Raw genomic sequence first — 55143 nt, forward strand, 5'->3', positions numbered from 1 at the left:
AAATCGGTTCAGCCCCGCGGGCGCGGGGAACACGTCGAGGTCGTTGTGGACCTCGTGGTCGGTGTCCGGTTCAGCCCCGCGGGCGCGGGGAACACGGTCTCGGTCGTCGCCGCCTCTTCCTCTGTGGCGGTTCAGCCCCGCGGGCGCGGGGAACACCAGGGAGTAGTTAACGATGGCCAACTTTATCTCGGTTCAGCCCCGCGGGCGCGGGGAACATATGAACAGATCCGGCGGGAAGTGGAGCGGCGGCGGTTCAGCCCCGCGGGCGCGGGGAACACTAGCACGTCTGGATTGATGCCGGATAGCGTCACGGTTCAGCCCCGCGGGCGCGGGGAACACATCGACGGTAGTTGGTGGCGCGTCCCCGTTAACGGTTCAGCCCCGCGGGCGCGGGGAACACTGGCGCCCGCGCTTACCAGCGCGGCGGATGCGCGGTTCAGCCCCGCGGGCGCGGGGAACACCCCACGGCTACCTGTCGGGCTACGGTCGAAGCCGGTTCAGCCCCGCGGGCGCGGGGAACACGTACGCATTCGGATCAGAGCGGGAGGTCAGGTGGGTTCAGCCCCGCGGGCGCGGGGAACACGTCAGCTCCAGGGAGTCGATCAAGCGGAAGTGCGGTTCAGCCCCGCGGGCGCGGGGAACACACTTCCTCCAACATCCTGAATCAAAAGGCCTTACAGGAAAAGCAAAACCGCACCAGCAACACCGGTGCATTGGCCTCTTTCCAACTTTTTAAAGAGCGCTTCATTTTCAAGGAGTTAGTCCTCCCCTTCCGGTTCAGGTGCGAATCGCACCAACCGCAGACCTTCATAATCCACTGGCACGCGTCGATTTTTCCCGCAGGTCTGGAATTCGAAACCGGATTCGTGCCGGCTGGACCAGGCCATCACGACGTTTCCATCCTCGAGCAGGGCATTCACCTGCTCCCAGATGGTTTCACGCACGCGACGACTCACATCCCCGACGTAGACGCCGGCCCGGATCTCCAGCAGCCAGACGGCCAATCGTCCCCGCAGTCGGGGCGGCACGGCCTCGGTGACCACTACGACCATCGCCATGCTATTTGCTCCGGTGGCCGTCTTCGCCGATGGACTCGGCTTCCGGGATCGCGGGTGGCTGCGCTTCGGGGGCTGGTGCCGGTGGCTCTACCCCGCCAGCCGCCAGAACATCCTCAATGAGAGGAATGATGCGCTGGAGGAGCTTGCTCTCCCGAAAGGATTCCCGGCAGGCGATCCGGACCTCCCGATCCGGATGGGTCGGCCCCCTGGCAGCGATCCGGAAGGCGACCGGGACCACGGTCTCGAACTTCACGATATCGGCAATATCGTAGACAAAGCTCTGGGGCTTGCCGGTGTGCAGGAACCCGATGGCAGGCGCGTAGCCAGCGGCCAGGATGGCTGCTTCACAGACGCCATACAGGCAAGAGGTTGCCGAGGAGAGGCACTGGTTCACCGGATCGGACCGGTCCCAGTTGTTGGGGTCGTACTTGCGCCCCTTCCACTCTACCCCGTACTGCTTGGCCAGCTGCTGGTACATCTTGCGGACCCGGGTCCCCTCGATCCCGCGAAGCTGTTCCGGCGATCGGCGGGAGGGCGGCTCTTCCTGGAATCGCAGGGCGTACATCCGCCGGATCACCTTCAGGCGCAGCTTTTCGTCCAGGGCAAGCTGCGCCTGATAGAGCAGCTTGTCCGAGCGGGCACCACCAGGCTGCCCGGCCGAGTAGAGCCGGACGCCGCCCTCGCCCACCCAGATCAGCAGCGTGCCGACGGTCGCTGCCAGCTTCACGGCCGCATGGGAGATCCGGGCTCCCGGCTCCAATAGTAGACAGACCACCGACCCGACGGGGATGTGCATCCGTTCGCCATTGACCTCGTCCACCACGACGAAGGCGCCGTCGCGGACGTCCAGATGCCCCCGCCCCACAAAGACCATGGACATCCGGTCCTTGATGGGGATGGGTTTGAGGGGGACGAACTCGTCACTCATGTTTCGAGCCGTCGCACCATCCACATGCCGCAACCGAAGGCGCGGCTGCGGCCGATACCCTCTTCCAGGGTCTGGCGGAAGCGCTCCGGTTCCACCACTTCCAGTTGGCCCTCGAAGTCGATGGAGCTGAACCGGATCTCGCCGCCCTTCCGCCGGTAGGCATGCTGGCGATAGCCCGTGGTTTGCGGTGCAACCGGCAGTCGATAGCCGTGACGCTCGGAACGTTCCGGATCACCAAGCCATTCCCGAGCCGCTGTCTCCATCCGTTCGCGAATGGTGAGCGAGTCCTCGACCCCCTCTTCGCGAGCGGCCTTCTTGGCGTCCATGAGGACGTCATGCCGACGGGAACGACGCCGCCCCTCTTCCTTACGTGCTACCACCGGGTTGGCCCGTAGCTTGAAGGCGAGCTTCTGGCCGACCTCCAGCTGCGGGGTGAATTCCTTGCTCTCACAATTCAGCAGGCCCGGCACGGCCGTGGGCGCGAGCCGGGACAGGACATAGAAGAGCGGCATGCCGCGAGGTGTTCCGTCGACCGGTGTCTCCTTTTCCAGCTCCTGCCGGAAGAGGAAGGGCCGCTCTTCCGCCTCGGGGAAGAGCCGCCAGAGGAGCTGATGGTTCCCGTAGGCATTCCCTTCCATGAGCCGCTGAAGGGACTGGGAATCCAGCCCCTCCGTGGCCACTCGAACTCGGCTGAGATACATCAGGCGTCCTCCCGGGTCTGGTGCCAGTGTTCCGCTCGGGGGCCGAACTGCCAGCGACCGCGATGCAGGGGTTCGTCGTAGGGGTGGCGGGTCTCCTGCGGCTGGATGTCACCACCCTCCCCTTCCCAGGCGTAGGCGACTTCGGCACCGACTCGTAGAAGGCGACGCTCATAGTCTTCCCCGTGCTCGGTGAGAGCCGGAAAGACCGTATCCAGCGCCGACCGGAAACCCGCTGCCTCCACAATCCGGGGTGCCAGCGGCGCCGCCGGCGGGCAGGCCCTGCGGCCGAGGGCCAGCGGAAAGCGGGGCCGCTCCAGGGCCGCCTTCAGATCCGCCAGCCCCCAGTCCGTTCCGGCAGGGGCCGGGATGGCGACCTTCCAGTATCCGTCACACCGGTAGTCACGGGTCGAGAGGATGGTATTGAGCCGTTCCCGGGGGCCCGCCAGCTCCTCACGGCGGGTAAACCGGCGGACCTTGCGCTCCCGAGACGGCACCTGCGCGGTGTGATAATCCTGCAGGAGCGTACCCGGGCTGACCTGCTTGATGCCAAAGCGAAGCGCCGAACCCAGGGAGGCGAGCTGCTCTTCATCCGTGCGCGGGATGCCCTGGGCGGCGGCCAGCAGCCCCAGGAGCGCCGACCGGCCGGGATGGGTCGCCGTTCGACGGATCTCCCCGGTGGCCGGCACGCCCCAGCTGGCCAGGGGTCCGTAGAGCTGGAAGACGAGATAGTCCATGCCTCGTCTCCTCAGCCGCCGGCCACGAAACGCTTGAGCTCATCCAGGCTTCCCTGGCCCTTCAGGACGTTCAGGGTATAGGTCTCATCCGCGCAGGGGCCGTAGACGTTGTCGAAGTTCTCGGCCTGCTGCTCCAGGGCGTTCACCGAATCCTCGCCCTGATCATTGCCCTGGACCGGTTTCAGGAAAGAAACGGAGAGGGAGCGCGGTTGTTGCGCGCCCTTCTCGGCGCGGACGTAGGAGGCGTAGGCGCGGGAACCGAAACTGTTCTGCTTGCCACGGGGGGCGACCTTCACCGCTGCCTCGGCAAGGGCGCCGATGGCCTTGTCGGCCAGTTCTTCATCGCCGCCCAGATTCTGCACCAGCTGGTCGCGGTCGATGCAGAGGTAGCTGTAGAAGAGGCCGGCGGCGAAGCCGTTCTCGCCGATGTGGCCGGCGCCCATGTCTTCCTCGCCGCTGTTGAGGTCATCAACGGCCGTGAAGTAGTCGTCCTCCACCACCACACGGTGGGTCGTGATGGCGTGGGCAACCTGACAGGCGGCCTCCACGTTGTAGCCGGGATCCGCGGCGAGCATGCGACCGAAAAGGCCAATGTCCGCCGCCGCGGGATTGTGCCGCAGCAGCTTCAGCTCCTCCTCGGTGGGCTCACGCTGTTCCCGGATCAGCGTCTCGGTGAGTTCATCCACCGCCTGGCGCTCCTCGGGGCTGATATGGGCCAGCTGCTCGATGTGCAGGCCGTCCTTCTGAAGTTTGCCGAACACCCCCGCGATCTTCCCGGCCCATTCGGTGGCCTGCTTCTCCTTGATGCCCCCCTGGGTCAGGCGCTCCTGGATCTCCGGACCGAGTCGCTTGGTCCGGGTGCCCAGGTGATCGCCCAGGGCCTCCTGGAAGACGTCGGAGACGCGCCAGTTGCGCTTGAGGCTCTGCGAGGAAACGCGCAACCGCTCGGCACCGCCCATGGTGGCGGTCTTGGGCCGGCCCAGGTCGTCCCGGTTGAGGTTGGCCGGGGGATACGAGGTCAGCATGTGGAGCTGGATAAAGGTGCTCATTGGACTACTCCCTTGTCGGATATCGGTTTTCGGTACTTAGCCGGTTTGGCCGGCAGGCTGATAGCGGGCGAGGCCACTGAAATAGGCATCGGCCCAGCGGACGGCCAGACGGTGGTCGGGGCGTGCGGCGAACTGGCCGTTCTTTTCCCGATGCCAGAGGAGGCAATCGTCTGCCACGGAACGCACGTCCACCTTGCCGCCGATGAGATGGATGGCCCGGCGGACCCGCCGGATGAATTCATCCAGATCCCGGCTGCGCAGGAGCTGCTGGAAGCGCAGCTCGCTCACACGGGGGGTATGGCTGCCGTGGGGCTCACGCTCCTTCGCCATGGCGCCCGCAAAGGTCAGATCCGGCACGTGCTCCGAAACCTCGGCCAGGGCCAGGGCGACTCCGCCCCAGGCCCGCATGTCCCAGGTGGTTTGCCTTTTCTGAGGCAGCCCCAGCCACAGGTGGCGAAAGCCGTCGGTGAGCAGGGCATCATCCGGCCCGGTGGAGCGCCGCAGGACGGCACGCGCTCCGCTGGGCAGGGCCGGCGCCTGGGCACTCGCCTCCCCATTGAGCCGGGTCCACCAGTCCGCGATCCCTCGGGCTACACCCTCCTCCCCCTCGTAATCCCGCAGGACCCGGGGCTGATACCATTCTTCGCTCATACGACTGCCTCCTGTTGCATCTGTTGGCGCAGCGCCTTCATCTCCTTGCCGCTCCTCAACCAGAAGCGCAGGCCGTTGCGCGCCGCAATCACCCGTTTCAGATCCATGGCCTCTTCGTCCCCCGCCAGTGCCAGCGACTCGAAGACCCCGTTCGCGGCCCGGTCGATGGCGCTGACCCAGCGTTGCGCGACCTCGGCGGGCAGGACCGTGACGCCCGACTCGATGGCCTGCGCCAGCTCGGACAGACAGGTGTAGAAGTCCGCCGTGGTCGCCTCCCAGAAGCGGTGCCGGATGAAGTCGAAATCCCCCTTGGCATCCTTGGGCCGGGAGAACCAGGCCTGTTTGACGGCATCCTGTGTCCGCCGGGCCCCACGGTCCGCGGCCTGGTCCAGCTGGCGGACCCAGCTCAGGAAGAGGTCAGTGGATTCCGGCGGGATGGCGACAAGCGGCATCTCGGTGCTGTACCAGCCCCTCGGCTTGTTCTGCTTGAGGTCGTAACCGAAGAGCCAGAGCCGTGGCTGTTTTTCCCCGAGCAGCAGGGGCTGCTTGGTCTTCAGGTAGTCCTGGACCACCAGTGCCGGCAGATTTCCCTGCTCGGGGTCCGCCAGGGTCAGGGACTCCCAGTGCCGGTAGCCCAGACCACCCGGTTGGCCCTTCTGGGAGAATGGCGGCTGATCGGGCTTCTTGGGGTCGAAGCGGTAGGGCGTAAGCGGGTGTCGGAACGGGCCGTCGTAGTTGTACCCAAGGTTCGCCATCCGCATGGAACGGAAGACCTGTTCGGCCTCGCGCCCGCAGACCTGGCAGGTTCCCGGTCCCTCCGGTTCATCCAGGTGAATGCGGTTGGGCATGGCCCAGAAGAGATGCAGCGGATGAACATCCTCCGGCGTCGTGACGAGGGTGCTGGAGCCCTTTTCACTGGTGCGGGTCGCGGCCAGCCAGGGGAAGACCCGCCAGTCTCTCGGGTCCGGATCGGAGTACCGGAAGTCGCTATCCCGGGTCAGGAGGTTCAGGAGGAGCTTGTGCCAGATGGGAGCATCGGACTCCCGCGGAAGGACGAGTGTCGTCAACGGCCCGCCCCCACGGATACCCACCCGGTACCCCGTACCACCCGCCGGGCCCGTCGCCTGGAAGTTGTAGAGCGCCGCCGCGGTGCACTCGGGGCACATCTCTTCACCCATGCCACGGTGGACGAAGTGGTCGGTGTTCTGCTTGAGCCCCTGCTCGCCGGGGGCCTCGATCAACAGGGAAGCGATGGAGGCCTGTCGTGCCCCTTCCAGCGGATCCCGGTCCTGAAGGAATCGGGCGCCATCCCCCTCAAGCTCGAAGGCGTCCTGCCAGGTCTTTAGCCGGGACTCCAGTTCCTCCCGTTCCGGCGGCCGCTCCCAGAGCTGTAGCCACTCCTTGCGATTGGCCGGCGCCATGGCCGTCTGCAACAGGCCGATGAGGAATTGCCAGCCGGCCCCGTTGAAGTCGGCCCGGGGGAAATCGAGATCCACCAGCTCGGGGTCCACGACGGCCGCAGGCGGTGCGTAGATGCGTTCGCCATCCCTCCGGCGGAAGGGCAGCCAGGGGTCGTTAATCAGGTTCATCGGCACGTCCTCTCTGCTTCTTGCTTCCCATCACGATCATTCAACCTTTTCGGGGTATCACTGCGCCCAAGTGCGTGTCGTATCGGACAGCGCTCTCGGTGGTCTCCACGAGCCAGAAACGGGCCCTGCGCAGGCCTGGCTGTTCTTCCCGGAGGGCGCGGGCCGGGCCTTCCAGCTCGGGAGGGAGTTCGGGGAGGCGGTTCGCCAGGCTCTGGCGCAGGTTCAGGGTGCTCATCGCCCAGGCGTTCCGGGCATCGGAGTGCCAGGGCCGGATATGGCCGTCCGGGGTCTGCTGGATCAGCACCACGGAATAGGTGGGCTCGTCGGCGAGACGGGTTCCGATCTCCTGGTCATCACCCCAGCCTGCTCCATCCATGGCCAGTGCATACCCGCGCTCCAGCTCCAGGGCGTTGAAGCGGGCGCTGGAAGCCGCCACGCGCTGCTCGGCCCAGTGCTCGGCATCCGCTTCCAGAAGGCCTTCAGGCACCTCCGGCTCGTCGCCGTAGACGGCCTCCAGCAATACCCGGGCTCGCTCCGGGAGCCGGATGGCCGCCTCCTCCCGCAGCACCTTCATGGTTCGCCAGAGGGCAGCCGCGTCCCGGTAGACCGCTGAGGTCCCTGGCAACGGCTCTCGCACCCAGCGCGGCGGGGGCGGCTCCGTCCACTCCGGGGCGAGGATCCGGAATTCCGGGGCCGGACGGCCATCCGGCTGACCGGCCTCCCCGGGATTGCCCTCGGCATCCCGCACATGGCGATGGAGGCGGCCGGCGCGCTGGATAAGCAGATCCACCGGGGCCAGGTCGCTCACCAGTACGTCGAAATCCAGATCCAGGCTCTGCTCCACCACCTGGGTCGCGATGAGGATGCGACCGGCCCGTTCGGCGCTCCCGGATTCCTTGCCGAAGGTCTTCAGGGCCTCGTCCTCGATCCGCTGCCGGTCCGCCATGGTGAAGCGGGCGTGGAAGAGCATCGCCCGCTCCGGCTCGGTCAGCTCGGCACGCAGGGCCTCGTAGGACCGAATGGCGTCGTCCACCGTGTTGCGGATCCAGCAGGCGCACTGCCCCGCCCGCGCCGCCGCAAGGATCGCCGCGTGCGCCTCGGCCTCCTCATGGACAAAGGCCACGGGCAGGTCGCGCCGGCTTTCCGGGCGCGCAGCTACCTCGCTCTCCTCCAGACCGCGGTCATGGACGTGGGTCGCAAGGGGAAACCCGGCGGAAACCGGTTCCGTCTCGGCCGTCTGTCGGCCCTCCTGCCAGGCCTCGATGAGGTCTCGTCGCAGATTCCGGGGCAGGGTCGCCGTGAGCAGAATGGCGCTGCCGCCCTGGCGCGCGTGGTCGGTGAGGAGGGTCCGCAGGAGACGGTCGGTATAGATGTCGTAGGCGTGGACCTCGTCGACGACCAGTACCTTGTCCGCCAGCCCCAGCAGGCGCAGCGCCTGATGGCGACGCGGCAGCACGCCGAGCAGGGCCTGGTCGATGGTTCCAACACCCACCTCTGCCAGGAGCGCGGTCTTCCGGCTGTCCGCCAGCCAGGCCCGGCACTCGGCGCCGCCGGTGGGATCCTCACGGGCATAATCCGGATCGGCGTTGGGCTCCGGCACCACGGAGGCCGTGAACGACTCCTCCAGGTGGCGCGCGCCGTGGGCCAGGATCAGGGAGGGATGACTATCTGACGGGAACAGGGCACGGTAATGGCCGCCCAGCCTCTGGTACATGGCGTTGGAGGTCGCCATCGTCGGCAGGCCGAAATAGAGGCCCCGGCCCTGCCCTTCAGCAAGGAGGCGATGGGCCAGCGTTAACGCCGCCTCGGTCTTCCCGGAACCGGTTATGTCCTCCAGCAGAAAGAGCTGGGCGCCGTCGTCGAGGGCTACCGTCTCGGCCCAGGACTGAAGGGGCGTCTGCGAAAAGCCGAAGGCATCCTGGAATCCGGGGAAGGAAACCGCCTTCGGTACATCCAGAAGGCCGGTCTGCTTCAGAACCTCGTCGGCCCCCGGCAGCGCCCGTTGTTCCCAGTACTCCTCCAGCGACATCGGTTCGGCACAGTAGGGGAAATACTGCGCATTGGAGCCGAGCCAGTCCGCCAGGGTCGCCAGCCCCGCCAGCTGCCAGGTACGCGGCGCCAGAACCCGCGTTCGCCACTCTTCATCCGTCAGGAACTGCGTGGGCCAGGGGGAGCCCCACAATCCTTCAACGGCCTCCACAAAGGCCCTGGCCGCGGATTGATCGGCCTCGAGGAAATCCAGCTGAAGGGGGTCCGGCAGTCGTGCCGTGGGCTGACCGTGGTGGCCGAAGAAGCAGCCCAGCCAAAGGTTCAGCCCATCCGAGAGATCGAGATCTGCGACCGCATCGATGCCCTCCCGCACGGGATGCCCGGGGAACAGTGCCTCACGCCAGAGCTCAGCCCCGAGGGTGTCATGGCGACGCCGGCCACCGTCGTACAGTAATCCGGGCTGCGGCGGGACGAGATTACAGCCGGCCGGAGCCGCCTGGCCCTGGAAGGAACGCGCGAACTTTCCCAGGTCGTGGAGCGTGAGCGAGAAGACGAAAAACCGCCGGAACTCCTCCACCGTGAATCCCAGTCCGGAGGCCAGTCGCGATGCCCGTTCCGGATCACGGGCCAGCAGCGTCTCGCCCACCGCCGCTACGTCGAGGGAGTGGTAAGGCAGCAGATGGCAGGGCGCCTGAACGGCGTCCTCCGATTTTGCCTTCCCCCAGTAGCGCAGGTAGCTCGGTACCTCTTCCAAATCCCTTGCTCCTCTTTCCCGGGGCTCCACCCCGTTATCTCGTTCCACCCTGCCACCCCCCCGTCGCAGGGGATGCGACAGCATTGCAGTCGGGTATTCATTCCTCCGCCCCGTATCTCGCCGCCGCCTCCTGCAACCGTTCGGCGGCGGCCTGGCGCAGCTCCGGCGGGTGGGTGATGGTGCAGTCGGGCCCCCAGCGGCCGGCCTCCATGAGGAGTTCGGTGGGGTTGCTGTAGGGGAGGTGGCGACGCAGGCCGCCCCCCTCGGGGCGCTCGTCCACCTGTTCGGGGTGCCACTGTTCGTCGGCCACCCAGCGGGCGGCGGTGGGGCTGAATTCCAGGGTGGCGGTCCCCCGGGCGGGGCCGCCGAAGATGCCGAAGCCGGCCTCCAGGTGTTCGTCGAGCCGGCTGGCCTCCACGGGTTGGGCGGGTTCGTCGGTCTCTCGCGGCTGCTGGATCCGGTCGATGGCGAAGTTGCGCAGGGCCTCCGCCCGCTCGCAGAAGGCGATGAGGTACCAGTTGTCGCGGTAGTGGAGCAGGCGCTGGTGGTGGATCCGGCGGGTCTCGGCCACCTCTCGCGCCCGGCCGCGGTAGCCGATGGTCAGGACCCGGCCGGCCAGGGTGGCGCCGGCCACGGCGGCGAAGACGTCCCGGTCCACGACTCGGCGTGCCTGGGGCTGGAGGACCACGCGCTCGCGGACGGTCTCCGGGTCGTGGCCGGTCTGGCGCAGGAGGTCGCCGATGCGCCGCTGCAACGGGTCCAGGTGGGGAGCGAGGATGCCCGGCTCCACCGCCTCCAGCAGGCGCTCGGCGGCCAGGAGGGCGTAGAGCTCCGATTCATTGAACCAGAGGCCGGGGAGTTCATAGTCGTCGGCGTCGGGATCGTAGCGGACGTGGCCGTCCCCCGGCTGTTCCAGGGGCGCGCCCAGCCGATCGCGCAGGGTCTCCAGGTCGCGGTAGACCGTGGCGCGGCTGACCTCCAGCTCCGCCGCCAGGCCATCCACGTGGAGGATAGCGCCGGTGCGGCGCAGGCGCTGGTGGAGGTGGTAGAGGCGTTCGACCTGGGACCGCTTCACGGCACCCTCCCTGGTGGCTTTTCGACCACCCTACCCCGGGCCTCATTGAGGTGTCACGCGCCCGGTCCCGAGGGGCCGAGGCATTCTCGCACTTGCCGACCTCCCCGTTCGTGACTACGATAGAAAGTCAGTGACTACAACGGAAATCCCATGAACGTCTCCGTCCGCGAACTCAAGGCCCACCTCTCCGAGTACCTGCGCCGGGCGCAGGCGGGAGAGACCATCGTTATCACTTCCCGAAACCACGTCGTGGGCCGCCTGAGCGCGCCCACGGAGGAGGACCATGCGCCGGCGCGGGAGGAGACCGCAGCCCTGGAGCGGCTCCGGGCACAGCCCTGGCTTCAGGAGCCGGCTGCCGCGGGCGCCCTGGGCGGCGGCCGGCGGCGCATCCCGGCGCGGGAGGGCGAGACGCTCTCCACCGAACTCCTGGAACGCGATTGATCCTCTACGGCGATACATCGGCCCTGCTCAAGCTCTATATCGATGAACCCGACTCGGCGTTCGTCGAAGAGGCCATGGGAGAGGCCTCGGCCGTGGCCACCCACGTCATCGCCTATCCGGAACTCCGCGCAGCGCTGGCCAGGGCGGCGCGCATGGGCCGGGTCGGTCCCGAGCATCTTCGGGAGCTGGTCGCCACCGTGGACCAGGACTGGCAGCGACTGCACACCATCCAGCCGGACCCGACCCTGATCCATCGCGCCGGGCACCTGGCGGGAACCCTCTCCCTTCGAGGCTACGATAGCGTCCACCTCGCCGCCGCCGAGGCGGTGTCCGCGCAGATCGCCCCTGCTCCCTTCCGCTTCGCCGTCTTCGACCAGGGCCTGCGCGCGGCGGCGCGCGAACTCGAACTGGCAATCCTCGGGGAGCACTGACCCCTCCCGGCCCGGGTTCCGGGCCTCCACGGCCAGCTGGGCACTCTCGGTGAGAACGAGTCGGCCACCAGGGGCCCGCGGGGAGGCGCGCGGCCCGCGCGCCGTAATCCTGAATGTATTACACTCTGGAATACATCCTGTGAGGTAAAGGGGCATGGGCACTCTCAACGTCCGTCTACCGGAAGAACTGGAACGCCGGCTCGAGGAAGAGGCCCGGCAGGCCGGGCTGCCCCGCTCGGAGCTGGCCCGGGAGGCTATCGGCGATCTGCTGGAACGCCGGGAGCGTGCCCGTCGGGACCAGCGCCTGGCGGAGGCGGCACGAATCATCGCCGAGGACCCCGCGATGTACCGGGAATCGCGGGAGATGGCCCGGGACTTCCTGCCGCTGGAGAACGAGGCCGGTGATACCGACGGGACCACCGATGGCGACGGGGAGGTCTGGTGGCGATAGCCATGCGCCGCGGCGAGATCTGGCGGGAAATAGGCAAGACCCGGCCGGTCGTGGTGCTCCAGGCCGACGCCCTGACCCGGGCCGACCTGCCCACCGTGGTTGCGGCCCCGCTGAGCACGCAGTTCCGGCAGGGAGCCGAGCCGCTGCGGATCGCGATCCCCGCCCGCGGGCGGCTGCTTGCGGACTCCTGGGTCTGCGTCGAGCAGCTCCGCGCCCTGGACGCCACCCGGTTCGGCGAGGGGCCGCTGGCCGAACTCACGCCGCAGGAGCTTCAGGCCCTTGAGCAGACCCTGGTCGACATCCTCGGCATCGGGGCAATGGACTGAACCGACCCCCTCCCGGTTTGGGTTCCGGCCCCGCCCACGGCAAACTGTGCGCTTTCGGTGAGAACGAGGAGGCAGTCCATGTCCGCGGATATCGAGCTGGGTCGTCAGAAGCTGGCGTGGGCGCGGGAGCACATGCCGGTCCACGCCGCCCTGCGCCAGCGCTGGGCGAGTACATGGCCCCTGGCCGGGATCACGGTGGGGGTCTGCTCCCACATCGAGGCCAAGACCGGGGTCTTCGTGGAGACGCTGGCCGCCGCCGGGGCGGAGGTGGTCTTCACCGGCTCCGAGCCCGGCTCTAGCCAGGATGACGTGGTCGCCGCCCTCAACGAGCAGGACGGGATCGTCGGCTACGCCCGGCGCGGGATCAGCGATGCCGAGCTGGACGAACTCCACAACCGGGCGCTGACCCACCGCCCCCGCTTCATCCTCGACGACGCCGCCGAGCTCACCGCCCGCATGGTCCACCAGCACCCGGAGCTGCTGGAGGGCTTCATCGGCATGTGCGAGCAGACCACCACCGGGATCCAGCGCATCCAGGCCATGGCGCGGGAGGGGGCCATCCGCTTCCCCGCCTACGCGGTGAACAACACCCCCATGAAACACGAGTTCGACAACATCCACGGCACCGGGGAGTCGTCGCTCACCAACCTCCTGCAGACCACCAACCTGCTGCTGGCCGGCAAGCGGGTGGTCATCGCCGGCTACGGCGACTGCGGCCTGGGGCTGGCCACCAAGGCGCGCAGCCTGGGCGCCCGGGTGATGGTCACCGAGATCGAGCCGCGCCAGGCGCTGCGCGCCCACATGGCCGGCTTCGAGGTGGGGCCCATGGCGGAGGCGGCGGCCTGGGGCGAGATCTTCATCACCGCCACCGGCAACCGCGAGGTGATCCGGGGCGAGCACTTCGACGTCATGCGCGACGGGGCGCTCATGGCCAACGCCGGCCACTTCAACGTGGAGATCGACGCCGAGGCCCTGGCCGGGCGGGCCGAAGAGGTCACCGAGGCGCGCCCGGGCATCGCCGAGTACCGCACCGCCGACGGCCGGCGGCTGCACCTGGTGGCCGAGGGGCGGCTGGTGAACCTGGCCACCCCCACCGCCATGGGCCACCCGGCGGAGGTGATGGACACCACCTTCGCCATGCAGGCGGTGGCCGCCTGCCACCTGGTGGCCCACGCCGAGGGGCTGAGCCCCGGCGTCCACGCCGTCCCCGACGAGGTGGACCGGGACGTGGCCGAGACCCGGCTGACCACCCTGGGCATCGGCATCGACGAGCTCACCGAGAGCCAGCGCCGCTTCCTGGAGTCCTGGCGCATCGAGGACATCAAGGGCTGAATCGGAGGCTGATGCCCGCGCGCACTCCATCGCCCACGAGGGCCGCCAGCCGCTCGGCGGCGGCCTCCACCGTCACCGCCTCCATGGCCCGGGGATCCTCCACCCGGGTGCCCCAGCGCAGCTGCTCCGGCTCTTCACCCAGATACCGCCGCGCCGCCTCGGGGTAGCCATCCACGGTGTGCTCCAGGCTGAGGTAGGGGCCGGTGCGCCGGGGATTGCTCACCGCGTACAACCCGATGACCGGGAGGCGGGCACAGGCGGCCACGTGGGCGGGGCCGGAGTCGGGGCTCACCAGCGCCGTGGCCCGCTCCATGTGGGCCACCAGCCCCTTGAGGGTGAGCTTGCCCACCCGGTCCACCGGCTCGGCCACCCGGGTGCCGGCGCAGATGGCATCGGCCAGCTCACGCTCCAGGGTCGAGGGCCCGCCGGTGAGCAGGACCCGCAAGCCGTGGCGCTCGGTGGCGATGTCGGCGAGTTCGCAGTAGCACGCCACCGGCCAGTTGCGCAGCGGGTTGCTGGCGCCGGGGCTGATGATGAGCGTCGGCGCGTGGCCCGGAAGGGTCTCGGCGGCAGCGGTGCGCTCGGCCGCCGGCACCGGAACGCGCCAGTCCAGCACCCGCTCCCGGATCCCCAGGGCCTCCAGGAAGCCGAACTGGCCGTCCAGGACGTGCTGGCGGTCCACGAAGGGGATCCGGCGATTGATGAAGAGGCCGTGGAGGTCCCGGGCGCGGGTGCGGTCCCACCCCAGCCGGACCGGGGCGCGGACGCCCAGGCTGGCCAGGTGGGCGCGGAAGGAGGTCTGCAGCTGCAGCAGCAGGTCGAAGCGCCGCCCGCGCAGGACCCGGCCCAGCGCCCGGTAGCCGGCGAGGCCCGCGCCCTTGTCCAGGGTCACCAGCTCCACCCCCTCCAGGCCCTCCACCAGCTCCGCCTCGCGCCGACCGATGACCCACGTGATCGCCGCCTCCGGCCAGGTGCTGCGCAGGGTGTGGACCAGCGGGAGGATGTGGGTGACATCCCCCAGCGCCGAGAGCCGGACCAGGGCGATCCGCTGCGGCGCCTCAACCAGCCCCGACGGCGACACGGGCAGCACCCTCGTCCGGGGCCGGCGCGATGAGGTCGCCGGCGGCCAGCCGCCGGGCGACGGCGGCGAAGTGGTCCGGCCCCGGCTCGCGGTGGGATCCGGGGATGCAGTAGTCCCGGGCCAGCCAGCCCAGGAAGGGGCGGCGTAGATCATCGGCCGGCGGCCGGCCATCGGCCACGGCGCGCAGCCACGCCGTGATCCCGCCCGGCTCCCGGACCTGCTCCGCCACGCCGGGAATGGCGTAGAGGGCCTCGCCCAGGGCCAGGACCGGCTTCTCCAGCAGCAGCGCCTCCAGCCCCACGGAGGAGTTGATGGTGACCACCCCCTCGGCGCCGCGGATGAGCTCCTCGGTGGTATTGCCGTTGGCGAAGTGAACCCCCGGCAGGTCGTCGGCCTTGTCCAGCAGGTCCGGGTAGCGCTCCCGGCAGGTGGGGTGCAGCTTGAAGACCAATTCCACCCCGCGCGGGGCCAGGGCGGCCTGCCACGCCTTCACCATCACCCGGAAGAGGTGGCGCATGTTCCGGATCCAGGGGGAATAGAGGAGGATCTGGCTGTCCAGCCGCACCTGGAAGGGGACGAAGATGTAGGACTCCGGCAGCGGCACCCGGGGGTGCTCCACCCGGCCGGGTCGCTGCTCCAGATGGGCGGGGAGGTCCACGTCGGCGTCCAGGCCGCGATAGAAGGCCGGATCCCGCGGGACGGAGCTGTCGGCATTCACGCCCCGGGGATCGCAGGTGGTGGTCCGCGGCAGCAGCCCGGTCTCGAAGACGTGGCAGGGCAGGCCGGCATCCTCCGCCGCCGCCCGCGCCGCGCGGACGTCCATCGCCTGGCCGCCCCAGACGGCCACGCCGCTGGCGCCGGTCATCCGGATGAGGCGGCGGGCGTGGGCGTAGTGGGCGGCCGCCACGCCGGGGTAGACGGCGCGGAACAGGCGCTGGCGCCAGGGCGGGATGTGCGGGCGGGCCGCCTTGCGCCGCAGGCTGTAGTCGGCGATGGCGCGGCGCCCCTCGGCATCCCGCGGGCAGGGGCCGGGGAAGACCGCCAGCGGGTGCGCCTCCAGCCTGGGCGAGTCCACGTTGGCGGCCAGGGTGCGGAAATAGCGCCGCGCCTTGGGGGTGTTGTAGAGCAGGAGAACGGGTCCGGACATGGTGGGAGCATCCCACAGGGAGATGACAGGACCATGACCCGGTACAGACATCCCCCCTCCCACCCATAGATTCTCCTCTATGGAGAACCCGGGGCAATCCCGATTTCCGCCGGGGAGCCGGGAGGCCTAAACTGCCGGCATGGACCCGACCCGCGCCACGACCCGCATCCAGCTGCGGACCTATGTCTACATGGACTCGCTCCAGCCGCAGCTGGCGCAGTATCTGGCCACGGTCTCCCAGGGCTTTCTGCCCGTCCCGGGGGACTCCTGCCTGTGGGTGGAGATCTCTCCCGGCATGGCGGTCCACCGCCTCACCGACGTCGCCCTCAAGGCGACCCGGGTCCATCTCTCCCAGCAGGTGGTGGAGCGCGAGTACGGCTCCATGGTCATCCACCACCGGGACCAGAGCGACGTGCTGGAGGCGGGCAATTCGGTCCTCGGCCACATGGGGGCGGAGCCCGGCGACCGCACCCCCTGCCAGATCGCCTGGCAGGAGGTGATCCGCGGCATGACGCCGGACCACACCACCCTCATCAACCGCCAGGACCGCAAGGGCTCCATGATCCTCCCGGAGGAGAGCATGTTCATCCTGGAGACGGAGCCTGCGGGCTACATCATCTACGCCGCCAACCAGGCGGAGAAGGCGGCCCGGGTGAAGCTCATCGACGTCCGCGCGGTGGGCGCCTTCGGCCGCCTGACCATGTCCGGCAGCGAGGCCGACGTGGACGAGGCGGCCCACGCGGCGATCCGCGCCATCCAGGGCCTGAACCCATCCAGGGCCTGAACAGGGGGGTGACACCATGCACCGCCAGGACCTGCTCCAGCGCCTGACGAGCCACCGCACCGACTTCCCCGACGAGGCGACCTTCACCCGCCGGGCCCGGGACTTCGTGGCCGGCCACGCCGACTGCTTCCACCGCGAACTCATGCCGCGGCACGTCACCGCCTCCACCTGGGTGGTGAACCCGGCCCGGGACCACGCCCTCCTCCTCCACCACGGCAAGCACAACCGCTGGTTCCAGCCGGGTGGCCACGCCGATGGCGACCCCGACGTGCTGGCGGTGGCCCTGCGCGAGGTCCAGGAGGAGACCGGGCTCCACCCCGATGCCATCCGGCTGGTGGACGACTGGGTCTTCGACGTGGACATCCACACCATCCCCGATGACCCCCACGCCCCGCCCCACGAGCACATCGATGTACGCTTCCTGGTGGAGGTGGACGATACGCTGCCGGTCCCCGGCAACGAGGAGTCCCACGAGGTCCGCTGGGTGCCGCTGGAGGCGATCTCGCGCTACAACAATGGCCGCTCCACGTGGCGGATGGTGGAGAAGACCCGGCGGCTGCGCCACCGACCGACCTGACCGGCCCCGCGCCCGGCCATTCCCCGTGATGGCCCGACGATGAAACGGCCCGGCGGGTTCCACCCCCGCCGGGCCGTTTCCGTTGGACGATCCCCCGGGGGGATCAGGCCGGGGACGCGTCGCCGAGCTGCCGCTCCTCCTCCTGAAGCGCGCGCAGGGCGGTCTCCTTGTCGGCGTAGATATTGTCCACACCGATCCGCTCCACCAGGTCACCATTCTCGAAGACCCGGCGGACCTGGCTCTTGAGGCTGCTGAAGGCCAGGGTCACACCCTGCTTCTGCAACCGATCCACCAGCTCCCGGACCTTCTCCTCACCGGAAGAGTCCATGCTGTTGATCCCGCTACCGATAACCAGAATGGTCCGGGCCTTGGGGAAACGGGAGCGGGCCTCCAGGATGATGTCCTCGAAGTAGGCCACGTTGATGAAGCTCAACGAGCCGTCGAAGCGCACTGGCACATAGTCCTCGCTCATGGGCTCCAGGCCATGGGCCTCGATGCCGCCCAGCCCGCCATCCGGCCGCCGCGCCACGATCTCCGCCCGCGGCCGCATGGTCTGGATGAGGTAGGCCAGGATGGTGAGGATCACGCCCAGCAGGATACCGTTGGCCAGGTCCGGCGCCAGGTACAGGGTCGCCAGGAAGGTGATGATCCCGATGACGGCGGCCGGCCGCTCCACCTTCCAGGCCTGCACCAGCGGCTGCACCCGGATGAGACCGAAGACGGCGGTCATGACGATGACCGCCAGCACCGCCTGGGGCAGGTGGTAGAGATAGGGCGTGAGGTAGAGCAGCACCACCATCACGCCCACGGCGCTGATGATGGCGAACAGTCCCGTCTTCGCCCCTGTCCGGGCCGCCACCGCCGAGCGGGAGAAGGAGCCGCTGACGGTGTAGGAGCCGAAGAAGCTGCCGACGATGTTGCCCAGGCCCTGACCTACCAGCTCCTTGCTGGTATCGATACGCTCGCCGGTCTGGGCGGCGATGGCCTTGGAGATGGAGGTCGCCTCCATGAAGCCGATGAGGGCCATGACCAGGGCCGCCGGCAGGAGCTCCCACATCAGGGTCTGGTCGATAACGGGCACATTGAAGCTGGGCAACCCCTCCGGGATGGAGCCGACCACGGCGCCGCCGGCGGCGAGCTGGACCCGGCCCTCCCCGGCCATGCGATTGAAGCGCCAGTCCCCCTCCTCGGCGGCGACGAACCGGCCCTCCTCCCGGGTCAGGGTGTGGGCGTGCAGGTCGATGGTCAGCTCGTTGCGCTGGGCCTTGGCCCGGGCCAGGCGGGCATCCAGCTCCTCGCGCTCCGCCTTGGCGGCCGCCCCCTCGCTGGAGGGCTGACCCTCCGCCTCTTCCTCGGCGGCCCGGATGGCCTCGTTGAGTTCGGAGAGGCGCTCGGTGAGCCGCTCCACGGAGTCGCTGGCGCTGGCGTAATCCCGCGCCATGCCGGTAAAGGCCGGGTCCGCCACCTGATCCAGGGAGACGGTGGTATTGCGTTCGAAGCCGATGGCCGCGCTCACCCCGGTGGCCAGGACCACCGCCGCCAGGATGCTGGGGAAGGAGGGAGCGAGCTTGCGGCCGAAGTGCATCACCGCCCACGCGCCGAGGGCGATGAGGACGGTGGGCCAGTGCGCCTCCGACACCTGGGTCACCACGTTCCACAGGTCGCCCAGGTAGAAGTCGGTCCGCGGGAAGGGCACACCCAGGACCTTGCTGAACTGGGAGAGGCCGATGATGAGCGCCGCGGCGTTGGTAAAGCCGACGATGACGGGGCTGGAGAGGAAGTTGACGATGACCCCCAGCCGGAACAGCCCCAGCAGCAGGCGCAGGACGCCGACCATCAGCGCCAGCATGATGGAGAGCTCGATGAAGCGATCGCTCCCCGGGGAGGCGAAGGGGATGAGCGCCGCCGCCGACATCAGCGAGAGCATGGCCACCGGCCCGGTGTGGAGCTGGCTGCAGGAGCCCCAGAGGGAGGCGATGATCACCGGCACCAGGGAGGCATACAGGCCGTAGACCACCGGCAGGCCGGCCAGCTGGGCGTAGGCCATGCTCTGGGGCACGATGACCAGGGCCACCGTTATACCGGCGATGAGATCGCTGCGCAGGCTCTGCTGGCTCATGGGGAACCAGCGCAGGAAGGGGAAGAGGTTCTCCAGCACTTGCTTCATGGTCGTCATTGCCTCCCGTTCAGGCCGCGGCCCCGACGGCGGACAGCGGGCCGGCCTCCCAGCCCCCCGTCGGCCGGCGGCGGTCCACGCCTCCATCCTCGCGAATGCGGAACAGGTGGAGCCAGCCGTGCTCCACCAGCCCTCGTATGTCGTCGGCCCCGGCGAGCACCCGGTCCAGCGACTCCGCCGGCGCCTCGATGAAGGCGGAGAGTCGCAGGGGCTCGTGGACCCATTCCGTGCCGTCGTGCAGTGACTGCCGCGCCAGGCCGACGCGCAGGTCACCCCCGTTGCCCTCCAGTACACCGACACAGCCGCCCACGACGTTGTGCAGGACCTTGTTGCCGGCCCCCAGCGACCCCGGGTCGACGGTGGAGCCGTAGTACTGGAGGTTGATCCAGGCCGCCACCATCAGCGGCGCGGTCATGATGAGTTGCAGCACGCGCTCCTCGGGGTCGCGGTGCCAGTCGTAGTCGTGCAGGAAGGCGCGCCCCTCCAGGTCCCGGCCGGCGGTCCGCCAGCGCGGCGCGGCGATAAAGGCGGCATTGCCAGTGAGCCCCCACTCCGGCCGGATCCGGGCCCAATCGTGGGCCCGGCGCCGGGCGGCCAGCCGGACCATCTCGGGGTCCGGGCGGGCGGCGGCATCCGTGGGCGGCTCCAGGGTGGGATAGCGCTCCAGGCGCGCCCGTTCCGCCGCCTGCTCCAGCGCGGCCTCCACCCGGTCCCGCTCGGCGCGACGCTCCGGCGGGAGGTGGCGGGGATCGAGCAGCGTGACCTCGTCCGTGGTCGTGTCGTGGAGGGCGGGGAGGAAACGGGTCCCCTCCGGGAGTACCGTGCCGCGCTCGGCCAGGCCGGCGCGCACCGCCGGATCGTTGAGCAGGGTCGCCGCCAGCCGGACGCTCTCCTCGCCGGTCTGGCCGCCACAGGCGCCGCAATCCAGCCCGGCCCGATGGGGGTTGTTCACCGTGGAGCTGGCGTGGCCCACCAGCAGGACCAGCGGGGCGGTCTCGGTACCCAGGCCGGTGGCCTCCAGGAAGGAGGCGGCCAGCTCCACCCGCTCCTCCGGCGGGATCCCGTTCCCCTCCTCCAGGCCCGCATCGGGGTCCGGAGCCAGGCGTGCGGCCGAGGCCTCGTCCAGCCCGGCGTGCTCGGAGTCGGGCACCGGCCGGGTCCAGCCGAGGCTGTCGGTGATGAGGCGGGGGGCGTAGGCGAGCCCGGCGGTCTCCACGAAGGAGAAGCAGGAGGCGCTGGAGAGCTTGAAGGCCTTCCAGGCCTTGGCCAGGCCCAGCCGGCGCTTGCGCCGCTGGTAGAGGGCACGGGTATCCCCGGGATCGCCGGCGGTCTCCAGGACCCGGCGCCGCGCCGGCAGGAGCACCGGCAGGTGTTCGCGATCGGCGGTATCGCCCAGGCGGCGGAAACAGACGGGCATCCCGAAAAAGCCGGCAAAGCCCACCGTCCGGGCGCCGCTATCCACCTGCTCCAGGGCGCGTCGGAAGACCTCGGAGCGGACATCGATGCAGAAGACCGCCTGGTAGGCCGGCCCCTCGTCATCCGAGGCCGTTGCCGGCGCCGAGGCCAGCTCCCCGACCACTCGGCGCTGCCAGCCCAGCTCCGCCGCGTGCTGGAGAACCCGATCGATCACCAGATCAGCCTCCACCCCGGCCTCCAGGATGCGCGGGCCGCAGGCCAGCGCCTGCCGCCACTGCGCGACCCGGGCCGGGCGATCGCAGCTCTCCACCAGGATCACCTCCCACGCCAGGCGGATGGCGAGGAGTTCCGCCGGGTCGTCGCGATCCTCGTCGTAGCGCCGGGCCTGCCACTGCAGGCCGCGGAGATAGGCCGCCCAGCCACCCACGTCGGTGAGCGCCAGCCAGAAGAAGTCCTCGAGGATCGCCTCCGGGATCCCCAGCCGCTGGACGGCCTCCTCCACCGCCTCGCGCGGGTCGGCCGGCAGGCTGTCCAGAATGGGCGCCACCGGCGGCAGCTCCATGACGCGCGGGGTCTGGTCGATCCGGGTGTAGGCGCGCCAGGCGGCGTAGAGCCCGTCACCGAACCAGGGCATCCGCCACAGCGCCTGCCCCCGGTCGTAGCGAGCCGCGCAGAAGCCACTGATCTGCTCCACGACCGCGCGGGAGTGGCCGGGGCGATAGCGCTCGTCCAGGAGGTGGGCATAGAGCAGCTGCGGCGGTACGCGCTCGGCATCCCGTACCAGGGCGGCCTTGAGTTCCTCTACTCCCGGTCCCCCTTCCAGTACGGTCGCCTCCGCCAGGTCCGCATCGGTGAACCGCCCCCTCTGGTACTGCCTCCGGTACCACTGGCGCGACATGAAGGTGGGCTTTCCCAGGACCCGCTGCCGCTCCCGGGCCGCCTCGACGAAGGGCCCCTCGGTGAGGCCGGGAAAGGGATTCGTCGCCACCAGGGCGTCCAGCGGCCAGACCGGCTGGATCCGCTCGACCACCGTGGCCATGGCCGCATCCACGCGCGTATCCCCGGTTGCGATGCTCATGCCTCGTCCTCCGCCGGGCAGCGGAAACGGGCCGGCCACACCCGGTAGACCAGCCGCTCCACCGGGAGGTCGGTGTAGAGCCCGTTGTAGAGATGGACGTAGAGCCGCGTCAGCCGCGGCCCGGCGGTCTTGTGGATGCCCACCGCCTGGAGCCAGGAGAGGCCCAGGAAGGCGATGGCGGTCAGCACCAGCAGCGCCTGCTGCAGCGGCCCCACCTCCTCGGGGATGGGTGCGAGGGTACCGCTGAAGACGTAGGAGAAGAGGCTGTGGAGACCGAAGTAGGCCACGGCCACCGCGCCTCCCACCGCGACCACGGCGGGCAGCGGCAGGCCGGCCGCCCGCGCCGGGAGCAGGAACTGGGTGATGGCCGCCGAGAGGATCACGCCCAGGGCCAGCAGCGCCGGCTCACGCTCCAGGGTGATGCCCCACGCGGCGGCGATGCCGAAGGTCGCCGCGATGGTCGCCGCCACGGTCAAAAGCCAGGCCGGCGTACCGATCCCCTTGGGCGGGGCCCCGGCCCCCGGGGCGCGCAACAGGTCCACGATGCTCCCCGACGAGAGGAAGGCGTGGGCCTTGTAGAGGGAGTGGGCCACCAGGTGGAGCAGCGCCAGCACGAACAGCCCCAGGCCCAGCTCCAGCAGCATGAAGCCGAGCTGCCCGGCGGTGGACCACGCCAGGGAGCTCTTGATGGCGGTCTGGGTGAGCATGGCCAGGGAGGCGAGCACCGCGGTCATCAACCCCACCACCGCCAGCAGCACCAGGGCAAAACCCTCGGCCAGCAGCAGTTCGTGGGTCCGGAAGACCAGGATGGCGCCGCTGTAGACGATGCCGGCGTGGAGGAGCGCGGAGACCGGCGTGGGCGCCTCCATGACCTGCAGCAGCCAGCCGTGAAAGGGGAACTGGCCGCTCTTGAGGATGGCATAGGCCGCGACCAGCCAGGCGGCCACCGAGAGCACCGGCCCCGGGCCGCCCTCGCTGCTCGCCGCGGCGGCGATGGCATCGAAGCTGGTGCTGCCGGTAGCGCTGGCCGCCAGCAGGGTGGCGGTCACCAGGCAGGCATCGGCCACGCGGCTGAACAGCAGCTTCTTGTGGGCCACCATCCGGGCCGGGAGGCGGTCGCCGTAGTAGGTGAGCAGACGGTGCAGGCCGGAGCCGGTAAAGATGATGCCGGCGGCGAAGAGCGCCATGTCCCCGGCCGCCACCACGACCATGAAACCCCCGGCCGTGAGTGCCAGCCAGCGGAAGAAGCGGCCCTGATCGCGTTCGCCGTCGAGATAGGAACCGCCGAAGGTGGCCACGATGGCCGTAAGCAGGGCCACCAGGGGGAGGATGGTCAGGGTGATCCCGTCCGCCCGCAACAGGGAGGTCGTCAGCGAGGGGGCCGGCGGCAGGCTGGCCGGCCCCACCAGCCCGGCGACGGTAGCCAGCAGGGCGGCGGCGAGGGCGATGAGGGCCGCCGCGCGGACCAGCCGCCCACCTCGGCGGGGTGCGCGCTCGAGGAGAGCCGACGGCAACAGGCCCGCAGCCAGGATGGCCGCGGGTGCGGCAAGAACCAGGAGTTCCGACCAGTCCGGCATCTCTCGCTCTCCGCTCGCGCGTACCCGAAAAAAGTTAGCGGCGGGAGGGTTACCCGCTGGTGTCCCCATCCCGCCGCTGAAGCGTAAGCAGTACCTTAATTAGACTCCAATCGATACTTTAAATGCTTCGCATTTATTTTATCCCATCAATCCGGCCAGACCCGACGCCCGGTGCCGAAGCTGTCGCCCTGAGGGCGCCAGTTGGGGGACTGGAAGGGGTCGCTGACGCTGTCGCGCCGTGCGCAGCCCATGGCCGGTCCCTGCAGGCCCCCGCGCTCACCGGTGGCGGTTCGCTTGCCCCCGCCGGTGCGCCCCTTGGAGCTGCTGCGGCTGCCGGCGGTGGACTTGGTGGCCGTGCCGGTGGACTTCGTCCCGGACTTGGACGAGGTCCCCCCTTGCGGGGTGGTCTTCTCCTGATCCTGCTCGCTCATGCCCGTATCCTCCGCTCGATGTCATGGGCGCTCCGTGGGCCCGGGAGCGCGCCGGATGCCCTTCTCAGGCGGTCTCGCCCGAGGCCAGCCGCTCCAGGGCGGCCGCCAGGCCCTGCTGCCCCTCGGTGAAGCCCTCTTCCCGGCTCGGTGCGTGCAGTTTCATGCGCACGCTCTGGCGGTCGAAGCTCATGTCGGCGTGGACATCCCGCTCCTCCGACAGCGCGGCCGCCCGATCCAGGAACTGCGAGAGTTCGTCGTAGCTGTCGAAATCGAAGCGGGCCTCCATCCGCGGCGGATTACCCACTTCGGTCCAGTGCGTGGTCATGGCTACCTCCGACGCTGTGATCTGGATGTGCCGCCCTCGGTATAGGCCGTGAACCAGGCCTCCACCTCGGCCAGATGCTGGCGTTCCTCGGCCAGCAGTTCATTGAAGAAGGCCCCGCCGTCGGCATCGCCGAGACGCTGGCAGTAGGTGACCGCTCCCTCGTAGAAGGCGACGATCTCCCGCTCCCGGTCCCGGTTGGCCTGCAGCAGGGATCCGAAGTCCCGGACCGGTGCGACTGGCCGAAGGACCGAGGCCCCGGGAACCATTCCCAGGGCCAGAAGCCGACCGCTGATGCGGTCGGCGTGTTCCATCTCGCCCTGGGCCTCGCCCCGGAGCCAGGTGGCCGCGCGGTCCATCCCCCACTGCGACGCCAGCCGCGCGTGGGAGAGGTACTGCTGGACCATGGCCAGCTCCAGGCTCATCGCCCGACCGAGATAACCGGCTACCCCCGGCTCGCGGACCGTCATGGGCCGTCCCCCTCAGAGGCCGCCGTTCAGCCGGCCCCTTCCAGGGCCTTGTCGCTGCCCGACGGGAGCACCGGCTCCACCTCCTTGTGGGGACGGGCGATGATGTGCGCGGCCACCAGACCGTCACCGACCCGCTCGCAGGCGTCGGCGCCGGCCCGGACGGCCGCGTTGACCGCACCGGTCTCGCCGCGGACCAGAACCGTGACGTAACCGCCCCCGACGAACTCCCGACCGATGAGACGGACCTCCGACGCCTTGGTCATGGCGTCCGCCGCCTCGATGGCGGGCACCAGCCCGCGGGTCTCGATCATGCCCAGCGCAATACCGTAGTGTTCAGTCGCCATGGTTGCTCGCTCCTCTTGGGGGCATGCGCCCCGCTTCCCGTTCGCCGCGCACGGCGCGGCCTCCCCGGAGTCGAAACGCCCGCTGGCGCCCGACCCCGCCTGGCCCCCGAGGGGGCCTTACTCCTGTGCCAGCTTCTCGGCGCTGCCGGTGGGCAGGGCCGGCTCAACCTCCTTGTGCGGACGGGCGATGATATGCGCGGCCACGAGGCCGTCACCGACCCGCTCGCAGGCGTCGGCGCCGGCCCGGACAGCGGCGTTCACCGCACCGGTCTCGCCGCGGACGAGGACGGTCACGTAGCCGCCCCCCACGAACTCCCGGCCGATCATGCGGACCTCGGATGCCTTGGTCATGGCGTCCGCCGCCTCGATGGCGGGCACCAGACCGCGGGTCTCGATCATCCCCAGTGCAATGCCGTACTGCTCGCTAGCCATGATGCTTCCTCCTGTGACGAAAATTGGATGTTCCGGCCCTCGGGCCGCCGAACCGGGTTATCCCGATCCGCCCACCGAAGCGGCGGCGCGCCGCTCCTCCGGTTCCCAGTAATCGATGATCCCGCCGATGGTCAGGTCGGTGAGCACCGAGAAGTCCCCGGCGGCATACCGCGCCGCCGAGCCGTTGACCGTGAAGACCCAGTTCCCGGACCGGGCCCCCACCGGGTCCACCGCCACCTGGCGGCGACCCTTCTCGTCCTCGAGGACGCGGAGACTCCAGTGCTGCAGCCCACCGATGCGTTCGGTACACACCAGCGTGCCGAGCACCCGGAAGAGCTCCATCAGTCCTCCTCCCAGCGATCGATGATCCCGACAATGGTCAGGTCACTGGGATATTCCTTGCTGCCCGCGGCCTCGCGGGCCGCCGAACTCCCCACGCAGATGACCCAGTCCCCGGGCGTGCAGCCCACGGCATCCACCGCGACCTGTTGCGAGCTGCCGTCCCGGACCACCTGGAGGCGGCGGTGCTCCAGCTCGCCGATGCGGTGGGTCGCCACCAGGGGCTTCTCTACCTGGCAGATCTTCATTCAGTGCGCCTCCCCGGCCGTCTCCGGCTCCACGGAGGAGCCGAGCACCTCGATAGTGGCACCGCCCAGTTCCCGTACGGCGGTGAGTGTGTGGAGCTCGCCGGCGGCAACCCGGTCGGCGTAGCGCTGGCGCAGGGCCGCCTCCACGCGTCGGCACTGTTCCACGGCCCGCTCCCGGGCACCCGGCACCTGGCCGTCGTAGTCGAACCGCACCACCACCGGCACCGGCAGCCCCCGCTGGACGTTGAGCCCGGAGAAGATCTTCACGCCCACGTCCAGGTCCGGCGCCCCCTCCTCCACCGTGTTCAGGTAGGCGAAGTAGGTGAGGTTACGCAGCTGCACCTCCTCGAAGCCCCGGCCCACGGCGACGAACCGCTCCTGGTGGCCGATGTCGGCGTAGCACCCGGCGTGGTAGCGACGCACGTAGGCGATCTGGGCCAGGTTGTTCTCCAGCAGGCCCGCCACCAGGCGTTGCAGGCCGGCCGGTGCGGCGGGCTCCGCTGCTGCCACCCGGTCCCTGACGCGCTCCCGGGCGCCCTCTTCCGAGAGCCCGCGGGTCTCGTCGAAGAGGCTCGCGGCATCCACCCGGACCTCCGGGCGGGGGAGGCCGTCCGCCGCCGGCGGATGGATCCGCACCGCATCGGTGTCGGTGTCCAGCCCCACCAGCAGGAGCTCCACCGCCTCGCCACAGCAGAAGCTGTTGTCGATGGTGGCCCGCAGGTCCCGCAGCCGCTCGATGGCCGCCCGCATGGCCTGGTCCGTATCCGAACCGTGGGCCGCGCACCCCTGGCCCGCCGGATCCCGGGAGCTGAAGTGGTAGACCGCCACCTTCAGGTACCGGGTGCCCGCCTCGGGCCCGGTGGGCTCGTTGTGGCGATACCGACCAAGCTCGGTGCGGATCCAGCGCTGGAGCCCGTTCTCGATATCGAACAGCGCCCCGGCAAAGGACTTGCGCCGGACGGTCTCCACCGGCAGCCGCAGGACGTACCGGATGACGTGGGCCAGCCGGCCGTCGGAGCAGGGCGAGAGGTCCAGGGCGTGATAACCACACTCCTGCAGCCATTCCTCGAACTGCGCCTGTTCTTCCTCGGTGGCCGCCAGCGGCCCCTCGGTGAAGAAGGCCTCCGCCCAGCGCCGATAGGTCTCGAACAGGGCGTGGGCGTAGAGGGCCGGCACGTCCAGCGAGCGAATCCAGGCGTCCTTGAGCAGCCCCTCCGGGAGCCGGAATCCCAGCCCCGCTTCGGCCTCCGCCTGGGCCCGCTGCTGGAAGTCGGCGTCCTCCCGCATTCCAGCGATCCGGCGCAGGACCGGCTCGATCCGGTCGAAGGCCTCCCGGGTCCCCTGCTCATGGGTGAAGAGGCGCTCGTCCTCCGCCACCCGCGCCAGGGGATGGTCCGCCTCGGCGGCCGGACGCTCGGTCCGGCGACGCTCCGGCGTTGCCATTCGACCCTTGGCCCGGCCCTGGGCCGGCATGGGACGCGGCACCACCGGTGCCTCCGATCCGGCCCCGGCGGGGCCGCCCGCCTCCGGCACCGGGGCGGGAGTCGGGGCGTTGCCGCCCGACCGCCGCACCGGAGACCGGAAGTGGTTCGAAGGGCTGCCGCTGGTACGCCTGCGGAGCATCGTCGTCGCGCCTCCCTAGCCCCGGGCCCCGCCGGAGTAGGTCACGGCGGCACCCTTCTCGGTGCTGCCACTACTCCCGGTCACGGGGCTCTCGGGCAGCGGGACCTCCTCGTTGCGCTTGGGGTCCCGCTGCATGGGCATGACGCTGCCCGCCGGACCGCGCCAACTGGGGTTGCGCCGGGCGGGCGTCCCCTCGGTCCCGGTCACCCGCTCACCGCGGTCCCAGTCGTCGCCGGTGATGGAGGGGCCGCTGCCCGAACCCTCACCCGTGACGCGACCCTCCGGGGCAGGCTGGGCCTGCTGCGGGGTGGGATCCGGCGTGTAGCTGAAGCCGGAGCGGCCCTCGTGGCGCGCGGTCTCGGTGCCGGTCACCTTGCCCTCGGCCATGCCGAAGGGGCCCGTAATGGAACCGCCGCCCTCGTACCGGCTCCCGGTCACCGCCGAGGAGCGCCGCGGCGCGTGGGCCGCCGGCGGCTCGGCCGTAGGGGTCGGGGCCACCGAGCACTCCAGGCTCTGGGGGAAATCGGGGCTGGCCGGCGTCGCCGGCTCTGCGGCACACGCCTCGGCGTACTGCTGCTGACCCACGTAGGGCGTGCCTGTGGGGGTCTGGCAGGCGCCGTCGTCGGCCCCGGTCATGTCGCCGTTGAGCCCCGGCTGCTGGCCGGTGATGTTGTTCGCCGGCGTGGCCTGGCGACGGGGCTGCCGGATGGCGGCCTCCTCCTGGTCCCCCGGGGCACAGTAGTTGCGGTACTCCTCGGCCCCCATGTAGGGCGTGCCGGTGACGGCCTGGCAGGTACCCGGTTCGTTGCCGGTCACCCGACCGTTACGGCCGGACCGCGCGCCGGAGACGGCCAGGCCGCTACCGGTGGCTGACACCGGCGTGGCCAGACCCTGATGGGGTGGCTCCACGCCGCAGGTCTCCTGGTACTGCTCCCGGCCGACGTAGTCGTTCCCGGTAACCGAGCGGCAGCTCCCCGGCTCATCGCCGGTGACCCGCTCACTGCGCCCCACGCGGGAGCCGGTGATGCCGCCACCCCGCAGGGTCGTGGCCTGCTCCACCTTGGGCGGAACCTGGGCCTGCCCCTGGGCATCCCGGCGGAGGTACTGCGTGCCGGTCACCGACCGGCCCACGCCGCGTTCGTCCCCGGTGACCCGCTCGGAGCGGCCCGGGAAGTCCCCGGTGACCCGCTCGCCCGCCACGGTACTGTCTTCCATGGTGAGCGCCGGGCCCGCCGCTGGCGTGGTCCCGCACCAGCCCTGGAACTGCTCGGTCCCCAGGTACTCGGTCCCGGTGACCGACTGGCAGGTGCCCGGCTCATTGCCGGTGACCCGCTCGCCGCGGCCGACCTCGTTGCCGGTAACCCGACCACCGTGGCCGGTCTGGCTGACGCCGGAGCGCATGGGCGCCGGGGCCGGCTCGGTCCGGCAGAGGTCCTGGAAGAGATCGGCCGAGAAATACTCGGTGCCGGTGACGCTGGAGCAGGCACCCGCCTCCCAGCCGGTCATGTCGGAGTCGGCCGAAACCTGGGTCCCGGTGACCTCCTGGCCGTGGCTGGTCTCGCTGGCACCCACCTTCCAGGGAGCATCGGACGAACCACCACGGCGCGCCTCGATCATCTTACGGCGGCGGCTGGTGTGGTCCTCGCCGCTGCGTCCCCGGGCGCCGTTGCGGGCCTGGTCGGCCCGGGCCCGGCGCGCGATCTCACGGCCGGACATATCCGGGTTCGACTGGCGCGCCACCTGGGCGGCCGAGAGGCAGCCACTGGTCTCGGCGGCCTTGCCGCGATCGGCCAGGGCACGCCGCCGCGCCCGGGCCTGGAGGTGACCGGAGGACTTCTCGCAGTGCCCACCGCGCCGGCGACGACTGGTGCCGGGCGGGCAGCTCTCGCCCTCCGGACCGGTGGCCTCCACCGCGGACGGCTCGGCCGGTGCCTCCTCGGCAGCGGGCTCGGGCTCCTCGCGGCGGCTCTCCACACGGCTGCGGTCGGTCTTCTTCAGCGCCGCCTTGCCCTGATGGGCCATGGCACGGCGCCGTTCCCGGGCCGAGCTGCGCGCATCGCCGCCGCCCGCACCACCGCCCTGGCCGCCCCCGCTACCGGAGGCGCTGCCGCCGACGACACCACCCGAGGTCGAGGCGCTGCCGGAGCCCTTGAGCTCCTTCTTGCCACCTCGTGCCTGTGCGGCGCGCCGGGCCCGGGCGGCTTCCCGGGCACTACGCTCTGTCGTTTCCACCCTGGCCATTGCTCTGCCTCCCGTGACGGAGGGGGGTGCGCCCCCTCAACCGCGCCCCTGGTACACCACGAAGGCGGTGCCCAGGCTCTGGGTATAGTCGTCGAAGCCCACCAGTCGCACGTGGTCCTCGGGATAGGCGCGATGGCACGCCTCCAGCTCCTCGAGTACCGGTGCGGTGTCCTTCACACCGAACATCGGCAGCTTCCACAGGGTCCAGTAGTGGCCGTGGGCCTCCGCGGGGGTCTCGTGCTCGATCCCGGGGACCCAGCCCTGGTCGATGATGTAGGCGACCATGTCGTGCATCTCGTCCCAGGTCAGCGCCTTCAGGAAGCCGAAGGTCTCCTGGGTAATCCGGCTGCGATAATCGCCCATTTCTTTGAAATCCGGCATGTCTTCTTCTCCGTTGCGTGAATCGGAAGGGCTCGGAAAACGGGGTTAGGCCGTATCGAGCTTGTCGACGGTGTCGTACTCGAACTTGATCTCCTTCCACGTCTCCAGGGCGATCTTCAGCTCGGGGCTCTGCTGGGCGGCCTCCATGAGGATCTCCTTGCCCTCCTTCTCGATCTCGCGACCCTGGTTGCGCGCCTTGACGCAGGCCTCGACGGCCGCGCGGTTGGCAGCGGCGCCAGCGGCGTTGCCCCACGGATGGCCCTGGGTACCGCCGCCGAACTGCAGGACGGAGTCGTCGCCGAAGATGGAGACCAGCGCCGGCATGTGCCAGACGTGGATACCGCCGGAGGCGACGGCCATGACGCCGGGCAGGGAGCCCCAGTCCTGGTCGAAGAAGACGCCGCGGGAGCGGTCCTCGGGGACGAAGGCCTCGCGCAGCTGATCCACAAAGCCCAGCGTGGAGGCGCGGTCGCCCTCCAGCTTGCCCACCACGGTGCCGGTGTGGAGGTGGTCACCGCCGGAGAGCCGCAGGCACTTGGCCAGCACCCGGAAGTGGATGCCGTGCTTGGGGCTGCGGTCGATGACGGCGTGCATGGCGCGGTGGATGTGCAGCAGCATGCCGTTCTTGCGGCACCACTTGGCCAGGCCGGTGTTCGCCGTGAAGCCGCCGGTGAGGAAGTCGTGCATGATGATGGGCATGCCCAGTTCCTTGGCGAACTCGGCGCGCTCGTACATCTGCTCCGGATCCGGCGCGGTGACGTTCAGATAGTGGCCCTTGGTCTCGCCGGTCTTGGTCTCGGCCTTCTGCACCGCCTCGGCGACGAACTCGAACCGGTCCTGCCAGCGCATGAAGGGCTGGGAGTTGACGTTCTCGTCGTCCTTGGTGAAGTCGAGACCGCCACGCAGGCTCTCGTAGACCGCCCGGCCGTAGTTCTTGCCGGAGAGGCCCAGCTTCGGCTTGATGGTCGCGCCCAGCAGGGGACGGCCGTACTTGCTCAGCCGGTCGCGCTCCACCTGGATGCCGAAGGGAGGGCCCATGCAGGTCTTGATGTAGGCGATGGGGAAGCGGATGTCCTCGAGCCGCAGGGCCTGGATGGCCTTGAAGCCGAAGACGTTACCCACCAGCGAGGTGAGCACGTTCGTGATCGACCCCTCCTCGAAGAGGTCGAGGGGGTAGGCGATGAAGGTATAGAACGCCTCCGGGTCGCCGGGCACGTCCTCGATACGGTAGGCGCGGCCCTTGTAGAACTCGATGTCGGTCAACAGATCCGACCACACCGTGGTCCAGGTCCCGGTGGAGGACTCGGCGGCGACAGCAGCCGCGGCCTCCTCCCGGGGAACCCCCTCCTGGGGGGTGACCTTGAAGCAGGCCAGCAGGTCGGTATCCAGGGGGACGTAATCCGGCGTCCAGTACATCTGGGCGTAGTCCTTTACCCCCGCGTCGTAAGTCTTGGTTGCCATCCGAACGCTCCTCACTTGCCGTGGTGGGATTGCGAGAGCAAAGCTAGCCGAGGTCCATGGATAGAGACCAATCGATTAATTCAATGAAGTCCATAGAGGATGCTTGTGAGCCGCTCGCGCCCGGCCGTCGGCAAGGGAAGAAAACCCCGTAACGACAAGGGGTTCGGGCCCGGGGAAGCCCCGGGTGAGGGATGGGTCATTCGGCCTGGAAGGCGGTGATCCAGTCGGTACTCTCGGATGCGAATGGTAGATCCGCGAGCATGTCGCGCAGGGCGATGGCGACCTGCTCGCGCTCGGCCAGCATGAAGTCGAGGAAGGCGCGGGCCACCGCCGAGAGCTTCTTCCCCTTGGGATAGACCACGTACCAGTAGCGCTCGATGGGCATGCCCTCCACGTCGAGGATGGCCAGGGGGCCGCGCGTCCCCTCCAGGGTGAGGCTGTGGAGCGACAGGACCGAGATCCCCATGCCGCTGGCCACGGTGTGCTTGATGGCCTCGTTGCTGGACAGCTCCATGATGACGTTGGGTTCCAGACCCCGGCTCTCGAGCAGATTGTGGGTCGCCTCGCGGATCCCCGAGCCCGGCTCGCGGTCGATGAAGGGCTCCTCCGCCACGCGCGCCAGCGGGATGTTGGGCTCACCCACCAGGGGATGGTCCCGGGCGGCGATCATGACCAGGGGATTGGGGGCTATGGGGATGGCCTCGACCTCGACGCCGTCCGCCGGCTTGCGGCCCATGATGTAGAGGTCGTCCTCGTTGTCCGCCAGCCGGTCCAGGATCCGCTCCCGGTTGGAGACCTTGAGGGAGACCTGGATACCCGGGTGCTCACCCTTGAAGGTGCCCATGACGTGGGGGGCAAAGTACTTGGCGGTGGTCACCACGGAGAGCTTGAGCATGCCGCGCTTGAGGCCGCGCATCTCGGCGATGCCCATCTCCAGCCGCCCCAGGCTGCCGAAGATCTCCTGGCAGCTCTCGTAGAGCTCCCGTCCGGCATCGGTGAGGTGAATGCGCCGGCCCACCTGTTCGAACAGCGGGACGCCCAGGGCATCGCTGAGCTTCTTCACCTGCATGGAGGCGGTGGGCTGGGTGAGGTAGAGCTCCTCGGCGGCGCGGGTCACGCTCTCGTGGCGGGCCATGGCCTCGAAGATGGCGAGCTGCCGCAGGGTCACCCGGCGTGCCAGGTCGGGAACGATGCTGGTCATCGACTAAAACCTATCCTGTGAATAGAAACAATTGATTTCTATTAATAGATCAAGCGAACCAGACTTTACAACCCACAGGAGGTTTTCATCGTCCCCCGCACGGGAGGAGACAGATGCCCGCGGTCGAACTCGGTGACATGCTTGGCCACGCCCGCTGCCACGGCTACGCGGTGGGGGCCTTTACCGTTCCGGGGCTGGAGGTCGCGCGCGGGGTCCTGGCCGCCGCCGAGCGCGCCCGCGCACCGGTAATCCTCACGGTGGACCCCGGCACCGACGAGGAGGCGGCGCTGGAGAGTCTCCTCGCGGGGCTGGTGACGGCGGTGGACGCGGCCTCGGTCCCGGCCGCGATCCTCTACGGACCCGTATCCGACGCCCGGGCCGTCCGCCGGGCTGCCCGGCTCGGCTGCGGCGGCGTCCTCGCCCGCCCCCCTGAGGGCGAATTCACCGCCACCGTGGCCGCCTTGCGCGAGCAGGTGGCCGAGGCCAGTACCTGCCGACTCACCGTCATCGCCTGTCCCCAACCCGACGAGAGCGGCCGGACCCCCGCCGCCGAGGCCACCGCGCTCTGCCAGCGGACCGGCAGCCACGCCCTGGAGGTGGCCATCACGGGTGCCCCGGGCGAGGGACGGCGCGCACGCACCGATTATTCCCGCCTGCGCCAGCTCGGCGAGGCCACGGAGTGCCCGCTGGTCGTCCCCGCCGACGGTACCGACACCGACGACCGGATCCGCCGCATGGTCGCCCAGGGGGCGGCCCAGATCGGCTTCTCCGAGGGAGTCTCCCGCACCGCGGCGGAGGCCCTGCGGGCAACGGCCCCGGCCTACGAGCACCTCGGCCGTGCCGTCCGTGACGCCGTCAGCGCCTGGAGCGGTGAGCGCATGCGCACCATGGGCTCGGCGGGCCGTGCCGCCGAGGTCCAGTCGCGCTGCCGGGAACGGCGCGCGGTGGAGGAGCTCCTCATCCAGGATGCCGCGCCCTCCGAGGCCCTGGAGCAGACCGTCCGCGCCGGTGAGGCCACCCTCCGGGCCGCCCCCGGGGTCCGGGCGGTCTACGGCTACCGGGTCGGCGGGGCCCAGGGGGAGTCGCAGGTGGTCTGGCGCGTGGAGCTGTGCCATCCGGCGGCCCGCGAGGAGTTCGGCGCCCACCTGCGACACCTCCCGGGGGAGCGCATCCGCCATCTCCCGCTGGAGCCGGCGGGCGCCTGCGCGCAGGCGCAGGCCACCGAGGAGGCCCCCGACCACGTGCTGGCCGGCAGTAATGGCTGAGGCCGACAGCGGCCCGCTCTCGCCCGCCCTGGTGGTGGCCGGGCGCGGCCTGGCGGTGGACGAGGTCTGCCACCGGGTCAATCCGCTGCTGGAGGCCCTCTGTGGCCACGGGACCGGGCCCACGGACCTGCTGGGCATCGTGCGGGTGCCGGACCCGGCGGCCCTGGTCGGCGGCCACAACCTCCCGCTGACCAGCCTCAGCGGCGAGGAGGCCCTGTGGTACCTCTGCCACCTGGCGCCCTCCGTGGGGACCGGCGACCGCGCCATCCTCAGCGTGACCCTGAGCCTGCTGCCCCGGGACGATCTGCACTTCGCCCCGGCACTGGAGAGCCGCGGCCGGGGACCGGACGAGTGCGACTGGCTCCTCGCCCGCCTGCACCACGGCCTCGGCGAGCGGCTGGATCCGCCGGTCCGATGGGACCGGCGACGCTGCCGCCTCCTCCCCGAATAGCCCACGAAAAGGGGGCGCCCCCTCGCGGGAGGCGCCCCCTCTGCCCTCGAGGCCGCCCCGGAGGGCGGCCGGACCTCGGCCGGTCCTAGAAGCGGTAGCCGAAGTTCTTCTCGAACATGTCCTTGAACTCGTCGAGGGTGTAGTGGTGGTTCTGGGTGCCGGCGTACTCGATCTTGATGGCGCCCATCAGGGAGGCGATGCGGCCGGTGGTCTCCCAGTCCATGTCGTTGTCCAGGCCGTAGAGCAGGCCGGCGCGGTAGGCATCGCCGCAGCCGGTCGGGTCCTTGGCCTCGCCGATGGGGGTCGGCGGGATCTCGATGGTCTTGCCGCCGGTGTAGATAAAGGAGCCCTCGCCGCCCTTGGTGACGATGAGCGCCTCCAGCTGGCCGGCGATCTCGTCCATGGACTTGCCGGTCTTCTCGGCCAGCAGCTGCGCCTCGTAGTCGTTGAGCGCGGCGTAGGTGGCCTGGTCGACGAAGCGGGCGAGGTCGTCGCCGTCGAACATCGGCATGCCCTGGCCCGGGTCGAAGATGAAGGGGATGCCCGCCTCGGCGAACTGCTCGGCGTGCTGGATCATGCCGTCGCGGCCGTCGGGGGAGACGATGCCGATCTTCACGCCGGAGGCGTCGGTCACCTTGAGCTGGTGGGACTCGTTCATGGCGCCGGGGTGGAAGGCGGTGATCTGGTTGTCGTCCAGGTCGGTGGTGATGAAGGCCTGGCCGGTGTAGGTGTCGTCGACCACCTTCACGTGCTGACGGGTGATGCCGTGCTTGTCCATCCAGTCGGCGTAGGGGCCGAAGTCACCGCCCACGGTGGCCATGGGGATGGGGTCGCCGCCCAGCAGCTTCAGGTTGTAGGCGATGTTCCCGGCGCAGCCGCCGAACTCCCGGCGCATCTGCGGCACCAGGAAGGAGACGTTCAGCATGTGGACCTTGTCGGGGAGGATGTGGTTCTTGAAGTGGTCCGGGAAGACCATGATGGTGTCGTAGGCGTAGGAGCCACAGAGCAGTGCAGACATTGCTGTTTCCTCGATTGCTTGCTTGCGAATGAACGGGGGGCGCGGCCTCAGGCCAGGAATCGGCCCCAGGCCACCGCGCCCCAGATAACGGCGACCAGGACCAGGCTGGCGAAGACGGCCGCCGAGCCCAGGTCCTTGGCGCGCCCCGAAAGGGGGTTGTCGTCGGTGCCGATGCGGTCCACCACCGCCTCCAGAGCGGAGTTGACCAGCTCCACCAGCAGGACCATGACCAGCGCCCCGAACAGCAGGGCGTACTCCACGCCGGTCCGACCCAGCCAGAGCCCCACCGGCACCAGGAGGGCGGCCACCAGCAGCTCCAGCCGGAAGGCCTCCTCGTGACGCCAGGCGGCGGCCAGGCCACGGCCGGAATAGACCATCGCCATGGCCACGTGGGCCAGGCCGCGATGGTCCGGCTTGCGCTGATGGGCCGCGCCGGTCATGTCAGGAGGCGGCCGGCGGATCCCAGCGCAGGTCCAGCTCCTTGGCGGCGCGGACATCGTCCAGCCGCCGGGCCGGCAGGGTGTGCGGGGCGCTCTTGAGCGTGTCCGGCTCGTTCTTCGCCTCCTCGCGGATGGCGATCATGGCGTCCACGAAGGAGTCCAGGGTGGCCTTGTCCTCGGTCTCCGTGGGCTCCACCAGCAGGCACTCCGGCACCAGCAGCGGGAAGTAGGTGGTCGGCGCGTGGTGGCCGTAGTCCAGCAGCCGCTTGGCGAAGTCCATGGCGTTGCAGCCCAGCTCCTTCGCCTCCTTGCGCAGAGTGACGATGAACTCGTGGGTGGCGCGCCGCTCGGGATAGGCCACCTCGAAGCCGGCCTCGCGCAGCCGCTTCATGAGGTAGTTGGCGTTGAGGGTGGCGTACTCGCCCACCCGCTCCATGCCCTCGCGGCCCAGCAGCCGGGCGTAGACATAGGCCCGGAGCAGAACCCCGACGTTGCCGTAGTGGGCGGAGAGCGGCCCGATGGTCTCCGGGCAGTCCGCCTCGGTGTGCCAGCAGTACTCGTCGCCCTCCCTGCCCACCATGGGGGTCGGCAGGTAGGGCTCCAGCCGCTCGGCGACACCCACCGGCCCGGCACCGGGACCACCACCGCCGTGGGGGGTGGAGAAGGTCTTGTGCAGGTTCATGTGGATGACGTCGAAGCCCATGTCGCCGGGCTTCACCTTGCCGAGGATGGCGTTGAGATTGGCGCCGTCGTAGTAGAGCAGGCCGCCGGCGCCGTGGACGATCTCGGCGATCTGGCCGATGTTGCGTTCGAACACCCCCACGGTGGAGGGATTGGTGAGCATGATCCCGGCGGTCTGCGGGCCCACCGCCGCCTTGAGGCTCTCGATATCCACGTCGCCGTTGGCGTCGGTGGCGATCTCGCGGACGCTGTAGCCGCACATCACCGCCGTGGCCGGGTTGGTGCCGTGGGCGGCGTCGGGGACGATGATCTCGCTGCGCTCGGTGTCGCCGCGGGCGTCGTGGTAGGCGCGGATCATGGCCACCCCGGTGAACTCGCCCTGGGCGCCGGCCATGGGGGCCAGGGAGACGGCCTTCATGCCGGTGATGTCCTTGAGCATCTCCTGCAGGTCGTGGAGGCAGGAGAGCACCCCCTGGCCGTAGCGCTTCTCCGGGGCGCGCGGGTGACGGCCCAGGAAGCCGGGCAGCATGGCCAGGCTGTTACAACCGCGCGGGTTGTACTTCATGGTGCACGAGCCCAGCGGGTAGAAGTGGGTGTCGATGGAGAAGTTCGTCTGCGACAGCCGGGTGTAGTGGCGCACCGCCTGCAGCTCGGAGACCTCCGGCAGCGGCGCCCGCTTCTTCCGGCGCAGGGCCTCCGGGATCCCGTCCAGGTCGCCGGCCTCCGGGGCCTGGGCGTAGTTACGGCGGCCTTCACGGCCGTGTTCGAAGATGAGCATTTTTCGGTCTCCTCGGGGATCAGCCGCCGAAGGCGGCCTCCTCCACCTGTAGATAGACGTGGGAGATGGACTGGCCGATGCGCTCGTCGTAGTTGGGGTAGCGCTCGGCCCAGTCGGCCAGGGCCTCATCCACCTCGTCGCGCATCTGGTAATCCAGCTTGCCCTGGTCGTAGCCGGCCTCCACCGTCTCCCAGAGGGTCTCCAGGTAGCCGCGAACATCGGCCAGGATGAAGCTCCCCTCGCCGATGCGGCCGTGGCCGGGAACCACGACCTCGGGCTCCAGGGCCTCCAGCTCGGCCAGGGTGTCGATCCAGTGCCGGACGTCGGCATCCATGGTCGCCGGCGCCGCCTCGCCGAAGGCGACGTCGGCGGTGAGCAGGGCGCCCTTCTCCGGCAGCCACAGGACCAGGTCACCGGGGCTGTGGGCGTTGCCCACCGTGCGCAGCTCCACCTCCACCTCGCCGAAGGTGCGGGTGGTGGTCTCCTCCACCGCTTCCTGCGGCGGGTGGAGGGTGGTGCCGTCGGTGGCGCCGCCGGTCATCTGCGACACCCGCTCCCGCCAGGTCTCGCCCTCGGACTCGGTGATGGAGCGCACCTCCGGCGTGGCCAGGAAGGTGGTCCCGTCGCCGGCGAAGGCGTGGTTGCCCAGCCAGTGGTCGCCGTGGCTGCTGGAGTTGACCACCCAGCGGATGGGGGCGTCGGTGACCTCGCGGATGGTGGCCTTCAGGGACTCGCCGATGGTCTCGGAGGAGCCGGTATCCAGCACCAGCACGCCCTCGCCGGTCTCCACGAAGGCCATGTTGGAATTCCAGCCGCGGTTCTCCTCGTTGGGGAAGGAGCGGGCGGGGCTGATCACCGCCCAGACCCCGTCGGCGACCTCGGTGGCCTCCATCCCGGGATAGGCCTTCTCCGGGCCGCTGGCACAGGCGGACAGCCCCAGCAGGGCGCCGCCGATGGCGGTGGTGGCGAGCGTACGGCGCAGCATGTTCGACCTCCTCGGAACGGGTCCTCAGTCGCGCAGGGTCGGCAGGATCCGGGCCACGGCGTCGGCGTAGGCGCGGATCTCGTCGTCGGTGCGCACCTCGGTGGCGCAGACCAGGAAGGCGTCACCCAGCTCGGGGTAGTCCTCGCCCAGGGCCACACCGCCGAGGATCCCCTCCGCCGCCAGGGCGTCCAGGAGACGATCCGCCGGCACCTCGGTGCGCAGGGCCACCTCGTGGAAGCAGGGCCGGTCGAAGACCTTCTCCACGCCGTCGATGGCCGTGAGCGCGTCCACCAGCTTGCGGGTGTTGGCGTGGGAGGCCGTGGCCACCCGCTCCAGCCCGTCCGGCCCCATGAGGCTCAGGTAGATGGTCGCCGCCGTGGCCAGCAGCCCCTGGTTGGTGCAGATGTTGGAGGTCGCCTTGGAGCGGCGGATGTGCTGCTCCCGCGCCTGCAGCGTCAGGGTGTAGCCCCGGCGCTCGTCGGCATCGATGGTGCCGCCGACGATCCGGCCGGGGAGCTGGCGCACGTGGGACTGCTTACAGGTCATGAAACCGAAGTAGGGCCCGCCCGAGGAGAGCGGCGCGCCCAGGGGCTGGCCCTCGCCACAGGCGATGTCGGCCCCCTCGGTGCCCCATTCCCCCGGCGGCGTGAGCACGGCCATGGCGGTGGGATTCACCTGGCCGATGACCAGCCCGCCGTGGGCGTGGGCCCAGTCGGTGAGGGCGTCGACATCCTCCAGCACCCCGAAGTAGTTGGGCTGCGGGACCACGAGACCGGCGAAGGTGCCCGGCTCTTCCGGCAGGACGGCCGGGTCGATATGACCGCCCTCGGGGTCGACGCCCAGGGTCTCCAGCTCCAGGCCCTGGTTGTGGACGATGGTCTCCACCACACGCCGGTAGACGGGGTGGACGCTCTCCGGGATCAGGATCCGCTTGGACTTGGCCTTGCGGTTGGCCCGCACCGCCATGAGCGCCGCCTCCGCCAGCGCCGAGGCGCCGTCGTACATGGAGGCGTTGGAGGCATCCATGCCGGTGAGGTGGGCCATCATGGTCTGGAACTCGTAGACCACCTGGAGCGTGCCCTGACTCGCCTCCGCCTGGTAGGGCGTGTAGGCGGAGTAGAACTCGCCGCGGGTGGTCAGCTCCCAGACCGCCGCCGGGATGTGGTGCTCGTAGGCGCCGGCCCCCATGAAGCAGACCGGCTGCCCGTCGGCGGCGGCGCGCTGGCGGATCTCCTGCCCCACCTGCATCTCGCTGGCGCCCGGTGGGACCCGGGTCAGGCCCTCGCTGCGCAGCTCGGCGGGGATCTCATCAAACAGCGCCTCCATGCTCGACTCGCCAATGGCGTCGAGCATGGCGCGCACCTCTTCTTCGGTATGCGGAATGAAGGGCATGAACTCTCCTCGCGCGTCGCGCCTTGCGGCCTCGCGCTCAGTGGGATTCGGAGTCCACCAGCGCCTGGTAGGCGTCGGGGTCCATCAGGTCCTGGGGCTCGGCGTCCGGCTTCACGCGGAAGAGCCAGCCCTCGCCGTAGGGGTCCTGGTTGACGGTCTCGGGGGAGTCGGCGAGGCCCTCGTTGGCCTCCACCACCTCGCCGCCCACGGGGGCGTAGACGTCGGAGGCGGCCTTCACCGACTCCACCACGGCGCAGTCCTCGCCGGCGGTGAGGGTGCCGCCCTCCTCCGGGACCTCGATGAAGACCATGTCGCCGAGGAGCTCCTGGGCATGCTCGGTGATGCCGATGGTGAGGGTGCCATCGTCGTTGGTCTTCACCCACTCGTGGGACTTGGTGTACTTGCGATCGGCGGGAATGTTGCTCATGGGTCTCTCCCGTTGGGTTTCGAAAATTCGGACAGTGGCAGGGGGCATTTCACCCCCCGAAGGATATCAGGGTAATTCGACCCGGGCCTGGCCGTTACGCACGAAGGGCGGCTTGACCACGGCGGCCGAGAGCCGTTTGTTGCGCACCGCCACCTCGCAGCGGCCACCGGCCTCGGCGGTCCCGGCGGGGACCAGGGCCAGGGCGATGGCCCGGCCCAGGGTGGGGGAAAAGGTACCGGAGGTGGTAATCCCGTCGCCACCGGCGCAGTGGACGGTCTGCCCGTCCCGCAGGACGCCGCGGTCGGCAAGGACCAGGCCCACCTGCTCCCGGGCGACCCCGGCCTCGCGCTGGCGCTCCAGGGCGGCGCGGCCGAGGAAGTCGCGGTCGGCCGGCTCGAAGGCGACGGTCCAGGCCAGCCCGGCCTCCAGCGGCGAGGTGGACTCATCCATCTCGTGGCTGTAGAGGGCCATGCCGGCCTCCAGGCGCAGGGTGTCCCGGGCACCGAAGCCCACCGGCTGGATTCCGGCGGCCTCCAGCTCGTCCCAGAGACCGGCGATGCGCTCGTTGGGGACCGAGATCTCGAAGCCGTCCTCGCCGGTATAGCCGGTGCGGCCGATGAAGAGGCGGTCGTCCCCGGCGGCCTGGAAGGGCTTGAGATCGGCGGCGAAGGCGCCGTTCTCGCCCAGGGCGTCGAGGGCACGCTCGCGGGCCTTGGGCCCCTGGACCGCCACCAGCGCCAGGTCGGTGCGCTCGCACAGGGTGCAGGCGAAGCCGGCGATGTGCTGCTCCAGCCAGGCCATGTCCTTGTCGTGGGTGGCGGCGTTGAGGATGGCGCGATACCACGTGTCGTGCATGCGGTAGACGATGAGATCGTCCTCCACCCCGCCCTCGGGATTGCACATGCAGCTGTAGAGCGCCTTGCCCGGGGTCTTGAGCTTGGCCACGTCGTTGGCCAGGAGGTAGCGCAGGAAGTCGGTGGCCCCCTCGCCCTCGATGTCGACCACGTTCATGTGGGAGACATCGAACATCCCGGCTTCGTTGCGGACGTGGTGGTGCTCCTCCACCTGGGAGCCGTAGTGGACCGGCAGTTCCCAGCCGTAGAAGTCGGCCAGCTTGGCCCCGGCGGCGACATGCTTGTCGTGGAGCGGCGTGCGCTTGAGGCTCATGCGGAGACCCCCTTCATGGCGTGATCCTGGCGCTCCTCGGCGTGGTAGGAGGAGCGCACCAGCGGCCCGGCCTTGACCCAGCCGAAGCCGAGGTCGCGGGCGATGGCCGCGTAGTCGTCGAACTGCTCGGGGGTGACGTATTCCTTCACCGGCAGGTGGTAGCGGGTGGGGCGCAGGTACTGCCCCAGGGCGATGCGCTCCACGCCGGCACCGCGCAGGTCGCGCAGGACCTCGGCCACCTCGTCGGCGGTCTCGCCCATGCCGAGCATGAGCGCCGACTTGGCCTCCACCCGCGGCAGGGCGGAGGCGCGCTCCAGCAGCTCCAGGGAGCGCTCGTAGCGCGAGCCCTTGCGCACCTCCCGGTAGAGGGAGGGGACGGTCTCGACGTTGTGGCCCCAGACCAGGTCCGCCGGCTCGCTCTCGGCCAGCGGGAACTCGGCGGTAGCGGCGGCGATGGCTGCCACGGCGCCGTCCATGTCCTGCTGGAAGTCGGGGGTGAGGAACTCCACGCCCATGCGCGCATCACGCCGGCGCACCTCGCGCAGGGTCTCGGCGAAGATCCCGGCACCGCCATCGGCCATGTCGTCACGGTTCACCGAGGTGAGGACGATGTAGTCCAGCCCCATGGCGGTGGCGGCCTCGGCGACCCGGCGCGGCTCGTCGTTGTCGAACCAGTCGGGCCGGCCGGTCTGCACGGAGCAGAAGCCGCAGGCGCGGGTGCAGGTCTCGCCCAGGAGCATGAAGGTGGCCGTGCCGCGGGCCCAGCACTCGCCGCGGTTGGGGCAGCGCGCCTCCTCGCAGACGGTGTTCAGGCCCTGGTCGTGGACGGCGCGGGCGGTATCGGCGTAGCGCGGATCGGCGTCGAGATTCAGCCGGATCCACTCCGGCATCCGCCCGGCGTTGGGGCGATCGGAGTGATCGAATACGGGGATGAAGCGTTCGGGGCTTTGCGGCATGCTCGCTCTCCCAAGCTGGATTCGGTGTCTGGACGGGATCGAGGCGATGGACCCGGTCAACGGTTCGGTTGCCCTGTCCATCGCCCCTCTGTCCTTTCACCTGAGAGCTTGAGCCCCTTCGGTGGGTCGCCGATGGCGACCGCTCTCCAGAGTCGGCCTTTCGTTGTACCTGCGGTCCCTTGGCCTGAGCGATTACGGGCGATTGTTGCGCCTTCGGCGGCGGCCACCGGATGGCCGCGCTCTCCCACAGGTACAGCAGCCGAACGTTCAGAATAACCCAGCCGGCCCCGGGATCCAACCGCGGGGGTGGCCGGATTCCCCTCCCGACAAAACGGAATGATTCTCATTGGACAAAAGCCCCTTCACGGCGTACGGTCGCCCCTGTCCCAACAACCATCGAGGAGAGACCCATGCCGCGTCTCGGCTACTGGATGACCGCTCTGATAAGCGCCGTGCTGGTCGCCGGCTGTGGCGGCGCCGGGGAGGAGGAGACCCTCAACGTCTACTCCGCCCGCAAGGAGGCACTCATCAAGCCGCTGCTGGATCGCTTCGGGCAGGAGAGCGGGATGGAGGTGAAGCTCCTCACCGCCGACGCCGGCGCCCTGCTCTCCCGCCTGGAGAACGAGGGCCGCAACACGCCGGCGGACGTGCTCATCACGGTGGACGCCGGCAACCTCCACCGCGCCCGGGAGGCCGGCGTCCTGGCCGCCACCGACTCCGCGGTGCTGGAATCGGCCATCCCGGCCCACCTGCGCGACGAGCAGGGCCACTGGTTCGGCCTCTCCCAGCGGGCGCGGGTGATCTTCACCCATGCCGACCGGGTCGAGGAGGGTGCCATCACCTCCTACGAGGACCTCGCCGATCCCGAGTGGGAGGGCCGGGTCTGCATCCGCTCCTCGGACAACGTCTACAACCAGTCCCTGGTGGCGTCGATGATCGCCGAGCACGGCGAAGAGGAGACCCAGGCGTGGGCCGAGGGCCTGGTGGACAACATGGCCCGGGACCCCCAGGGCGGCGATCGCGACCAGATCCGCGCCGTGGCCGCCGAGGAGTGCGACGTCGCCGTGGCCAACACCTACTACTACGGCGCCATGCAGAACGGCGGGACCGATGACCAGGAGGCCGCAGAGGCCGTGCGGCTGGTCTGGCCCAATCAGGACGACCGGGGCGCCCACGTCAACGTCTCCGGCGGCGGTGTGGTCGCCGCCAGCCAGAACCGGGACCGGGCCCGGGCGCTGCTGGAGTTCCTAACCACCGACGAATCCCAGCAGTGGTACGCCAAGGCCAACAACGAGTTCCCGGTGAAGGCCGGCGTCCCTGCCGCCGATACCCTGGCGAAGTGGGGCGACTTCCAGGCCGACGATCTGCCGCTGACCCGGCTGGGTGAGCTCAACGCCCGGGCCGTCCGGCTCATGGATCGAGCGGGGTGGCGCTAGGCCCCACCCCCCTTCCGGGGGAGGGCGACTCCGCCGCTGAAGCGGCCCCCCGCACGGCGTGGTGGGGGGCCGCCTTCGTGCGTGCCTGGCAACCGGGACTGCTGCTGGTGGCCGCTCTGCTGGCCCTGCCGGTGGCGGTGGTGGTGGGCTCCCTGCTGCGTTTCGACACCGCGATCTGGGGCCACCTGGCCGCCACCGTGCTGCCGGGCTACGTCACCAACTCCCTGCTGCTCATGCTCGGGGTGGGGGTCGGGACCTTCCTCCTCGGCACCGGCACCGCCTGGCTGTGCGCCGTCTGCCGGTTCCCCGGCCGGCGGCTGTTCGAGTGGGCGCTTCTCCTCCCCCTCGCCATGCCGGCCTACATCATCGCCTACACCTACACCGGCCTGCTGGACGTCGCCGGCCCGGTACAGACGGGGCTGCGGGCGATCACCGGCTGGGAGGTCGGCAGCTACGCCTTCCCCGAGATCCGCTCCCTCACCGGCGCGGCCCTGATGCTGACCCTGGTGCTCTACCCCTACGTCTACCTCCTGGCCCGGGCCAGCTTCCTGGAGCAGTCGGCCAGCGCCCTCAATGTCGCCCGCACCCTGGGGCTGGGGCCGTGGCGGATGTTCGCCCGGGTGGCACTGCCCATGGCGCGGCCGGCCATCGTCGGCGGCCTCTCCCTGGCGCTCATGGAGACCCTGGCCGACTACGGCACGGTCAAGTACTTCGGCGTCTCCACTTTCACCACCGGGATCTTCCGGACCTGGTTCGGCATGGGGGAGGCCGCCGCCGCGGCCCAGCTGGCCGCCCTGCTCCTGGCCTTCGTCTTCGCCGTGATCCTACTCGAGCGCGCCTCCCGCCGCGGCGCCCGGTACCACCACCACGGCACCTGGCAGCCGGCGCCGGTCTTCGAACTCACCGGCTGGCGCGCCGCCGGGGCAGTGGCGGCCTGCCTGGTACCGCTGGCCCTGGGCTTCCTCGTCCCCGCCGGGCAGCTCCTGGCCTGGAGCCTGGAGGTGGCCGGGAGCGTGGACCGCGGCTTCGCCACCCTGGCCGGGCGCTCCGTGGGGCTGGCGGTGGTGACCGCCGGCCTGGCCCTGGTGCTCGCCCTCTTCCTGGCCTATGGCCAGCGGCTGTTGCCCGGGCGACTGCCGGCGGCGGCGGTGCGGGTGGCCGGGATGGGCTACGCCGTGCCGGGGACGGTCATCGCCGTGGGGGTAGTCATCCCCTTTGCCGCCTTCGACAACGCCCTGGACGGCTGGATGCGCGCCACCTTCGGCGTGAGCACCGGCCTGCTGCTGAGCGGTACCCTGGCGGCCCTGGTCTTCGCCTACCTGGTGCGCTTCCTGGCTGTCTCCCTGAACACCGTGGAGTCCGGCCTGGGCCGGGTCCGGGCGAGCATGGACGAGGCGGCGCGGACCCTGGGCCACGGCCCCCTGGCGACCCTGCGGCGGGTGCACCTGCCCCTGATCCGCGGTAGCCTGCTCACCGCCATGCTTCTGGTCTTCGTGGACGTCCTCAAGGAGCTGCCGGCGACGCTGGTGCTCCGCCCCTTCGACTTCAACACCCTGGCGGTGCGCGCCTTCGAACTGGCCTCGGACGAGCGCCTGCGCGAGGCGGCGCCGCCGGCGCTGACCATCGTCGCCGCCGGGCTCCTCCCGGTGATCCTGCTCAGCCGTTCCATCACCCGGGCGCGCGACCATGGCTGAGGCGCTGCGACTGGAGGGGCTCACCGTCCGCTACGGCGATCACACCGCCGTGGCCGACGTCTCCCTGGAGATGGAGGCCGGCACCATCGGCTGCCTGCTGGGGCCCAGCGGGTGCGGCAAGACCACGGCCCTGCGCACCATCGCCGGCTTCGAGCGGCCCGATGCCGGCCGGGTCCTCCTCCAGGGGCGGGAGGTCGCCGGCCCCGCCGCCAGCATCCCGCCGGAGCACCGCCGCGTGGGCATGGTCTTCCAGGACCTGGCGCTCTTCCCGCACCTCTCCGTGGCCGACAACATCGCCTTCGGCCTCCCCCGGGGCGCGGCCAGGCGCCGCGAGCGGGTGGACGAGCTGCTGGCGCTGGTGGGCCTGCCCGGCGCCGGGCCGCGCTACCCCCACCACCTCTCCGGCGGCCAGCAGCAGCGGGTGGCCATCGCCCGCGCCCTGGCGCCGGAGCCGGCCATCCTGCTGCTGGACGAACCCTTCTCCAGCCTGGACGTGGCGCTGCGCGAGCAGCTGCCCCGGGAACTGCGGGGGATCCTCCAGGCGGCGGGGATCACGGCCCTGCTGGTGACCCACGACCAGACGGAGGCCTTCGCCATGGCCGACCGCGTGGGCGTCATGTCCGGCGGGGCGCTCTGCCAGTGGGATACGCCGTACAACCTCTACCACCGCCCGGCGACCCCCTTCGTGGCCGACTTCGTCGGCCTGGGGGTGCGCCTGCCGGGGACGGTTCTCGCCCACGGCAAGGTGGAGACGGAGCTGGGGCTGCTGGAGGGGGCGGTGCCGTCGGACTGCCCCATGGGACGCCAGGTGGATGTCCTGGTGCGGCCCGACGACATCATCCTAGACCCCGACGGCCAGGGCACCGCCCAGGTGGAGGAGCGGGTCTTCCGCGGGGCCGACTACCTCTACACCCTTCGCCTGCCCGGGGGATCGCGGCTGCTGAGCCTGGCGCCCAGCCACAACGCCTACGCCGTGGGTACGCGAGTCACCGTCCGCCCCGATCTGGACCACCTGGTCCTCTTCCCCCGGGACGGCGGGCCGGCCTGCGCCGTGGAGGAGGCGCCGGAAGACCCGGATTAGGGAGTGTTCGGGTCTCCGGGGCCTAGCGCCGCTCGGGGTCGCGGCGGGCCAGCTCCGGGAGGTCGCCGGTGAGGCCCATGGCGTGGCGCATGAGGCCGTTCTTCACCGGCAGGACGGTGTGGGTGAGGTTGAGACCGATATTGCGCATCCAGCGCAGGGGCGCCAGCTCGCTGCCGAAGAGCCGCTTGAAGCCGTCCATGGCCCCCATCATGGCCACGTTGTCCGCCTTGCGGCGACGCTCGTAGCGGCGCAGCACCGGGATGGAGCCGATGCCCCGGCGCTGCTCCACCGCCTCCAGCAGGGTCTCCGCCAGGGTGGCGGCGTCCGCCAGCCCCAGATTGACCCCCTGGCCGGCCAGGGGGTGGATGGTGTGGGCGGCATCCCCCACCAGTGCCAGCCGGGGGCGGACGTAGGCGTTGGCGTGGAGCAGCCGCAGGGGGAAGCTCGCCCGGGGGCCGGTCTCCTCCACCGGCCCCAGGATATGGTCGAAGGCCTCGCCCAGCTCGCCGCAGAAGGTCTCGGGCTCCATGGCGGTGAGCGCCTCGGCCTGCTCGGGGGTGGTGGACCAGACGATGGAACAGCGCCCGTCCGCCAGCGGCAGGAAGGCCAGCGGACCGTCGGGGAGAAAGCGCTGCCACGCCGTCTCCTGGTGGGGCTCGGCGGTGCGCACGGTGGCCACCACCGCCTGCTGGCCGTAGTCCCAGCCGCGGGTGGTGATCCCGGCCTGCTCCCGGACCCAGGAGCGACCGCCATCGGCGCCCACCAGCAGCCCGCCGGCCAGCAGTCGATCGTCCTCCAGGCGCAGGTACATGTGGTCGGAGTCCCAGCCCATGCGCCGGATGGTCGCCGGCTCGTAGAGGCGGACGTTGGGCAGTTCCGCCACCACGTCATGGAGGGCGGTGCGGATGACGCCGTTCTCCACGATGTGGCCCAGCAGCGGCTCGCCCAGGTCGGCGGCATCGAAGTGGATGTGGCCGGGGCCGCTGGCGTCGCGCACATCCATCTCCCGGAAGGGGCTCACCCGGCGGGTGGCGATGCCCTGCCAGGCGCCGACGTTATCCAGGATCCGGCGGGAGGCGACGGTGATGGCGGAGACGCGCTGGTCCCAGTCCCCGGTACCCGCGGCGGGGTCCGGCTCGCTGCGCTCCACCACGGCCACCCGCAGGGAGGTATGGCCCAGGGCGGCGGCCAGGGTCAGCCCCACCATGCCGCCGCCCACGATGATCACGTCGAAGGTGTGGTCCTCGGTCCTCATGGCGCCAGCCCCCGGGCCAGCCGCGGCACCGGACCACCCAGCCCCATGGCCTGGCGGGCCAGGGCGTGGCGGGCCGGCGGCAGGCGGTCCAGGGCCACCAGCCCCGCCGCCCGCAGCGCCGCCACCGGCGCCACGGCGTTGGAAAAGGTCCGCACCAGGCCATCGGTGAAGGCGGTGGTGCGGGCGTAATCGGCCCGGCGGCGCCGGGCGTAGTCGGTCAGCAGGGTCTCGTCGCCAGGGTCCCGGCCGGCCCGCCGGGCATCGGCCAGGACCTCGGCCAGCACGGCGGCATCGCGCAGGCCCAGGTTGTAGCCCTGCCCGGCCACGGGGTGGAGGACGTGGGCGGCGTTGCCGATGACCGCCAGCCGGCGCGCGGTGAAGCGCTCGGCGTACTGCAGGCCCAGGGGGTAGGCGTGGCGCTCGCCCACGGCGGTAAAGCCGCCCAGGCGGCCGCCGAAGCGCGTCTCCAGCCGCTGCAGGAAGGCCGCATCGTCCAGCCCCAGCAGTTCCTCCTCTTCGCCCTGGCGGCAGGTCCAGACCAGGGAGCAGCGCCCCTCGGTAAGGGGCAGCAGGGCCAGGGGGCCGGTCTCGGTGAAGCGCTCCCAGGCCGTGGTGCCGGGGTCCAGGGCCGGGGCGACGTTGGCGATAATCGCGGTCTGGCCGTACTCCACCCGGTGGGTGCCGATCCCGGCCCCCTCGCGCACGGCGGAGTTGCCGCCGTCGGCGGCCACCAGCAGCGAGGCGGTGAGATCCACCCGGCCCTCCGGCCCCTCCGCCAGCACCCGCGCCCGGCGCGGCGAACGGTCCACGGCGGTGACCCGGGCGGGGCAGAAGAGCGTGACGCCGGAGCGGTCCAGCGCCGCGTGCAGGGCGCGGCCCAGCAGGCGGTTCTCCACGACGTAGCCCAGGGCGGGGACCTGCTCGTCGTCGCGGTCCAGCCGGGCGAAGCCGGGCCGGCCGCGGTCGGAGACGTGAATGCGGTGGATGGGAGCGGCGCCGGCCTCGATCTCCGCCCAGAGGGCGGGGTCGGTGGTCGCCAGGACCTGGCGAGAGGCCCACGCCAGCGCCAGGCTGCGGGCATCGAAGGTGGAGCCGGTCTCGCTGGACGGCGGCGCGGCCTCGATCACCGCCACCCGGTAGCCGGCCCCGTCCAGGGCCAGGGCGAGCCCCGCCCCCACCGGGCCGGCACCGACGATGGCGATGTCGAAGGCCTCACTCATGCGCCATGAGCTCCTCAATGGCGTCGGGGTCCGAGGGGACGTGGTCGGTGAGGACCTCGCAGCCGTCGGCGGTGACCACGACGTCGTCCTCAATGCGGATGCCGATCCCCTGGAGCCGCTCCGGAGCCTGACCACCGGGCGCAAAGTAGAGCCCCGGCTCCACGGTGAGCGCCATGCCCGGCTCCAGCTCCCGCCACTCCTCGCCGATCTTGTAGTCGCCGACGTCGTGGACGTCCCTTCCCAGCCAGTGGCCGGTGCGGTGCATGAAGAAGGGCTTGAAGGCGCCGGTCTCGATGAGGTGGTCCACCTCGCCGGCCAGCGCCCCCAGGTCCACCAGCCCCTGGACCAGGACCCGCAGGGCCGCCTGGTGGGGGTGATCCCAGTGATTGCCCGGCCGCACCGCATCGATGGCGGCGTGCTGGGCCGCCAGGACGATGTCGTAGACCTCGCGCTGGAGGGCGGAGAAGCGACCGTTCACCGGGAAGGTCCGGGTGATGTCGGCGGCGTAGCCGGCGTACTCGCCGCCGGCATCCACCAGCACCAGGTCGCCGTCCTGCAGCTCGGCCTCGTTCTCGGTGTAGTGGAGGATGCAGCCGTTGGCGCCGCCACCGACGATGGGCGGGTAGGCCGGCGCGCTGCACCCCTCCCGCCGGAAGACGTACTGGTACTCCGCCTCCAGGGCGTACTCCATCATCCCCGGGCGGCAGGCCTGCATGGCGCGCCGGTGGGCCTCGGCGGAGATCCGGGCGGCGGTGCGCATGTGCGCCACCTCCTCCGGCCCCTTGTAGAGGCGCATCTCGTGGAGGATATGGTCCAGGGCGACGAACTCGCCGGGGGTGTGGATCCCGGCGCGGCTGCGCTCGCGCAGGCAGTTGATCCAGCCGATGAGCTTGGTATCGAACTCGGCATCCAGCCCCATGGTGCAGTAGACCCGGGCGCGGTTCTCCAGCAGGCCAGGGAGGATGTCGTCCAGGTCGCCGATGGGGAAGGAGTCGTCGGCGCCGTAGCGCGCCACCGCCCCTTCCTGGCCGGCGCGGCGCCCCTCCCAGGTCTCCTTGTCCGGGTCGCGCTCGCGGCAGAAGAGGAGGTACTCGCCGTGGGGCCGGCCCGGCGCCAGGACCATCACGGCCTCCGGCTCGGGGAAGCCGGTGAGGTAGTGGAAGTCGGAGTCGGGCCGGTAGGGATAGTCGACGTCGCGGTTGCGCTGACGCTCCGGCGCCGTGGGCAGGATGGCGATACCGTCCTCCCCCACGGCCTCCCGAAGGCGCTGTCGGCGATGGGCGAAGGGATCGGTCACGCGGGCCTCCTAGTGGAAGGTGGCGCCGCTGCCCAGCGGCGGCGCCGAGGTGGGCTGGAGCTCCTCCATGACCAGCAGGGTCGCGGTGCGCAGGTACTCCACCAGCTCCACGTAGGCATCCTCGTCCTCCTCGCCGCCCTCCAGCTCGAAGGAGCCGGCCTGGCTGAGCTCCACCAGGTCCCGGGCCACCTCGGCGGCATCCCCGGGCAGGCCGTCCACGTCCCGAATGCCCCCCTCGGCCATGCCCTCCAGAAAGCCCAGGCACCAGTCGCCCAGGGCCTCCACACGGGAGGCCAGGGCAACGGAGTCCGGCGGCAGCAGCGGCTCGAAGCGCATGTTGGGGTCGTTGAGCTGGAGCCGCGTGGCCTTGTGCAGGCGCCGGAGCGGCTCCAGCGACTCGCTGGCCAGGGCATTGCTCGGGTCGTACTCCGGGGCCACCTTGCCCAGCCAGGCATCGAACTCCATATCGCCGGCGGCACAGGTCCGGCCGCAGAGCCGCCCCTGGACCTCGGCGGGATGGGACTCGAGACCCAGGCGGTGCAGGGCGTCCTGGACTTCATCGTAGGTGGCTGCGGTCTCTTCGGTCATGTCAGAAGCGCTCGATGCGGGCCTCGTAGGGGAAGAGGACGATGCGGTAGATGTCCTCTCCGATCTGGATGTGGGTCCCCTGGGGACCGCCGATACGGATGGTGCTGCCCCCGCTGACGGAGGTGCCGCTGATGCCGAAGGTCTCCTCGGCGATGAGATGGTCGAACAGCGCCTGGAGCTCGTCCGCCGGGACCGAGGCGGTGTTGTCCACCATGCGGCAGGGCTTGCCGTTGTGGGCCGTCCCCTCGAGGATCACCGCATCGGGCCGCAGGGGGTTCTCCGCCTCGTAGTCGTCCACCGAGAGACGGGCGAGCTCCTCGGTCGAGAGCTGATATTCCGCCATGTTGTCGTACCCCGGCAATGGTTCGGCCTGTATCCTAGCACCCGCCCCGGGGCAGCCCAACCGCTCCCGGAAGGGGGTTGGTGGGTAGTCCGGCACGGAGCGTGCTTGCTATCTGTTCCCCCGGCCCGGGAACGACGATAATTGCCAGGGCATCGACGACACGAAATCCAGACCGAACGCGCCCATGAACCGGAGACCGGAAAGCCCAATCGAACCTCGCCGCACCTGTCCGGTAGCGGTGATCCCGGTGTGCCGTAACGCCACAGCCGTGGCGCAGAGTGGCTCATGATGGACTCCCTGCGCGCTCGCTTCCGCGCCCTGCGCCGCCGGGGCCACCGCTGGCTGTCCGGTCATCCCCGCCTGCAGCGCGTGCTGGAGGTCTCCGGCAGCCTGCGCAGTCACCCGGAGGCCATCGCCCGCGGCGTGGCCGTGGGGCTGTTCGTCGGTCTGACGCCGACGGTGGGTTTCCAGACTGCCCTCATGATCACCGCCTGCATCCTGGTGGCCGGCAATTTCCCCGCGGCCTTTGCCGTCTCCTGGATCAGCAACCCCTTCACCATGGCGCCGCTCTACTGGGGGTTCCACTCCATCGGCATGACCGCCGTCGCCGTCTGGCCCGGCCCGCTACCGCCAGCCGATGCCTGGTTCTTCCAGGGGGTCGGAGACGAACTCATCTTCACCGGGGTGGGCAGCCTGCTGGTGGCGATCCCGGTATCCGTCGGCGGGTACTTCCTCACCCATCGCCTCACCGCGCTGCTGGCGCGCCGTCGATCGGTGGCCCGTTGACCCCCCAGAATGCCGGCTCTATAGTGCCTTGGGCTTTCCCTGCAACCGGGACAGCGCACGGAGCAGCACCCGCCAGCATCGGGGCAGCGATGGAAGATGTCGACCTCAAGCAACTGGAATCCCGCGTGGAGACGCTCCTGCGCACGGTGGAACGCCTGCAGGAGGAAAATCGCTCCCTGCGCGAGCACCAGCAGAGCCTGATGACCGAGCGCGCCCAGCTCATCGAGAAGACCGAGCTGGCGCGCTCCCGGGTCGAGGGCATGATCACCCGTCTCAAGTCCATGGAGCAGGAGTGATGGCCGACGCCGAGACCGTCCCGGTCACCGTCCATATCCTCGATCGCGAATACCGCATCGCCTGCCGCGAGGACGAGAAGGAGTCTCTGGTCGCCTCGGCGCGCTACCTCTCCGATCGCATGCGCGAGATCCGCGACTCCGGGAACATCGTCGGGATGGACCGCGTGGCCGTCATCGCCGCGCTGAACATCACCAACGAGCTGCTGCTGGAGCGCGAGGAGCACAGCCGCGAGCGCAGCGACACCCGCGAGCGCATCGCCCGCCTCACCGAGCGTATCGACGAGGCGCTGGAGGCCGAGGAGGCCGGCGGTGACAAGCGCGAGCAGCCCCCCTCCCCCAGCTCCTCCTGAGCGCGCCTCGGTGCCCTGTTCGGGTATCACGCCCACCCGCCGCTGACAAGGCTGTTTATCGGGCCGCCAGATGTTCTAGGATCATGACTGGTATCCCCTGCGGTGTTCGCACACATCCGGGAAGACCCTTGAGCCTTAACGCAGCACCAAAGGGGAACGATATCGTGGTGCGGTGAGCACGTCCGCCTCCGAGCGGAAAGCCTGAAGCATCACTGAGCTCCCCGCCTTGAACCTCCGGTTCAAGGACGAAGGATGATGCGGCACAGGCGGGGGATACCGCTTCCTCTTTCCCCGTTTTCGGTACTCGAGGCCCGTTGTGGCCGGGGCCGGGAACGTGTCCATCCGTCCGGTTCAGCCGCAGCCCGGGGAACACCGTGGAGACCAGCGAGAGTCGCAAGCAACTGCGCCGCCGCCTGCGCCGCGCCCGGCGCCACCTGGAGCCGGGGGAGCGCCGTCGCCGCTCTACCGACCTGGTAACCCACCTGGCGCGCCACCCCTGGTTCGTCTACAGCGATCGGATCGCCCTCTACCTCCCCAACGACGGCGAGGTGGATCTGCGCCCCCTGGCCGAGCGCGCCTGGGCCATGCACAAGACCTGTTACCTGCCGGTGATCGGCGGGCCGGGCATGCGCGCCATGCGCTTCGCCCCCTGGGGGCCGGAGACGCCCATGGCCCCCAACACCTACGGGATCCCGGAGCCGGTGGTCCACCACCAGCACCTGGTCCCCGCCTGGGGACTGGACCTGCTCCTGCTGCCGCTGGTGGGGTTCGACCGGGCCGGGAACCGGCTGGGCATGGGCGGCGGCTTCTACGACCAGAGCCTGGCCTATCGCGCCCGGCGACGGGTCTGGAACCCGCCCCGGCTCATGGGGACGGCCTACGCCTTCCAGGAGGTGGAGGCGCTCAAGGCGGAATCGTGGGACATCCCGGTGGCCGCGGTGGCCACCGATGCCGGCATCATCCCGGCGGAGAACCGGCCGGCTCAGTAGGCCGCCAGCAGCTCACCGGCAAAGGTCGTCGAGAGGATGCCGACGACAACCAGGACGGTGATCGCGGTAACGAGATCGGGCTTTCTGCTTCTCATGTTCCCCTCCTTAGCCATTCAGGATTCCAACGGGGCCCCAATACATCCCCCGATGAACACGTTAATCCCCGTCAATCCGTGAGGGTGGTCACATTCTGCTCGACGGCCCTCGCGGTCCGCCTCGGGACCCGCAACGGCACCATCGGCCTTCAGAATACCATCTTCTCCGTGCGGGGGAGCTGGTCCGGCGCGCGGCCGTTGCGCGAGCCGCGCGGATACGGGATCATCCCCTACCCAATGACTCAGGAATGGAGCGGGAGGGAGCGGCAAGATGGCCTACTGGCTGATGAAATCGGAACCCGACGTCTTCGGCATCGACCACCTGGCGGCAATGCCCGACGGCACTGACCACTGGGACGGGATCCGCAACTATCAGGTCCGCAACATGATCCGGGACCGGATGCAGCCCGGGGACCAGGCGCTGTTCTACCACTCCAACACCAAGCCGCCGGGCATCGCCGGGCTCATGGAGATCGTCAGCGAGCCCTACATCGACCACACCGCCTTCGACCCGGAGGCGAAGTACTACGATCCCAAGTCGGACCCGGACAAGCCGCGCTGGTACATGGTCGACGTGCGCTACACCCGCCACTTCGACCGCTACATCCCGCTGGACGAACTCAAGCAGCGGCCGGAGCTGGCGGAGATGAAGCTGGTGCAGAAGGGCAACCGGCTCTCCATCATGCCGGTGACCGAGGACGAGTGGCAGGCCATCCTGGCCATGGAGAAGGAAGGGGCGTGATCACCGCGTATCACCAGTGGGCCGTCCCCGAATCCCAGCGCCTGCGCCTGGCGCTGGCCGCCAAGGGCGTGGATTTCGAGGCCGTGGCCGTCGCCCCGGATGACGACGCCACCTTCTTCGACCTCGGCATCGCCCGCACCCTGCCGGTGCTGGTGGACGATGCCGGCGCCGTGCACACCGACTTCCCCACCACCCTCTTCGAGCTGGACGGGATCGTGGGCGGTGAACCCCTGGTGGAGGGCGCCATCGACCGCGGCGCCCGGGACGCCCTGCTCGACTGGCGGGAGCAGGCCGACCCCCTGCTGCAGCGACTCTATGCGCCGGTGGTGCCCGCCTTCCGCGGCGTGGGCGACGACGAGGCCGCCTTCGAGGCGTGGAAGCGCGAGGCCGAGCACCGCTTCGGCATGGGCCTGGAGGCGCTGGCCAACGACCGCTACGCCGCCTACGAACAGTTCGCCACCCTCTCCCGCCTGCCGGAGCTGGGCAAGTATCTCGAACAACGACGCTTCTACACCGGCACCCTCTCCGTCGCCGACTGCCTGCTCGCCGCCGACCTGGCGCCGCTGCAGCAGC

57 protein-coding genes, 1 other RNA gene, 1 CRISPR repeat array and 2 riboswitches (1 of these 61 only partly in view) are annotated in these 55143 nt (G+C 70.2%); of the genes, 19 read left to right on the forward strand and 39 right to left on the reverse strand.

Going from position 1 to position 55143, the window contains the following annotated elements; all coding sequences use genetic code 11:
- Positions 1–4: 4 nt before the first annotated feature.
- Positions 5–644: a CRISPR direct-repeat array (repeat unit 29 nt; unit sequence CGGTTCAGCCCCGCGGGCGCGGGGAACAC).
- Between the two features lie 114 nt (positions 645–758).
- The 9 genes from cas2e to BM272_RS07840 all read right to left on the reverse strand — a co-directional run bounded on the left by cas2e (position 759) and on the right by BM272_RS07840 (position 10528).
- Positions 759–1058 (reverse strand): type I-E CRISPR-associated endoribonuclease Cas2e, encoded by a 300-nt coding sequence (gene cas2e, locus BM272_RS07800; protein ID WP_093428222.1) that lies wholly within the window; start codon positions 1056–1058, stop codon positions 759–761.
- A 1-nt stretch (position 1059) separates the two neighbouring features.
- The gene (gene cas1e / locus BM272_RS07805) at positions 1060–1986 is read right to left on the reverse strand and encodes a type I-E CRISPR-associated endonuclease Cas1e (protein ID WP_093428223.1); all 927 of its coding nucleotides are present in this window, start codon (positions 1984–1986) and stop codon (positions 1060–1062) included.
- Positions 1983–2687, reverse strand: coding sequence for a type I-E CRISPR-associated protein Cas6/Cse3/CasE (gene cas6e / locus BM272_RS07810; protein ID WP_093428224.1), 705 nt, complete (start codon positions 2685–2687; stop codon positions 1983–1985). The genes cas1e and cas6e overlap by 4 nt, the downstream gene beginning before the upstream one ends.
- Positions 2687–3421, reverse strand: a complete 735-nt coding sequence (cas5e, locus tag BM272_RS07815) for a type I-E CRISPR-associated protein Cas5/CasD (RefSeq protein ID WP_093428225.1) — start codon at positions 3419–3421, stop codon at positions 2687–2689. Before cas5e ends, cas6e begins: the two co-directional genes overlap by 1 nt.
- An 11-nt stretch (positions 3422–3432) precedes the next feature.
- Entirely contained in the window at positions 3433–4470 is a 1038-nt protein-coding gene (gene cas7e / locus BM272_RS07820; protein ID WP_093428226.1) for a type I-E CRISPR-associated protein Cas7/Cse4/CasC, read from the reverse strand.
- 36 nt (positions 4471–4506) lie between these two features.
- On the reverse strand, positions 4507–5121 hold the full coding sequence (gene casB, locus BM272_RS07825) for a type I-E CRISPR-associated protein Cse2/CasB (protein WP_093428227.1): 615 nt from the start codon (positions 5119–5121) through the stop codon (positions 4507–4509).
- On the reverse strand, positions 5118–6710 hold the full coding sequence (gene casA / locus BM272_RS07830; RefSeq protein WP_093428228.1) for a type I-E CRISPR-associated protein Cse1/CasA: 1593 nt from the start codon (positions 6708–6710) through the stop codon (positions 5118–5120). Before casA ends, casB begins: the two co-directional genes overlap by 4 nt.
- A gap of 40 nt (positions 6711–6750) precedes the next feature.
- Complete coding sequence (cas3, locus tag BM272_RS07835; RefSeq protein WP_240308065.1) at positions 6751–9453, reverse strand: CRISPR-associated helicase Cas3'; 2703 nt, start codon at positions 9451–9453, stop codon at positions 6751–6753.
- A gap of 97 nt (positions 9454–9550) precedes the next feature.
- Positions 9551–10528: a helix-turn-helix transcriptional regulator gene (locus BM272_RS07840; protein ID WP_093428230.1), complete on the reverse strand. Its 978-nt coding sequence runs from the start codon at positions 10526–10528 to the stop codon at positions 9551–9553.
- 150 nt (positions 10529–10678) lie between these two features.
- Here BM272_RS07840 and BM272_RS07845 point away from each other — a divergent pair, with 150 nt between their 5' ends.
- From BM272_RS07845 to BM272_RS07865, 5 genes are all read left to right on the forward strand, one after another.
- Complete coding sequence (locus BM272_RS07845) at positions 10679–10969, forward strand: type II toxin-antitoxin system Phd/YefM family antitoxin (protein ID WP_093428231.1); 291 nt, start codon at positions 10679–10681, stop codon at positions 10967–10969.
- A complete protein-coding gene (locus BM272_RS07850) occupies positions 10966–11400 on the forward strand; it encodes a type II toxin-antitoxin system VapC family toxin (protein WP_159433043.1) in 435 nt (144 codons plus the stop codon). Before BM272_RS07845 ends, BM272_RS07850 begins: the two co-directional genes overlap by 4 nt.
- 154 nt (positions 11401–11554) lie before the next feature.
- Positions 11555–11851 (forward strand): ribbon-helix-helix protein, CopG family, encoded by a 297-nt coding sequence (locus BM272_RS07855; protein ID WP_093428233.1) that lies wholly within the window; start codon positions 11555–11557, stop codon positions 11849–11851.
- The gene (locus BM272_RS07860; protein ID WP_240308066.1) at positions 11842–12177 is read left to right on the forward strand and encodes a type II toxin-antitoxin system PemK/MazF family toxin; all 336 of its coding nucleotides are present in this window, start codon (positions 11842–11844) and stop codon (positions 12175–12177) included. Before BM272_RS07855 ends, BM272_RS07860 begins: the two co-directional genes overlap by 10 nt.
- 78 nt (positions 12178–12255) lie before the next feature.
- Complete coding sequence (locus tag BM272_RS07865) at positions 12256–13509, forward strand: adenosylhomocysteinase (protein WP_093428235.1); 1254 nt, start codon at positions 12256–12258, stop codon at positions 13507–13509.
- Here BM272_RS07865 and BM272_RS07870 read toward each other — a convergent pair.
- On the reverse strand, positions 13499–14590 hold the full coding sequence (locus tag BM272_RS07870; RefSeq protein ID WP_205407785.1) for a glycosyltransferase family 9 protein: 1092 nt from the start codon (positions 14588–14590) through the stop codon (positions 13499–13501). The genes BM272_RS07865 and BM272_RS07870 overlap by 11 nt on opposite strands.
- Complete coding sequence (locus tag BM272_RS07875; RefSeq protein WP_159433044.1) at positions 14568–15737, reverse strand: capsular polysaccharide export protein, LipB/KpsS family; 1170 nt, start codon at positions 15735–15737, stop codon at positions 14568–14570. Before BM272_RS07875 ends, BM272_RS07870 begins: the two co-directional genes overlap by 23 nt.
- 139 nt (positions 15738–15876) lie before the next feature.
- Between BM272_RS07875 and BM272_RS07880 the strand changes: the two genes are divergently transcribed.
- On the forward strand, positions 15877–16521 hold the full coding sequence (locus BM272_RS07880; RefSeq protein WP_093428238.1) for a BMC domain-containing protein: 645 nt from the start codon (positions 15877–15879) through the stop codon (positions 16519–16521).
- Between the two features lie 16 nt (positions 16522–16537).
- Complete coding sequence (locus tag BM272_RS07885) at positions 16538–17098, forward strand: NUDIX hydrolase (protein ID WP_093428239.1); 561 nt, start codon at positions 16538–16540, stop codon at positions 17096–17098.
- 103 nt (positions 17099–17201) lie between these two features.
- Here the strand turns inward: BM272_RS07885 and BM272_RS07890 are convergent, their stop codons facing one another.
- From BM272_RS07890 to BM272_RS07960, 15 genes are all read right to left on the reverse strand, one after another.
- Entirely contained in the window at positions 17202–19265 is a 2064-nt protein-coding gene (locus BM272_RS07890) for a SulP family inorganic anion transporter (RefSeq protein WP_093428240.1), read from the reverse strand.
- Between the two features lie 19 nt (positions 19266–19284).
- Entirely contained in the window at positions 19285–21768 is a 2484-nt protein-coding gene (locus tag BM272_RS07895; protein WP_093428241.1) for a YbcC family protein, read from the reverse strand.
- Positions 21765–23345 (reverse strand): proton-conducting transporter transmembrane domain-containing protein, encoded by a 1581-nt coding sequence (locus BM272_RS07900; protein WP_159433045.1) that lies wholly within the window; start codon positions 23343–23345, stop codon positions 21765–21767. Before BM272_RS07900 ends, BM272_RS07895 begins: the two co-directional genes overlap by 4 nt.
- Before the next feature lie 146 nt (positions 23346–23491).
- A complete protein-coding gene (locus BM272_RS07905; RefSeq protein WP_093428243.1) occupies positions 23492–23776 on the reverse strand; it encodes a hypothetical protein in 285 nt (94 codons plus the stop codon).
- 64 nt (positions 23777–23840) lie between these two features.
- Positions 23841–24101 (reverse strand): 4a-hydroxytetrahydrobiopterin dehydratase, encoded by a 261-nt coding sequence (locus BM272_RS07910; RefSeq protein WP_093428244.1) that lies wholly within the window; start codon positions 24099–24101, stop codon positions 23841–23843.
- A 2-nt stretch (positions 24102–24103) separates the two neighbouring features.
- Positions 24104–24568 carry a ferritin-like domain-containing protein gene (locus tag BM272_RS07915; RefSeq protein ID WP_093428245.1) on the reverse strand — a complete coding sequence of 155 codons (465 nt, stop codon included), beginning with the start codon at positions 24566–24568 and terminating at the stop codon, positions 24104–24106.
- A gap of 26 nt (positions 24569–24594) precedes the next feature.
- Complete coding sequence (locus tag BM272_RS07920; protein ID WP_093428246.1) at positions 24595–24912, reverse strand: alpha-carboxysome major shell protein CsoS1; 318 nt, start codon at positions 24910–24912, stop codon at positions 24595–24597.
- Between the two features lie 117 nt (positions 24913–25029).
- Positions 25030–25344: an alpha-carboxysome major shell protein CsoS1 gene (locus tag BM272_RS07925; RefSeq protein WP_093428247.1), complete on the reverse strand. Its 315-nt coding sequence runs from the start codon at positions 25342–25344 to the stop codon at positions 25030–25032.
- A gap of 57 nt (positions 25345–25401) precedes the next feature.
- On the reverse strand, positions 25402–25686 hold the full coding sequence (locus BM272_RS07930; protein WP_093428248.1) for a carboxysome peptide B: 285 nt from the start codon (positions 25684–25686) through the stop codon (positions 25402–25404).
- Positions 25686–25931 carry an alpha-carboxysome shell vertex protein CsoS4 gene (locus tag BM272_RS07935; RefSeq protein WP_093428249.1) on the reverse strand — a complete coding sequence of 82 codons (246 nt, stop codon included), beginning with the start codon at positions 25929–25931 and terminating at the stop codon, positions 25686–25688. The genes BM272_RS07930 and BM272_RS07935 overlap by 1 nt, the downstream gene beginning before the upstream one ends.
- Positions 25932–27416 (reverse strand): carboxysome shell carbonic anhydrase, encoded by a 1485-nt coding sequence (locus BM272_RS07940; protein ID WP_240308067.1) that lies wholly within the window; start codon positions 27414–27416, stop codon positions 25932–25934.
- Positions 27417–27569: 153 nt separating this feature from the next.
- Positions 27570–29795 (reverse strand): alpha-carboxysome scaffolding protein CsoS2, encoded by a 2226-nt coding sequence (locus tag BM272_RS07945; RefSeq protein WP_240308068.1) that lies wholly within the window; start codon positions 29793–29795, stop codon positions 27570–27572.
- A 36-nt stretch (positions 29796–29831) separates the two neighbouring features.
- Positions 29832–30176 (reverse strand): ribulose bisphosphate carboxylase small subunit, encoded by a 345-nt coding sequence (locus tag BM272_RS07950; protein ID WP_093428252.1) that lies wholly within the window; start codon positions 30174–30176, stop codon positions 29832–29834.
- A 45-nt stretch (positions 30177–30221) separates the two neighbouring features.
- Positions 30222–31637 carry a form I ribulose bisphosphate carboxylase large subunit gene (locus tag BM272_RS07955; RefSeq protein WP_093428253.1) on the reverse strand — a complete coding sequence of 472 codons (1416 nt, stop codon included), beginning with the start codon at positions 31635–31637 and terminating at the stop codon, positions 30222–30224.
- Positions 31638–31833: 196 nt separating this feature from the next.
- Complete coding sequence (locus tag BM272_RS07960; RefSeq protein ID WP_093428254.1) at positions 31834–32838, reverse strand: LysR family transcriptional regulator; 1005 nt, start codon at positions 32836–32838, stop codon at positions 31834–31836.
- A 113-nt stretch (positions 32839–32951) separates the two neighbouring features.
- Here BM272_RS07960 and BM272_RS07965 point away from each other — a divergent pair, with 113 nt between their 5' ends.
- Together BM272_RS07965 and BM272_RS07970 are read left to right on the forward strand one after the other, a co-directional pair.
- Positions 32952–34103 carry a class II fructose-bisphosphate aldolase gene (locus BM272_RS07965; RefSeq protein ID WP_093428255.1) on the forward strand — a complete coding sequence of 384 codons (1152 nt, stop codon included), beginning with the start codon at positions 32952–32954 and terminating at the stop codon, positions 34101–34103.
- The gene (locus tag BM272_RS07970) at positions 34096–34554 is read left to right on the forward strand and encodes a hypothetical protein (protein WP_093428256.1); all 459 of its coding nucleotides are present in this window, start codon (positions 34096–34098) and stop codon (positions 34552–34554) included. The genes BM272_RS07965 and BM272_RS07970 overlap by 8 nt, the downstream gene beginning before the upstream one ends.
- Positions 34555–34639: 85 nt before the next feature.
- On the opposite strand, the gene BM272_RS07975 is transcribed toward BM272_RS07970, so the two are convergent.
- The 8 genes from BM272_RS07975 to lipA form a co-directional block, all read right to left on the reverse strand.
- Complete coding sequence (locus tag BM272_RS07975) at positions 34640–35572, reverse strand: carbohydrate kinase family protein (protein ID WP_093428257.1); 933 nt, start codon at positions 35570–35572, stop codon at positions 34640–34642.
- Between the two features lie 47 nt (positions 35573–35619).
- Positions 35620–36012 (reverse strand): diacylglycerol kinase, encoded by a 393-nt coding sequence (locus BM272_RS07980; RefSeq protein WP_093428258.1) that lies wholly within the window; start codon positions 36010–36012, stop codon positions 35620–35622.
- 1 nt (position 36013) lies between these two features.
- Positions 36014–37471, reverse strand: coding sequence for an aminomethyl-transferring glycine dehydrogenase subunit GcvPB (gcvPB, locus tag BM272_RS07985; RefSeq protein ID WP_093428259.1), 1458 nt, complete (start codon positions 37469–37471; stop codon positions 36014–36016).
- Positions 37472–37490: 19 nt separating this feature from the next.
- The gene (locus BM272_RS07990; RefSeq protein WP_093428260.1) at positions 37491–38456 is read right to left on the reverse strand and encodes an MBL fold metallo-hydrolase; all 966 of its coding nucleotides are present in this window, start codon (positions 38454–38456) and stop codon (positions 37491–37493) included.
- Between the two features lie 24 nt (positions 38457–38480).
- On the reverse strand, positions 38481–39848 hold the full coding sequence (gcvPA, locus tag BM272_RS07995) for an aminomethyl-transferring glycine dehydrogenase subunit GcvPA (protein ID WP_093428261.1): 1368 nt from the start codon (positions 39846–39848) through the stop codon (positions 38481–38483).
- Between the two features lie 37 nt (positions 39849–39885).
- Complete coding sequence (gcvH, locus tag BM272_RS08000) at positions 39886–40275, reverse strand: glycine cleavage system protein GcvH (RefSeq protein WP_093428262.1); 390 nt, start codon at positions 40273–40275, stop codon at positions 39886–39888.
- A 66-nt stretch (positions 40276–40341) separates the two neighbouring features.
- Positions 40342–41442, reverse strand: a complete 1101-nt coding sequence (gcvT, locus tag BM272_RS08005; protein ID WP_093428263.1) for a glycine cleavage system aminomethyltransferase GcvT — start codon at positions 41440–41442, stop codon at positions 40342–40344.
- On the reverse strand, positions 41439–42437 hold the full coding sequence (gene lipA, locus BM272_RS08010) for a lipoyl synthase (protein WP_399349370.1): 999 nt from the start codon (positions 42435–42437) through the stop codon (positions 41439–41441). The genes gcvT and lipA overlap by 4 nt, the downstream gene beginning before the upstream one ends.
- A 39-nt stretch (positions 42438–42476) precedes the next feature.
- Positions 42477–42558: riboswitch (glycine riboswitch) on the reverse strand.
- Positions 42559–42560: 2 nt separating this feature from the next.
- A riboswitch (glycine riboswitch) is annotated at positions 42561–42655 on the reverse strand.
- A gap of 138 nt (positions 42656–42793) precedes the next feature.
- Here lipA and BM272_RS08015 point away from each other — a divergent pair.
- From BM272_RS08015 to BM272_RS08025, 3 genes are all read left to right on the forward strand, one after another.
- Positions 42794–43834, forward strand: a complete 1041-nt coding sequence (locus BM272_RS08015) for a Fe(3+) ABC transporter substrate-binding protein (protein WP_399349373.1) — start codon at positions 42794–42796, stop codon at positions 43832–43834.
- Positions 43835–43911: 77 nt separating this feature from the next.
- The gene (locus BM272_RS08020) at positions 43912–45528 is read left to right on the forward strand and encodes an ABC transporter permease (RefSeq protein ID WP_093428266.1); all 1617 of its coding nucleotides are present in this window, start codon (positions 43912–43914) and stop codon (positions 45526–45528) included.
- Positions 45521–46609 carry an ABC transporter ATP-binding protein gene (locus BM272_RS08025; protein WP_093428267.1) on the forward strand — a complete coding sequence of 363 codons (1089 nt, stop codon included), beginning with the start codon at positions 45521–45523 and terminating at the stop codon, positions 46607–46609. The genes BM272_RS08020 and BM272_RS08025 overlap by 8 nt, the downstream gene beginning before the upstream one ends.
- Before the next feature lie 22 nt (positions 46610–46631).
- On the opposite strand, the gene BM272_RS08030 is transcribed toward BM272_RS08025, so the two are convergent.
- Genes BM272_RS08030 through BM272_RS08050 form a run of 5 tightly spaced genes read right to left on the reverse strand, consistent with a single transcriptional unit; the run spans position 46632 to position 51312 of the window.
- Complete coding sequence (locus tag BM272_RS08030) at positions 46632–47864, reverse strand: UbiH/UbiF/VisC/COQ6 family ubiquinone biosynthesis hydroxylase (protein WP_093428268.1); 1233 nt, start codon at positions 47862–47864, stop codon at positions 46632–46634.
- Positions 47861–49084 carry a 2-octaprenyl-6-methoxyphenyl hydroxylase gene (gene ubiH, locus BM272_RS08035; protein ID WP_093428269.1) on the reverse strand — a complete coding sequence of 408 codons (1224 nt, stop codon included), beginning with the start codon at positions 49082–49084 and terminating at the stop codon, positions 47861–47863. The genes BM272_RS08030 and ubiH overlap by 4 nt, the downstream gene beginning before the upstream one ends.
- Entirely contained in the window at positions 49077–50381 is a 1305-nt protein-coding gene (gene pepP, locus BM272_RS08040; protein WP_093428270.1) for a Xaa-Pro aminopeptidase, read from the reverse strand. Before pepP ends, ubiH begins: the two co-directional genes overlap by 8 nt.
- 9 nt (positions 50382–50390) lie before the next feature.
- Positions 50391–50969: a UPF0149 family protein gene (locus BM272_RS08045; RefSeq protein WP_093428271.1), complete on the reverse strand. Its 579-nt coding sequence runs from the start codon at positions 50967–50969 to the stop codon at positions 50391–50393.
- Between the two features lies 1 nt (position 50970).
- Complete coding sequence (locus BM272_RS08050; RefSeq protein ID WP_240308069.1) at positions 50971–51312, reverse strand: hypothetical protein; 342 nt, start codon at positions 51310–51312, stop codon at positions 50971–50973.
- A 285-nt stretch (positions 51313–51597) separates the two neighbouring features.
- Here BM272_RS08050 and BM272_RS08055 point away from each other — a divergent pair, with 285 nt between their 5' ends.
- The 7 genes from BM272_RS08055 to BM272_RS08085 form a co-directional block, all read left to right on the forward strand.
- Positions 51598–52098, forward strand: coding sequence for a DUF2062 domain-containing protein (locus BM272_RS08055; protein WP_093428272.1), 501 nt, complete (start codon positions 51598–51600; stop codon positions 52096–52098).
- 89 nt (positions 52099–52187) lie between these two features.
- Complete coding sequence (locus BM272_RS08060) at positions 52188–52394, forward strand: TIGR02449 family protein (RefSeq protein ID WP_093428273.1); 207 nt, start codon at positions 52188–52190, stop codon at positions 52392–52394.
- A complete protein-coding gene (locus tag BM272_RS08065; protein ID WP_093428274.1) occupies positions 52394–52744 on the forward strand; it encodes a cell division protein ZapA in 351 nt (116 codons plus the stop codon). Before BM272_RS08060 ends, BM272_RS08065 begins: the two co-directional genes overlap by 1 nt.
- A gap of 91 nt (positions 52745–52835) precedes the next feature.
- A non-coding RNA gene (gene ssrS, locus BM272_RS08070) (6S RNA) lies at positions 52836–53021 on the forward strand.
- Between the two features lie 97 nt (positions 53022–53118).
- Positions 53119–53733, forward strand: coding sequence for a 5-formyltetrahydrofolate cyclo-ligase (locus BM272_RS08075; RefSeq protein WP_093428275.1), 615 nt, complete (start codon positions 53119–53121; stop codon positions 53731–53733).
- A 366-nt stretch (positions 53734–54099) separates the two neighbouring features.
- Positions 54100–54570 carry an EVE domain-containing protein gene (locus BM272_RS08080; protein WP_093428277.1) on the forward strand — a complete coding sequence of 157 codons (471 nt, stop codon included), beginning with the start codon at positions 54100–54102 and terminating at the stop codon, positions 54568–54570.
- Positions 54567–55143 carry the 5' portion of a glutathione S-transferase N-terminal domain-containing protein gene (locus tag BM272_RS08085; protein ID WP_093428278.1) on the forward strand. It continues 98 nt past the right edge of the window, so the window shows 577 of its 675 coding nt (coding positions 1–577); its start codon is at positions 54567–54569; the stop codon falls past the right edge of the window. The genes BM272_RS08080 and BM272_RS08085 overlap by 4 nt, the downstream gene beginning before the upstream one ends.

The sequence above is a fragment of the Thiohalospira halophila DSM 15071 genome (assembly GCF_900112605.1).
Classification (GTDB): domain Bacteria; phylum Pseudomonadota; class Gammaproteobacteria; order Thiohalospirales; family Thiohalospiraceae; genus Thiohalospira; species Thiohalospira halophila.

Coding starts and splice junctions, on each gene's coding strand:
- cas2e (WP_093428222.1), bottom strand. CDS start 1,058: ATGGCGATGGTCGTAGTGGTCACCGAGGCCGTGCCGCCCCGACTGCGG.
- cas1e (WP_093428223.1), bottom strand. CDS start 1,986: ATGAGTGACGAGTTCGTCCCCCTCAAACCCATCCCCATCAAGGACCGG.
- cas6e (WP_093428224.1), bottom strand. CDS start 2,687: ATGTATCTCAGCCGAGTTCGAGTGGCCACGGAGGGGCTGGATTCCCAG.
- cas5e (WP_093428225.1), bottom strand. CDS start 3,421: ATGGACTATCTCGTCTTCCAGCTCTACGGACCCCTGGCCAGCTGGGGC.
- cas7e (WP_093428226.1), bottom strand. CDS start 4,470: ATGAGCACCTTTATCCAGCTCCACATGCTGACCTCGTATCCCCCGGCC.
- casB (WP_093428227.1), bottom strand. CDS start 5,121: ATGAGCGAAGAATGGTATCAGCCCCGGGTCCTGCGGGATTACGAGGGG.
- casA (WP_093428228.1), bottom strand. CDS start 6,710: ATGAACCTGATTAACGACCCCTGGCTGCCCTTCCGCCGGAGGGATGGC.
- BM272_RS07845 (WP_093428231.1), top strand. CDS start 10,679: ATGAACGTCTCCGTCCGCGAACTCAAGGCCCACCTCTCCGAGTACCTG.
- BM272_RS07855 (WP_093428233.1), top strand. CDS start 11,555: ATGGGCACTCTCAACGTCCGTCTACCGGAAGAACTGGAACGCCGGCTC.
- BM272_RS07865 (WP_093428235.1), top strand. CDS start 12,256: ATGTCCGCGGATATCGAGCTGGGTCGTCAGAAGCTGGCGTGGGCGCGG.
- BM272_RS07875 (WP_159433044.1), bottom strand. CDS start 15,737: ATGTCCGGACCCGTTCTCCTGCTCTACAACACCCCCAAGGCGCGGCGC.
- BM272_RS07880 (WP_093428238.1), top strand. CDS start 15,877: ATGGACCCGACCCGCGCCACGACCCGCATCCAGCTGCGGACCTATGTC.
- BM272_RS07885 (WP_093428239.1), top strand. CDS start 16,538: ATGCACCGCCAGGACCTGCTCCAGCGCCTGACGAGCCACCGCACCGAC.
- BM272_RS07890 (WP_093428240.1), bottom strand. CDS start 19,265: ATGAAGCAAGTGCTGGAGAACCTCTTCCCCTTCCTGCGCTGGTTCCCC.
- BM272_RS07895 (WP_093428241.1), bottom strand. CDS start 21,768: ATGAGCATCGCAACCGGGGATACGCGCGTGGATGCGGCCATGGCCACG.
- BM272_RS07900 (WP_159433045.1), bottom strand. CDS start 23,345: ATGCCGGACTGGTCGGAACTCCTGGTTCTTGCCGCACCCGCGGCCATC.
- BM272_RS07905 (WP_093428243.1), bottom strand. CDS start 23,776: ATGAGCGAGCAGGATCAGGAGAAGACCACCCCGCAAGGGGGGACCTCG.
- BM272_RS07910 (WP_093428244.1), bottom strand. CDS start 24,101: ATGACCACGCACTGGACCGAAGTGGGTAATCCGCCGCGGATGGAGGCC.
- BM272_RS07915 (WP_093428245.1), bottom strand. CDS start 24,568: ATGACGGTCCGCGAGCCGGGGGTAGCCGGTTATCTCGGTCGGGCGATG.
- BM272_RS07920 (WP_093428246.1), bottom strand. CDS start 24,912: ATGGCGACTGAACACTACGGTATTGCGCTGGGCATGATCGAGACCCGC.
- BM272_RS07925 (WP_093428247.1), bottom strand. CDS start 25,344: ATGGCTAGCGAGCAGTACGGCATTGCACTGGGGATGATCGAGACCCGC.
- BM272_RS07930 (WP_093428248.1), bottom strand. CDS start 25,686: ATGGAGCTCTTCCGGGTGCTCGGCACGCTGGTGTGTACCGAACGCATC.
- BM272_RS07935 (WP_093428249.1), bottom strand. CDS start 25,931: ATGAAGATCTGCCAGGTAGAGAAGCCCCTGGTGGCGACCCACCGCATC.
- BM272_RS07945 (WP_240308068.1), bottom strand. CDS start 29,795: ATGGCCAGGGTGGAAACGACAGAGCGTAGTGCCCGGGAAGCCGCCCGG.
- BM272_RS07950 (WP_093428252.1), bottom strand. CDS start 30,176: ATGCCGGATTTCAAAGAAATGGGCGATTATCGCAGCCGGATTACCCAG.
- BM272_RS07955 (WP_093428253.1), bottom strand. CDS start 31,637: ATGGCAACCAAGACTTACGACGCGGGGGTAAAGGACTACGCCCAGATG.
- BM272_RS07960 (WP_093428254.1), bottom strand. CDS start 32,838: ATGACCAGCATCGTTCCCGACCTGGCACGCCGGGTGACCCTGCGGCAG.
- BM272_RS07965 (WP_093428255.1), top strand. CDS start 32,952: ATGCCCGCGGTCGAACTCGGTGACATGCTTGGCCACGCCCGCTGCCAC.
- BM272_RS07970 (WP_093428256.1), top strand. CDS start 34,096: ATGGCTGAGGCCGACAGCGGCCCGCTCTCGCCCGCCCTGGTGGTGGCC.
- BM272_RS07975 (WP_093428257.1), bottom strand. CDS start 35,572: ATGTCTGCACTGCTCTGTGGCTCCTACGCCTACGACACCATCATGGTC.
- BM272_RS07980 (WP_093428258.1), bottom strand. CDS start 36,012: ATGACCGGCGCGGCCCATCAGCGCAAGCCGGACCATCGCGGCCTGGCC.
- gcvPB (WP_093428259.1), bottom strand. CDS start 37,471: ATGCTCATCTTCGAACACGGCCGTGAAGGCCGCCGTAACTACGCCCAG.
- BM272_RS07990 (WP_093428260.1), bottom strand. CDS start 38,456: ATGCTGCGCCGTACGCTCGCCACCACCGCCATCGGCGGCGCCCTGCTG.
- gcvPA (WP_093428261.1), bottom strand. CDS start 39,848: ATGCCCTTCATTCCGCATACCGAAGAAGAGGTGCGCGCCATGCTCGAC.
- gcvH (WP_093428262.1), bottom strand. CDS start 40,275: ATGAGCAACATTCCCGCCGATCGCAAGTACACCAAGTCCCACGAGTGG.
- gcvT (WP_093428263.1), bottom strand. CDS start 41,442: ATGAGCCTCAAGCGCACGCCGCTCCACGACAAGCATGTCGCCGCCGGG.
- BM272_RS08025 (WP_093428267.1), top strand. CDS start 45,521: ATGGCTGAGGCGCTGCGACTGGAGGGGCTCACCGTCCGCTACGGCGAT.
- BM272_RS08030 (WP_093428268.1), bottom strand. CDS start 47,864: ATGAGGACCGAGGACCACACCTTCGACGTGATCATCGTGGGCGGCGGC.
- ubiH (WP_093428269.1), bottom strand. CDS start 49,084: ATGAGTGAGGCCTTCGACATCGCCATCGTCGGTGCCGGCCCGGTGGGG.
- BM272_RS08045 (WP_093428271.1), bottom strand. CDS start 50,969: ATGACCGAAGAGACCGCAGCCACCTACGATGAAGTCCAGGACGCCCTG.
- BM272_RS08050 (WP_240308069.1), bottom strand. CDS start 51,312: ATGGCGGAATATCAGCTCTCGACCGAGGAGCTCGCCCGTCTCTCGGTG.
- BM272_RS08055 (WP_093428272.1), top strand. CDS start 51,598: ATGATGGACTCCCTGCGCGCTCGCTTCCGCGCCCTGCGCCGCCGGGGC.
- BM272_RS08060 (WP_093428273.1), top strand. CDS start 52,188: ATGGAAGATGTCGACCTCAAGCAACTGGAATCCCGCGTGGAGACGCTC.
- BM272_RS08065 (WP_093428274.1), top strand. CDS start 52,394: ATGGCCGACGCCGAGACCGTCCCGGTCACCGTCCATATCCTCGATCGC.
- BM272_RS08080 (WP_093428277.1), top strand. CDS start 54,100: ATGGCCTACTGGCTGATGAAATCGGAACCCGACGTCTTCGGCATCGAC.